This window comes from Chelativorans sp. Marseille-P2723, from assembly GCF_902809845.1.
Taxonomy (GTDB): Bacteria; Pseudomonadota; Alphaproteobacteria; order Rhizobiales; family Rhizobiaceae; genus Chelativorans.
Window position 1 is genome coordinate 172,037 of the sequence record NZ_CADDWI010000007.1, and the last position, 56,865, is coordinate 228,901.

52 protein-coding genes and 1 tRNA gene (2 of these 53 only partly in view) are annotated in these 56,865 nt (G+C 59.8%); 33 read left to right on the plus strand and 20 right to left on the minus strand.

Annotation, left to right across the window (positions count from 1 at the left end; genetic code table 11):
- Nucleotides 1–964 carry the 3' portion of a chorismate synthase gene (aroC, locus tag HUS57_RS00860; RefSeq protein WP_173931043.1) on the plus strand. The gene continues 137 nt to the left of window position 1, outside the view, so the window shows 964 of its 1,101 coding nt (coding positions 138–1,101); its start codon lies beyond the left edge, outside the window; it ends in the stop codon at nt 962–964.
- A gap of 104 nt (nt 965–1,068) precedes the next feature.
- A complete protein-coding gene (gene ribB / locus HUS57_RS00865) occupies nt 1,069–2,178 on the plus strand; it encodes a 3,4-dihydroxy-2-butanone-4-phosphate synthase (protein WP_173931044.1) in 1,110 nt (369 codons plus the stop codon).
- 53 nt (nt 2,179–2,231) lie between these two features.
- Here the strand turns inward: ribB and HUS57_RS00870 are convergent, their stop codons facing one another.
- Nucleotides 2,232–3,005, minus strand: a complete 774-nt coding sequence (locus HUS57_RS00870) for an MBL fold metallo-hydrolase (RefSeq protein ID WP_173931045.1) — start codon at nt 3,003–3,005, stop codon at nt 2,232–2,234.
- Between the two features lie 179 nt (nt 3,006–3,184).
- Here HUS57_RS00870 and HUS57_RS00875 point away from each other — a divergent pair, with 179 nt between their 5' ends.
- Genes HUS57_RS00875 through HUS57_RS00900 form a run of 6 tightly spaced genes read left to right on the plus strand, consistent with a single transcriptional unit; the run spans nt 3,185 to nt 9,380 of the window.
- Nucleotides 3,185–4,156, plus strand: a complete 972-nt coding sequence (locus HUS57_RS00875) for a hypothetical protein (protein WP_173931046.1) — start codon at nt 3,185–3,187, stop codon at nt 4,154–4,156.
- A 59-nt stretch (nt 4,157–4,215) separates the two neighbouring features.
- Nucleotides 4,216–5,142 carry a histone deacetylase family protein gene (locus HUS57_RS00880; RefSeq protein WP_173931047.1) on the plus strand — a complete coding sequence of 309 codons (927 nt, stop codon included), beginning with the start codon at nt 4,216–4,218 and terminating at the stop codon, nt 5,140–5,142.
- Between the two features lie 3 nt (nt 5,143–5,145).
- Complete coding sequence (locus tag HUS57_RS00885; RefSeq protein ID WP_173931048.1) at nt 5,146–5,412, plus strand: exodeoxyribonuclease VII small subunit; 267 nt, start codon at nt 5,146–5,148, stop codon at nt 5,410–5,412.
- 22 nt (nt 5,413–5,434) lie between these two features.
- Entirely contained in the window at nt 5,435–7,348 is a 1,914-nt protein-coding gene (dxs, locus tag HUS57_RS00890) for a 1-deoxy-D-xylulose-5-phosphate synthase (RefSeq protein ID WP_173931049.1), read from the plus strand.
- Nucleotides 7,349–7,407: 59 nt separating this feature from the next.
- Nucleotides 7,408–8,157, plus strand: coding sequence for a TlyA family RNA methyltransferase (locus HUS57_RS00895; RefSeq protein WP_173931209.1), 750 nt, complete (start codon nt 7,408–7,410; stop codon nt 8,155–8,157).
- Nucleotides 8,154–9,380, plus strand: coding sequence for a class I SAM-dependent RNA methyltransferase (locus tag HUS57_RS00900; protein WP_173931050.1), 1,227 nt, complete (start codon nt 8,154–8,156; stop codon nt 9,378–9,380). Before HUS57_RS00895 ends, HUS57_RS00900 begins: the two co-directional genes overlap by 4 nt.
- 11 nt (nt 9,381–9,391) lie before the next feature.
- On the opposite strand, the gene HUS57_RS00905 is transcribed toward HUS57_RS00900, so the two are convergent.
- From HUS57_RS00905 to HUS57_RS00915, 3 genes are all read right to left on the minus strand, one after another.
- Nucleotides 9,392–10,096 (minus strand): NAD-dependent deacylase, encoded by a 705-nt coding sequence (locus HUS57_RS00905; RefSeq protein ID WP_173931051.1) that lies wholly within the window; start codon nt 10,094–10,096, stop codon nt 9,392–9,394.
- Complete coding sequence (gene tldD / locus HUS57_RS00910; protein WP_173931052.1) at nt 10,096–11,511, minus strand: metalloprotease TldD; 1,416 nt, start codon at nt 11,509–11,511, stop codon at nt 10,096–10,098. The genes HUS57_RS00905 and tldD overlap by 1 nt, the downstream gene beginning before the upstream one ends.
- Before the next feature lie 141 nt (nt 11,512–11,652).
- Entirely contained in the window at nt 11,653–12,159 is a 507-nt protein-coding gene (locus tag HUS57_RS00915) for an invasion associated locus B family protein (RefSeq protein WP_173931053.1), read from the minus strand.
- A 359-nt stretch (nt 12,160–12,518) separates the two neighbouring features.
- Here HUS57_RS00915 and coxB point away from each other — a divergent pair, with 359 nt between their 5' ends.
- The 11 genes from coxB (at nt 12,519) to rnhA (ending at nt 21,506) form a co-directional block, all read left to right on the plus strand.
- Nucleotides 12,519–13,394, plus strand: coding sequence for a cytochrome c oxidase subunit II (gene coxB, locus HUS57_RS00920; RefSeq protein ID WP_173931054.1), 876 nt, complete (start codon nt 12,519–12,521; stop codon nt 13,392–13,394).
- Between the two features lie 40 nt (nt 13,395–13,434).
- Nucleotides 13,435–15,087 carry a cytochrome c oxidase subunit I gene (gene ctaD, locus HUS57_RS00925; RefSeq protein ID WP_173931055.1) on the plus strand — a complete coding sequence of 551 codons (1,653 nt, stop codon included), beginning with the start codon at nt 13,435–13,437 and terminating at the stop codon, nt 15,085–15,087.
- A 65-nt stretch (nt 15,088–15,152) separates the two neighbouring features.
- Complete coding sequence (locus tag HUS57_RS00930; RefSeq protein WP_173931056.1) at nt 15,153–16,088, plus strand: heme o synthase; 936 nt, start codon at nt 15,153–15,155, stop codon at nt 16,086–16,088.
- On the plus strand, nt 16,088–16,246 hold the full coding sequence (locus HUS57_RS00935; RefSeq protein WP_173931057.1) for a hypothetical protein: 159 nt from the start codon (nt 16,088–16,090) through the stop codon (nt 16,244–16,246). Before HUS57_RS00930 ends, HUS57_RS00935 begins: the two co-directional genes overlap by 1 nt.
- Before the next feature lie 16 nt (nt 16,247–16,262).
- Complete coding sequence (locus HUS57_RS00940) at nt 16,263–16,847, plus strand: cytochrome c oxidase assembly protein (RefSeq protein ID WP_246727678.1); 585 nt, start codon at nt 16,263–16,265, stop codon at nt 16,845–16,847.
- A 2-nt stretch (nt 16,848–16,849) separates the two neighbouring features.
- Complete coding sequence (locus tag HUS57_RS00945) at nt 16,850–17,734, plus strand: cytochrome c oxidase subunit 3 (protein ID WP_173931059.1); 885 nt, start codon at nt 16,850–16,852, stop codon at nt 17,732–17,734.
- Between the two features lie 110 nt (nt 17,735–17,844).
- Entirely contained in the window at nt 17,845–18,237 is a 393-nt protein-coding gene (locus HUS57_RS00950; RefSeq protein ID WP_246727679.1) for a DUF983 domain-containing protein, read from the plus strand.
- Nucleotides 18,234–18,986 carry an SURF1 family protein gene (locus tag HUS57_RS00955; protein WP_173931060.1) on the plus strand — a complete coding sequence of 251 codons (753 nt, stop codon included), beginning with the start codon at nt 18,234–18,236 and terminating at the stop codon, nt 18,984–18,986. The genes HUS57_RS00950 and HUS57_RS00955 overlap by 4 nt, the downstream gene beginning before the upstream one ends.
- A 52-nt stretch (nt 18,987–19,038) precedes the next feature.
- Nucleotides 19,039–20,049: a 4-hydroxy-3-methylbut-2-enyl diphosphate reductase gene (ispH, locus tag HUS57_RS00960; RefSeq protein WP_173931061.1), complete on the plus strand. Its 1,011-nt coding sequence runs from the start codon at nt 19,039–19,041 to the stop codon at nt 20,047–20,049.
- Nucleotides 20,050–20,103: 54 nt separating this feature from the next.
- Complete coding sequence (locus tag HUS57_RS00965; RefSeq protein ID WP_173931062.1) at nt 20,104–21,072, plus strand: homoserine kinase; 969 nt, start codon at nt 20,104–20,106, stop codon at nt 21,070–21,072.
- On the plus strand, nt 21,069–21,506 hold the full coding sequence (gene rnhA / locus HUS57_RS00970) for a ribonuclease HI (RefSeq protein ID WP_173931063.1): 438 nt from the start codon (nt 21,069–21,071) through the stop codon (nt 21,504–21,506). Before HUS57_RS00965 ends, rnhA begins: the two co-directional genes overlap by 4 nt.
- Before the next feature lies 1 nt (nt 21,507).
- Here rnhA and HUS57_RS00975 read toward each other — a convergent pair whose 3' ends face one another.
- Nucleotides 21,508–21,993 carry a peroxiredoxin gene (locus HUS57_RS00975; RefSeq protein WP_173931064.1) on the minus strand — a complete coding sequence of 162 codons (486 nt, stop codon included), beginning with the start codon at nt 21,991–21,993 and terminating at the stop codon, nt 21,508–21,510.
- 114 nt (nt 21,994–22,107) lie between these two features.
- Nucleotides 22,108–22,911, minus strand: coding sequence for a protein-disulfide reductase DsbD domain-containing protein (locus tag HUS57_RS00980; RefSeq protein WP_173931065.1), 804 nt, complete (start codon nt 22,909–22,911; stop codon nt 22,108–22,110).
- Nucleotides 22,912–23,053: 142 nt separating this feature from the next.
- On the opposite strand from HUS57_RS00980, the gene HUS57_RS00985 reads away from it, so the two are divergent.
- Entirely contained in the window at nt 23,054–23,662 is a 609-nt protein-coding gene (locus HUS57_RS00985; protein ID WP_246727680.1) for a YqgE/AlgH family protein, read from the plus strand.
- A gap of 35 nt (nt 23,663–23,697) precedes the next feature.
- Here the strand turns inward: HUS57_RS00985 and HUS57_RS00990 are convergent, their stop codons facing one another.
- From HUS57_RS00990 to thrC, 4 genes are read right to left on the minus strand one after another with little or no spacing between them, the layout of a single operon-like run.
- Complete coding sequence (locus tag HUS57_RS00990) at nt 23,698–26,547, minus strand: EAL domain-containing protein (RefSeq protein ID WP_173931212.1); 2,850 nt, start codon at nt 26,545–26,547, stop codon at nt 23,698–23,700.
- A gap of 40 nt (nt 26,548–26,587) precedes the next feature.
- Entirely contained in the window at nt 26,588–27,184 is a 597-nt protein-coding gene (locus HUS57_RS00995; RefSeq protein ID WP_173931066.1) for a GNAT family protein, read from the minus strand.
- An 11-nt stretch (nt 27,185–27,195) separates the two neighbouring features.
- Nucleotides 27,196–28,488, minus strand: coding sequence for a pitrilysin family protein (locus HUS57_RS01000; protein WP_173931067.1), 1,293 nt, complete (start codon nt 28,486–28,488; stop codon nt 27,196–27,198).
- Between the two features lie 14 nt (nt 28,489–28,502).
- On the minus strand, nt 28,503–29,900 hold the full coding sequence (gene thrC, locus HUS57_RS01005; RefSeq protein WP_173931213.1) for a threonine synthase: 1,398 nt from the start codon (nt 29,898–29,900) through the stop codon (nt 28,503–28,505).
- 130 nt (nt 29,901–30,030) lie between these two features.
- On the opposite strand from thrC, the gene HUS57_RS01010 reads away from it, so the two are divergent.
- Nucleotides 30,031–30,564 carry a hypothetical protein gene (locus HUS57_RS01010; RefSeq protein WP_173931068.1) on the plus strand — a complete coding sequence of 178 codons (534 nt, stop codon included), beginning with the start codon at nt 30,031–30,033 and terminating at the stop codon, nt 30,562–30,564.
- Between the two features lie 154 nt (nt 30,565–30,718).
- On the opposite strand, the gene HUS57_RS01015 is transcribed toward HUS57_RS01010, so the two are convergent.
- Entirely contained in the window at nt 30,719–31,408 is a 690-nt protein-coding gene (locus HUS57_RS01015; RefSeq protein ID WP_173931069.1) for an HAD family hydrolase, read from the minus strand.
- A 195-nt stretch (nt 31,409–31,603) separates the two neighbouring features.
- On the opposite strand from HUS57_RS01015, the gene HUS57_RS01020 reads away from it, so the two are divergent.
- The gene (locus HUS57_RS01020) at nt 31,604–32,728 is read left to right on the plus strand and encodes a site-specific DNA-methyltransferase (RefSeq protein ID WP_173931070.1); all 1,125 of its coding nucleotides are present in this window, start codon (nt 31,604–31,606) and stop codon (nt 32,726–32,728) included.
- Nucleotides 32,729–32,811: 83 nt separating this feature from the next.
- Here the strand turns inward: HUS57_RS01020 and HUS57_RS01025 are convergent, their stop codons facing one another.
- The 3 genes from HUS57_RS01025 to mutY all read right to left on the minus strand — a co-directional run bounded on the left by HUS57_RS01025 (nt 32,812) and on the right by mutY (nt 36,611).
- Nucleotides 32,812–34,518 (minus strand): hypothetical protein, encoded by a 1,707-nt coding sequence (locus HUS57_RS01025; protein WP_173931071.1) that lies wholly within the window; start codon nt 34,516–34,518, stop codon nt 32,812–32,814.
- A 357-nt stretch (nt 34,519–34,875) separates the two neighbouring features.
- Complete coding sequence (locus HUS57_RS01030; RefSeq protein ID WP_173931072.1) at nt 34,876–35,493, minus strand: HAD family phosphatase; 618 nt, start codon at nt 35,491–35,493, stop codon at nt 34,876–34,878.
- Nucleotides 35,490–36,611: an A/G-specific adenine glycosylase gene (gene mutY, locus HUS57_RS01035; RefSeq protein WP_173931073.1), complete on the minus strand. Its 1,122-nt coding sequence runs from the start codon at nt 36,609–36,611 to the stop codon at nt 35,490–35,492. The genes HUS57_RS01030 and mutY overlap by 4 nt, the downstream gene beginning before the upstream one ends.
- A gap of 45 nt (nt 36,612–36,656) precedes the next feature.
- Between mutY and HUS57_RS01040 the strand changes: the two genes are divergently transcribed.
- The 4 genes from HUS57_RS01040 (at nt 36,657) to HUS57_RS01055 (ending at nt 41,183) form a co-directional block, all read left to right on the plus strand.
- Complete coding sequence (locus HUS57_RS01040; protein ID WP_173931074.1) at nt 36,657–37,175, plus strand: DciA family protein; 519 nt, start codon at nt 36,657–36,659, stop codon at nt 37,173–37,175.
- Between the two features lie 102 nt (nt 37,176–37,277).
- Nucleotides 37,278–37,970: a DsbA family protein gene (locus tag HUS57_RS01045; RefSeq protein ID WP_173931214.1), complete on the plus strand. Its 693-nt coding sequence runs from the start codon at nt 37,278–37,280 to the stop codon at nt 37,968–37,970.
- 51 nt (nt 37,971–38,021) lie between these two features.
- Nucleotides 38,022–40,658: an AAA family ATPase gene (locus HUS57_RS01050; RefSeq protein WP_173931075.1), complete on the plus strand. Its 2,637-nt coding sequence runs from the start codon at nt 38,022–38,024 to the stop codon at nt 40,656–40,658.
- Nucleotides 40,659–40,760: 102 nt separating this feature from the next.
- The gene (locus tag HUS57_RS01055; protein WP_173931076.1) at nt 40,761–41,183 is read left to right on the plus strand and encodes a hypothetical protein; all 423 of its coding nucleotides are present in this window, start codon (nt 40,761–40,763) and stop codon (nt 41,181–41,183) included.
- Nucleotides 41,184–42,051: 868 nt separating this feature from the next.
- Here the strand turns inward: HUS57_RS01055 and HUS57_RS01060 are convergent.
- Nucleotides 42,052–42,399, minus strand: coding sequence for a VOC family protein (locus HUS57_RS01060; protein ID WP_173931077.1), 348 nt, complete (start codon nt 42,397–42,399; stop codon nt 42,052–42,054).
- A gap of 191 nt (nt 42,400–42,590) precedes the next feature.
- On the opposite strand from HUS57_RS01060, the gene ppdK reads away from it, so the two are divergent.
- On the plus strand, nt 42,591–45,251 hold the full coding sequence (gene ppdK / locus HUS57_RS01065; RefSeq protein ID WP_173931078.1) for a pyruvate, phosphate dikinase: 2,661 nt from the start codon (nt 42,591–42,593) through the stop codon (nt 45,249–45,251).
- Between the two features lie 135 nt (nt 45,252–45,386).
- On the opposite strand, the gene HUS57_RS01070 is transcribed toward ppdK, so the two are convergent.
- A complete protein-coding gene (locus HUS57_RS01070; protein ID WP_173931079.1) occupies nt 45,387–45,743 on the minus strand; it encodes a hypothetical protein in 357 nt (118 codons plus the stop codon).
- A 252-nt stretch (nt 45,744–45,995) separates the two neighbouring features.
- On the opposite strand from HUS57_RS01070, the gene HUS57_RS01075 reads away from it, so the two are divergent.
- Nucleotides 45,996–46,814, plus strand: coding sequence for a DUF1499 domain-containing protein (locus HUS57_RS01075; protein WP_173931080.1), 819 nt, complete (start codon nt 45,996–45,998; stop codon nt 46,812–46,814).
- A gap of 26 nt (nt 46,815–46,840) precedes the next feature.
- Here HUS57_RS01075 and HUS57_RS01080 read toward each other — a convergent pair whose 3' ends face one another.
- Nucleotides 46,841–47,749, minus strand: a complete 909-nt coding sequence (locus tag HUS57_RS01080) for an MBL fold metallo-hydrolase (RefSeq protein ID WP_173931081.1) — start codon at nt 47,747–47,749, stop codon at nt 46,841–46,843.
- 274 nt (nt 47,750–48,023) lie between these two features.
- Between HUS57_RS01080 and galE the strand changes: the two genes are divergently transcribed.
- Complete coding sequence (galE, locus tag HUS57_RS01085; protein ID WP_173931082.1) at nt 48,024–49,013, plus strand: UDP-glucose 4-epimerase GalE; 990 nt, start codon at nt 48,024–48,026, stop codon at nt 49,011–49,013.
- 51 nt (nt 49,014–49,064) lie between these two features.
- Here galE and HUS57_RS01090 read toward each other — a convergent pair whose 3' ends face one another.
- Nucleotides 49,065–49,658, minus strand: coding sequence for a sugar transferase (locus HUS57_RS01090; RefSeq protein ID WP_281409275.1), 594 nt, complete (start codon nt 49,656–49,658; stop codon nt 49,065–49,067).
- A 15-nt stretch (nt 49,659–49,673) separates the two neighbouring features.
- Complete coding sequence (locus tag HUS57_RS01095) at nt 49,674–51,554, minus strand: nucleoside-diphosphate sugar epimerase/dehydratase (protein WP_246727681.1); 1,881 nt, start codon at nt 51,552–51,554, stop codon at nt 49,674–49,676.
- A gap of 325 nt (nt 51,555–51,879) precedes the next feature.
- Here HUS57_RS01095 and HUS57_RS01100 point away from each other — a divergent pair.
- Nucleotides 51,880–51,954 (plus strand) — tRNA-Gln (locus tag HUS57_RS01100).
- Nucleotides 51,955–52,021: 67 nt separating this feature from the next.
- Nucleotides 52,022–53,101: a DUF2793 domain-containing protein gene (locus tag HUS57_RS01105; RefSeq protein ID WP_173931084.1), complete on the plus strand. Its 1,080-nt coding sequence runs from the start codon at nt 52,022–52,024 to the stop codon at nt 53,099–53,101.
- A gap of 165 nt (nt 53,102–53,266) precedes the next feature.
- Here the strand turns inward: HUS57_RS01105 and HUS57_RS01110 are convergent, their stop codons facing one another.
- Nucleotides 53,267–54,622, minus strand: a complete 1,356-nt coding sequence (locus tag HUS57_RS01110) for a phosphomannomutase (protein ID WP_173931085.1) — start codon at nt 54,620–54,622, stop codon at nt 53,267–53,269.
- A gap of 198 nt (nt 54,623–54,820) precedes the next feature.
- Between HUS57_RS01110 and HUS57_RS01115 the strand changes: the two genes are divergently transcribed.
- Nucleotides 54,821–55,942 carry a DegT/DnrJ/EryC1/StrS aminotransferase family protein gene (locus tag HUS57_RS01115; RefSeq protein ID WP_173931086.1) on the plus strand — a complete coding sequence of 374 codons (1,122 nt, stop codon included), beginning with the start codon at nt 54,821–54,823 and terminating at the stop codon, nt 55,940–55,942.
- A 190-nt stretch (nt 55,943–56,132) separates the two neighbouring features.
- Nucleotides 56,133–56,865, plus strand: partial view of a sulfate adenylyltransferase subunit CysD gene (gene cysD, locus HUS57_RS01120; RefSeq protein WP_173931087.1) — the 5' portion only. 173 nt of this gene lie beyond the right edge of the window; the window shows 733 of its 906 coding nt (coding positions 1–733); it begins with the start codon at nt 56,133–56,135; its stop codon lies off the right edge, out of view.

Sequence of the window (56,865 nt, forward strand, 5' to 3'; positions counted from 1 at the left end):
CCGCCGCAGGCCCGGGCAGTCACGCTTCGTTACACAACGCCGCGAGCCTGATCAGGTAAGGATTTTGTCCGGTGTATTGCCGGAGGATGATGGTGAGACCGTGGTGTCGACGGGTACGCCCATCTCCGTGATGATCGAGAATGTCGATCAGCGCTCGAAGGATTATAGTGAGATCGCGGAGCGGTACCGTCCAGGTCACGCAGATTACAGCTATGAAATGAAATACGGGTTGCGGGACTATCGCGGCGGCGGGCGATCGTCTGCCCGGGAGACAGCCACGCGCGTTGCTGCAGGCGCCATCGCCAGAAGGATCGTGCCAGGCATGGTGGTACGCGGTGCTCTGGTTGCTATTGGCGAGAAAGAGATCGACCGCGGAAATTGGGACTGGGATTTCATCGACCATCCGGAGAATCCGTTCTTCACGCCCGATCCAAAATCTATATCGGTCTTCACGGAATATCTGGACGAGATCCGTAAGTCAGGCTCCTCGGTCGGTGCCGTTATCGAGGTGGTGGCAGAGGGGGTTCCGCCGGGCCTCGGAGCCCCCCTTTACAGCAAACTCGATCAGGATATCTGCGCGAACCTTATGTCCATCAATGCCGTAAAGGGAGTGGAGATCGGGAACGGCTTTGCAGCCGCGCGCATACGCGGCGAAGAAAATGCGGATGAAATGCGCACCGGTGTGGACGGGCAGCCGGTATTTCTATCGAACAATGCCGGCGGCATCCTGGGCGGCATCTCTACCGGGCAACCGATCGTGGCGCGTTTTGCAGTCAAGCCGACCTCTTCCATCCTGACACCGCGAAAATCGGTAGATCGGAGCGGCGCTGAGGTAGAGGTGGTAACGAAGGGAAGACACGATCCATGCGTAGGAATCAGGGCTGTCCCGATCGGTGAAGCCATGCTTGCCTGTGCCATTGCCGACCATTATTTGCGCCATCGAGGACAGACGGGAAAGGGATAGCGTGGCAAAAGGCATCCGTTGAAAGCCGCTTTTTTGGGGGCGATCAACGGCTGGCCGACAATCACTCCGCCTCTTCCCCCCAACCGGGAGTTCACCGAAATATCATGTCATACGACCAGAAGCGAGTTGTGGAGGCCGTGCGGGCCTTTGAACGCGGCGAGATTGTCGTCGTCACGGACGACGATGGCCGCGAGAATGAGGGCGACCTGATTGTCGCTGCTATCCATTGCACGCCGGAAAAGATGGCCTTCATTGTGCGCCATACGTCCGGCATCGTCTGCACCCCGATGCTTCGCGAGGATGCTCGCCGGCTCAATCTCACGCCAATGGTGGCCGAGAACGACGCGCCTCATCAGACTGCATTCACCGTAAGCATCGATTTCCGGCACGGAACGACCACGGGCATCTCTGCCGAAGACAGGACGCTGACGGTTCGGAATCTGGCGAACCCGAATGTGGGCCCTGCGGATTTTGTCCGGCCCGGCCACATCTTCCCGCTTGTTGCGCGCGAAGGCGGCGTTCTCATGCGCTCCGGTCACACTGAGGCTGCCGTCGATCTATGCCGTCTTGCGGGTCTTCCGACCGTTGGCGTCATCTGTGAGTTGGTGAATGATGACGGCACCGTTATGCGCGGGCCGCAGGTGGCTGCCTTCGCCGAGAAACATGCTCTGAAGCAAGTCTCCGTGGCCGATCTCATAGCCTACCGGCAGCGGCAGGAAACGCTTGTCGAAAGAGTTGCTGCCTTTCCTATCCAGACTTTTTCGGGAAGCGCGACAGCCTACACCTATACGCTTCCGTGGGAGGCAATGCAGCACCTAGCCATTGTCTTCGGCGATATCCGCGATGGTGTAGAGATTCCCGTGCGACTCCATACGGAAGATGTCGTTACCGATGTTTTCGGCACGGAGCAGAGGTTGCGCGACGTCATGAATTCGATGGCCGAGATGGGGCGGGGCGTGCTTGTCTATCTGCGCGAGGGCTCCGTTGGCGTCGCGCATCATCCACGCCGGCGCCGCAGTAGCGAGGAAGCCGAGAGCCATACGGAGGCTTTGACGCGGGAAACCGAGTGGCGCGAGGTGGGGCTGGGAGCGCAGATCCTGAAGGATCTGGGCATCACTTCCATCCGACTCCTGGCCTCCCGCGAGCGCCACTACATCGGCCTGAAAGGCTTTGGTATCGAGATCGCTGATACCATTATCATCGATCGCGATTAGTTCGTGATTGCAGGCGCGCGGGAATCCGCGCGCCAATCGCCTGCGCGCTCTTGTCAAGCGTACCAGGCTCCCATCACAACTTCCGTCTCGCTACCGGACTCGGCGACCTGTTGAGCGAATGCCTCAACGTCGCTGTCATTGTAGTGATAGGGATAGACGTAGACCGGCGCGAATTCGGCGACGGCGGAACTCGCCTGGTTCACATCCATCGTGTAGGGCAGGTTCATCGGCACGAAAGCGATGTAGATATCGGTGAGCGCGCGCATCTCGGGAATGTCTTCCGTATCCCCAGCGATATAGATACGCCGTCCATCTATTGTCAGCACATAGCCGTTGTCACGGCCCTGGGGATGATATTGCAGCCGCTCTTCGGTGGTGTTGTAGGCGGGAATGGCCTCGATCTCGATATCGCCCACCGAAGTCGTCTCGCCATTGCCGATGGCCGTCGCTTTTTCCTTTAGATCCTGAGGAAGCATTTCGTATACGGCCGGGTTCGTGATCAGTTGCGTCGACTCGCCCGTGATGGCCGACAGTGTCTCCGGATCGTAATGGTCCCCATGTTCGTGGGTGATCAAGATCACGTCCGGAGCAGGGTGTGCCTCATAGGCTGCCGCCCCGCCCACGGGGTCGTTGTAGATCACCATGCCCGGCACCATCATCACGAATGATGCGTGCGAGACGGGGAAAATGGAGATCTGTCCGCTCTCGGTGTCGTAGGTGTCGCCGCCTTCCTGCGCGCACGCGGCGAAGGGGACGATGGTTGGAACGCCGAGGGCAGCCAGCCCGGCGGCCGTCATCTTCAATGTGCTGCGTCGTGTAACGTGCATTCTATCCTCCCGGTATTATGGTGCAGAAATGTGATCCTTCCTGCAAAAGTGGCAGGCTTCAAGCCGCTCTCAATGACATTTTTGCGAGCAACGGTCAGGGATTGCGTCTGCGCGCCGCTCGTCTTCCTGCATGAACTGGAGTATCGTCCGAGAAGGGGAAGCAAAGGGGGATAGATTCGATGTGGGATTTCGAGATTGGACGGACACTTGCCATCATGGCGCGGACATGGCCGTTTATCGTCACGCGGATGGTGGTCTATTTCGGGATAACACTCGCTTACATTCTGGCGACCGGTGTAGGCGCGGGGATCGGCTTCGGCGTCGGCCACATAACCGATGATGCGACCGGATTTGCCTTCTGGGGCGGCGCTGTCGGTTTCGGCATCGTCTCGGCGGCAGTCTACTGGCTGCGGGAATACATTCTCTACATCGTCAAGGCAGGGCATATTGCCGTCATGGTGCGCCTGATTGATGGCCAAGACGTGCCGGAAGGGCAGGGTCAAGTCGCCTATGCAAGAGAGATCGTGACATCCCGCTTTGCGGAGGCGAGTGTCCTGTTCGTAGTCGATCAGCTTATCAAGGGCGTTATTCGCGTCCTGACGGGCCTTGTCGGCGGTACGGCGGCGCTGCTGCCCGTCCCGGCGCTTCAAACGCTGGCCCGCTTTGTCAATACGGTGATCCGGATCTCGCTCACCTATGTTGACGAGATCATCCTTGGCTACAACATCCGTACACAGAGCGCGACGCCTTTCGACAGCGCGCGGCAGGGGCTGGTGCTTTATGCCCAAAACGGAGGACAGATGGTGAAGAACGCCATCTGGCTTGCCATTTTCATGTGGGGGCTCGCCTTCCTCATCTTCCTCATCATGCTGGCTCCGGCAGCGGCCATCCTTTACCTCATGCCCGGCCAGCTTGCAGGCTGGAGCTTCGTGCTTGCCATCGTCTTCGCCTGGGCCGTGAAGGCTGCGCTGCTTGAGCCCTTCGCCATAGCGGCGCTGATGACGGTCTATTTCCGCACGATCGAAGGACAGACGCCAAATCCCGAGTGGGATGCACGGCTGGCGAATGCCTCCAAACATTTCCGGGAGCTGAAGGACCGGGCGGTCAGCACATTCGGCGGGGAGACAACGGCGGCCCCGCAGCCAAGCTAGCGCTGTAGAACGCGATTTCGCGGGTGGTAAAGAGCGGCATCAAGGCATATACGAGGCGCATGACCACGCGCCTTTATGCACATTCCGCCTGCTTGGAGCACCTGACGCCGCCCGGCCACCCGGAGCGACCCGACCGGCTAAGGGCGATAGAGAAGGTGCTCGCGCATGACGCCTTTGCGGAGCTGGAACGCGTAGAGGCACCACTAGCGGACGAAAGCGCCATTCTGCTTGCCCACACCGAACGCCACCTCCTCCGCGTGAAGGCAGCAATTCCAACCGACGGGCTGGCGCGTCTCGATGCCGATACCACCGTAAGCCCCGGTAGCTGGGAAGCCGCGTTGCGGGCTGTTGGCGCAGCGCTGGCGGCCGTGGACGATGTTTTTACCGGCCGCGCCAGGAATGCCTTCGTCGCCACGCGCCCTCCCGGCCATCACGCGGAGAAGGAGCGGGCGATGGGCTTTTGCCTCTTCAACAATGCTGCCATTGCCGCGCGCCACGCGCAGCGTACGCACGGCGCCGAGCGCGTTGCAATCATCGACTGGGATGTGCATCACGGGAACGGAACGCAGGATATTTTCTGGGACGATCCCGACGTGCTTTATTGCTCTACTCACCAAATGCCGCTTTATCCCGGCTCCGGAGCGGCAAACGAAACCGGGGCTGGTAATATCGTCAATGTGCCGCTTCCGCCCGGTGCGAACGGAGACGATTTCCGGGAGGCGCTGGAAGAGAGTGTCCTACCGCGCGTAGAAGCTTTCGGGCCCGATTTCATCATCATTTCGGCTGGTTTTGACGCGCATCATCGGGACCCGCTGGCCGAACTCTCCTTTTCAGAACAGGATTTTGCCTGGGCGACGGACAAGCTTAGGGAATGCGCCGGATCGCGGGCGGAGAATCGTCTTGTCAGCCTTCTTGAAGGCGGTTACGACCTCGAAGGACTGGCGCTTTCCGTGGCTGCCCATGTCGGTCGCTTGATGAAGGGGTAACGCATGAATTCCGACAGCCAGACGGCTGAAACCAACGGTGACATCAAGTCCATGACTTTCGAGCAGGCGCTTGAGGCGCTCGAGGCGATCGTCAACGATCTGGAACGGGGCGATGTGCCGCTGGAAGAATCGATCCGCATCTATGAGCGGGGAGAGGCGCTGAAGGATCATTGCGATCAGCTTCTGAAGGCGGCGGAGGATAAGGTAGAGAAGATTCGCCTTTCACGCGAGGGCCGCCCAACCGGCACTGAACCGCTCGACCCCGAATAGTTCCTACAAAGCAGGCTTACGCGTGAAATCGCCTCCTGAAACGCCGCTTCTCGACCGCGTTCGCGTCCCCTCAGACCTGAAACAGATACCCGAGGAGGACTTGCCTCGTCTCGCGGCGGAGCTGCGCGCCGAGCTTATCGATGTCGTGTCGCAGACCGGTGGGCATCTGGGCGCCGGTCTCGGCGTCGTGGAACTGACGGTCGCGCTCCATCATGTCTTTGACACGCCACATGACCGCCTGATCTGGGACGTCGGTCATCAGACCTACCCGCACAAGATCCTGACCGGGCGGCGCGATCGCATCCGCACACTGCGCCAGGAAGGCGGTCTGTCAGGCTTCACCAAGCGAGCCGAAAGTGAATATGATCCTTTCGGTGCCGGCCATTCCTCCACCTCTGTTTCGGCAGGGCTCGGTATGGCCGTGGCGCGGGACCTTTCCGGACAGCAGCGGCACGTTATCGCCGTTATCGGAGACGGCGCTATGTCGGCAGGTATGGTCTACGAAGCCATGAACAATGCCGGCGCGCTCAACGCAAGGCTGATTGTCATCCTGAATGACAATGACATGTCCATCGCTCCGCCAACGGGAGCAATGAGCGCTTATCTGGCGCGCCTCGCTTCGGGTCCGGCCTATCAGAATATTCGTGATGCCGGCAAGAAACTAACAGCGCAACTGGGCGGGAAGCTCGACCGAGCCATCACACGCGCCGTGGAACACGCGCGAGGCTATGTTACGGGCGGTACCCTGTTCGAGGAACTGGGCTTCTTCCATATCGGACCCATTGACGGGCACAATCTGGAACATCTCGTTCCTGTCCTGAAGAATGTGCGCGACCATGGCGAGGGGCCGGTTCTCATCCATGTCGTCACGAAGAAGGGCAAGGGCTATGCCCCGGCGGAGGCTGCCGAGGATAAATATCACGGTGTGGCGAAGTTCGACGTTATCACCGGGGCGCAGACCAAGGCGCCGACCGGCCCACCAAGCTATACGAAGGTCTTTGCGCAGGCGCTGGTGGAGGAGGCGCGCCGGGATGACAGGATCGTCGCCGTCACAGCCGCGATGCCATCAGGAACGGGCCTCGACATCTTCGGCAAGGAGTTTCCGGAGCGCACTTTCGATGTCGGCATTGCCGAGCAGCATGCCGCGACATTCGCCGCCGGGATGGCTGCCGAAGGCTATCGGCCCTTCGTGGCCATCTATTCGACCTTTCTGCAGCGTGCATACGACCAGGTAGTGCACGACATAGCCATCCAGAATTTGCCTGTCCGCTTCGCGGTCGACCGCGCAGGTTTTGTCGGCGCGGATGGTGCCACCCATTGCGGGGCCTTCGACGTCGCTTATCTCGCAATGCTTCCCAACATGGTGGTGATGGCGCCTGCCGATGAGGCGGAGCTGAAGCACATGGTGCGCACGGCAGCAGCCTATGATGATGGTCCCGTCGCCTTCCGCTATCCGCGAGGGGAGGGGGTGGGCACTGCCATGGCGGACCGAGGCGAAGTGCTTGAGATCGGCAATGGGCGCGTGCTGCGCGAGGGCAGCAGGATTGCACTGCTTTCCCTCGGAACGCGTCTTCAAGAGTGCCTGCGGGCCGCCGATGAGCTGGAGGCCGCTGGACTATCCACTACCGTCGCCGATGCTCGCTTTGCCAAACCGCTAGACGCCGATCTCCTTCGGCGCCTTGCCAATGAGCATGAAGTGGTGATCACAGTTGAGGAAGGCTCGATCGGCGGCTTCGGCGCCCATGTACTGCATTTTCTCGCGCATGAAGGATTGCTTGAAAAAGGACTAAAGGTGCGCCCGCTGGTAATGCCGGACTTCTTCATGGATCAGGCCGGGCCAGACCGCATGTATGCCGAGGCTGGCCTGGATGCGGCGGCAATCGTCCGTGCCGTCTTCGCGGCACTCGGAATGCAGGTGCAGGCAGCCCGTGCATGAAGAAGCAAGGTGGCGACGCTGCCCTTGCCATTCTCACTGCCATGGTTCACTTCATTCCCATGAACGTACCGCCACGCCTTCGGCTCGATCAGCTTCTGGTTGAGCGCGGCTACTTCGGCAGTCGCGCCCGCGCCCGTGACGCCGTGTTGCGCGGCACCGTGCGGATAGCCGGCGCGGTGATGGAAAAGCCCGGCCAGCCGGTTACGGCCGACGCAGATATCACGGTCGACGATCCGGCGCGTGGCTACGTCTCCCGCGCTGCCTTGAAGCTTGTTCATGGCCTCGATCATTTCGGCATGCTGGTCGAAGGCGCTTATGCGCTTGACATTGGCGCTTCCACGGGCGGCTTCACGCAGGTCTTGCTGGAGCGGGGGGCGGCGCATGTCGTCGCTGTCGATGTGGGCTCCGGACAAATGGACCCGCGCCTTAAGGAGGATCCGCGCGTAACCTGTCTGGAGGGCCTGAATGCGCGCCATATCACCATTGAAGCCATAGGCGCGCGCGCGCCTGATCTTCTTGTTTCGGATGTGAGTTTCATCTCCCTGAGGCTCGCCCTTCCGCCGGCACTGGAAGTAGCGCAAAGCGGCGCGCACGGTCTTTTCCTCGTGAAGCCGCAATTCGAGGCAGGCCGGGAGGCGGTTGGCAAGGGCGGTTTGCTGCGTGATCCTGAAATGGGAGAGGAAATCGCACATGAGGTCGCCAGTTGGCTGGAGACGAACCAGGGCTGGCGGACGATCGGCCTGACGGCTTCTCCCATAGAAGGCGGCGACGGGAACCGCGAATTCCTGCTGGCAGGGTGCAAGGCGTGAGCAAGCTTCTGTCCATCGCGGAACTGGGTGCGCAAGGCGACGGGATCGCCCGCACGCCGGCCGGCCCGATTTATGTTCCCTTTGCTCTGCCGGGAGATGTGGTGACTGCCCGGGTGGAGAAGGGTAGGGGCAGCCTTCTGACGGTCGAGAAGCCTTCACCCCTTCGGGTGGAACCGGTGAGCCCGCATTTCGGGGTATGCGGAGGATGTGCGGTTCAGCATCTCGCACTGCCTGCCTATCATGAATGGAAGCGGGAGAAGGTGGTGCGCGCTCTTTTAAGCCATGGGATCGAGGCGGAGGTGGAACCCCTCATACCTTGTCCGCCCGCCTCTCGCCGGCGCGTCACCTTTACGGCGAGGGCGGAACGCGGAAGCCTTCTCTTCGGGTTCAATGCCGCACGGTCGCACCGGATTGTCCAGATCGAGCAATGCCCTGTCGCGCGGCCGGAGATCGTTGCCGCACTTCCCGCTCTGCGGTCGCTTGCCGCTGCGCTTGCAAGTGGCCGCGGAGCGATCCGGCTGACTGTCACCATCACGCGAACAGGACTGGACATCTCCGCCGAGGCAGTAGGTGAACTTACGGAGAGGAGGCGCAGCCGCGCCGTCGAGATTTGCCTTGCAGAGGGCTTTGCGCGGCTTTCCGCAGATGGCGAGTTGGTGATCGAGCGGGAGAAGCCAGCGGTCCTGTTCGGGGACGTGGCTGTGGCGATTCCTCCCGGAGGCTTTCTTCAAGCGACGGAGGAAGCTGAAACAGCAATGGCAGAGCATGTCCTCAGCCATCTTCAAGGCTCAAGGCACGTTGCTGACCTTTTCGCCGGGAGCGGCACTTTTGCGCTGCGGCTTGCACGAACTGCGCGGGTACACGCGGTGGAAGGCGATGCGGCGTCTCTGGACGCGCTCGATTCTGCGGCGAAGCGGTCAGAACGACTGAAGCCGGTGAGCGTCGAAAGGCGCGATCTTTTCCGGCGGCCTCTTATACCGAAGGAACTGGAGCGTTTCGACGGCCTTGTCTTCGATCCTCCGCGGGCGGGTGCCGAGGCGCAAAGCCGGCAGATTGCCCGCTCAAGGATCCGGCGCCTTGCCGCGGTTTCCTGCAACCCGGGCACGCTGGCCCGTGATCTTGCCATGCTCGTCGCCGGTGGTTACCGGCTCGTTCGGGTGGTCCCCATTGACCAGTTCCTCTGGTCGCCGCATGTGGAGGTTGTGGCGTTATTGGAGCGGTAGGATAGGGGCTGCTAAAGTTTCCCTGCCAGGAGGCGCTGCACATAGTCCGGCACGATACGGGTGGCCGGACCGTGGAAAGCCTCATCGAAATTGTAGACGTTGTCCGATGGCTCCAGATTGAGTTCCACCGTCCGTCCGCCCGCACGGCCTGCCTCGTCCACGAATTGCGCTGCCGGATAGACGCTGCCGCTCGTGCCAATGGAAAGGAAGAGGTCGCAGGAAGATAGCGCCTCGTAAATACGTTCCATGTGGTAGGGCATCTCGCCGAACCAGACCACGTCCGGACGTAGACCGCCAGCCTGCCCACACGAGGGGCAGGCGATCTGCGTCGAAAGTTCCGTCCGCCATTCATGCCTGGCGCCGCATTGGGCGCACAGGGCCTTGGCAAGCTCCCCATGCATGTGGATCAGGTTATGCGAGCCGGCCTGCTCGTGCAGGTCATCAATATTCTGAGTGACCAGAAGCACGCTTCCAGGGTGTTCCCGTTCGAGCCGGGCCAGCGCGAAATGTGCCGCGTTTGGCGCCACGTTCCGCATCTGGCTGCGCCGGTCATTGTAGAATGCGTGAACCAGCTCCGGATTGGCAGCAAAACCCTCCGGCGTGGCGACCTGCCGATAGTCGTAGCGAGACCAGATGCCTTCCTTGTCGCGAAAAGTAGCGACGCCCGATTCGGCGGAAATGCCGGCACCGGTAAGAATGACAATGGAAGCGGGCATTACGTCTGCGTTCCACCCACTGTCATCTGGTCCATCCTGAGGTGAGGCTGGCCGACACCTACTGGGACCCATTGGCCCGCCTTGCCGCAATTACCAATACCGGTGTCGAGCTTCATGTCATTGCCGATCATTGTGACCCGATGCATGGCGTCCGGGCCGTTGCCGATCAGCATCGCGCCCTTGATCGGGCGGGTCACCTTGCCATCCTCGATCATGTAGGCTTCGGTGCAGCCGAAGACGAACTTGCCGCTGGTGATATCCACCTGCCCGCCGCCGAAGGAAACCGCATAAACGCCTTTCTTCACCGAAGCGATGATCTCCTCCGGCGTCTTGTCGCCCGCTGTCATGTAGGTGTTGGTCATGCGCGGCATGGGCTGATGTGCGTAGGATTCGCGCCGCCCGTTGCCCGTCGGGCTCATGCCCATCAGTCGCGCATTCTGCCGGTCCTGCATGTAGCTCACCAGCTTGCCGTCTTCGATAAGAACGGTGCGGTTCGATGGAGTGCCTTCATCGTCTATGGTGAGTGATCCGCGGCGCTCCTTGATGGTGCCGTCATCGACAACCGTCACGCCCTTAGCGGCAACCTGCTGCCCGAGGAGACCGGCAAAAGCCGAAGTCTTCTTGCGGTTGAAGTCGCCTTCGAGCCCGTGGCCAACGGCCTCGTGCAGCATGACGCCGGGCCAACCGCTGGCCAGTACGACATCGAACGTGCCAGCCGGGGCGGGCGCGGCCTCCAGATTGACAAGCGCCTGTCGCAGCGCCTCGCCTGCGGCAAAGCGCCAGGAATCCTCGGCCAGGAACTCACCGAAGCTCTTGCGTCCGCCCATGCCGTAAGAGCCGGTCTCCTGCCGGTCACCGTCGCCTACCACGACAGAAATGTTCATGCGCACCAAAGGACGGATATCACGAGCCAACTGCCCATCCGCACGCAGGATTTCCACATGCTGCCAGGAGGCAGCCAACGATGCGGTCACCTGCCTTACGCGCGGATCCTGAACTCTGATCCAGCCGTCGATCTCCTGCAGCAGCTTTGCCTTCTCTTCAAACCCCGGGGCGGCGATAGGATTTCCCTCGCCGTAGAGCCGCTGATTCGTGCCCATGGGCGGGGCGTCGAGGCGGCCGGAATAGCCGTGCTTGACAGCCCCCACGGCATCGGCTGCTCGCAGCAGGGCAGCATGCGAAAGCTCGCTGGAATGAGCGTAGCCTGTAGCTTCTCCCGCTACGGCGCGCAGGCCAAATCCCTGGTCAGTATTGAAGCTTGCCGTTTTCAGGCGGCCATTATCGAAGACGAGCGCCTCTCCCTCGCGGTACTCAAGATAAAGTTCACCGTCATCCGTGCCGGAAATGGTGTCGGAGACCAGAGATTTGAGTTTATCCGGAGAGCAGTCGAAGGCGTCGATGAGCGATCTCTGCATGGGCAGTCACCTTTCTGTTTCTCCTCATGTAGAGATACGAGCGAGAATGATCCAGTGTGCGGTGCAGGTTTGGCACCGCACAACACGGCTTATGCACTGCAGCGGCAAATTGCGGCAAAGGGGGAGGAACGGGACGCCCGCTCAGGGAAGCGCGTCGAATCCCTCGCCGAACCCGCTGAGGTCGACCGGGATTCCGATTCCCTCTTCCGGGGTCTGGAAGACGATGAACGTCGCCGATTCACCGTTCCTCAGCGTTGCCAGAAGCTCGTCATTGATGATGACTTCAGCGTAGCATCCATCCTGGAAACAGCGGACGAAATAGGCGCGTCCAATGTCTTTCCCGTCCACATTGAGGCCAAGCCCGTTGGGCAGCAGGACCCCGAGCGGAGCAAGTACGCGCAGGATTTCGGCTTGATCATCCGCCGTACGGAGCACGACGACGGACAGCCCGACTTCGGGCCTGTCCTCTGCAAGAACGTTCTGCATCATCGCGCATTGCTCGCTGGAAGCGCCTGCAGGCGTATCGCAGACAATGGACCACGCGCCGTGGGTGGCGCGTACATTTCCATTGCCTGGCTGTTGCGAAGCAGCGGGCAGGATAGCGGCAAGGAACAGGACTAGTGCGGCCGCGAGTGTATTTATGGGCATGGATGTTTCTCCCAGCGATTCGCGGCAATTGTACCCGATGCCACTGAAGTCAGAAGGGGCAAGTGCCCGCAACGCCATGACGATGCCCGGCGACGCGACGGAAGCCCAGCCACCTTTCGGGCAACTTCTGCATAAATCCGCCAGAACTATGACGTAGGCTTGGCTTGTGGGAGCGCAATTATGCTGGCGCCAGCGCAAAAATGCCGCATCTGCTCATCCAGCCCTTCCTTGCGGTTCTCATGAGAGTATGATTTGAACGCGCCCGTATGGACCGGGAATCTCGGCAGAAGCTTTTCCGCCGCACAAGATTTTGCGATACGGGCGGCGGTAAGGCGCACGATTGGGAGATGACGAGGGTGATGAAGAGATTTGTTGCGAGCCTGGGGCTCTTCTCCGCAATGGCTGGGGCTACCGGCGCATATGCTGCACAGCCCGAACCTTGGCAAATACGATTCCAGCCCGCGGCCACCGGCATCATGGAAGAGGTCGCCTGGTTTGAGGAATATACGCTCTGGTTCCTCGGCGCGATCACGATTCTGGTGATGGTGCTGATCGCGTGGTGTATTATCCGTTACAGGGCCAGCGCCAATCCTGTTCCGTCGCGGACCAGCCATAACACCTTGATTGAGGTGATCTGGACCGTGGGGCCGGTGATCGTGCTTCTGTTTCTTGCCGTTCCTTCCTTCCAGCTTCTGACGTCACAGTTTACGCCTCCGGAAGAGCCGGCGATGACCATCAAGGCGACTGGCGTCCAGTGGTACTGGGACTATGAATATCAGGACGAGGAGAATCCGCTGACCTTTACCTCGCTCATGCTGCAGGAAGATGAGCGAGCGGCATCTGGCAAGGAGGACGTGGCGCAATATCCGCGGCTTCTGGCGGTCGATAACGAGGTCGTCGTGCCCGTTGCCACGACCGTGCGTGTTCTTGTGACCGCGAGCGATGTCATTCACGCCTTCGCTGTGCCCGCCTTCGGCATCAAGATCGACGCTGTGCCTGGCCGCCTCAACGAAACCTGGTTCAAGGCTGAGCGCGAAGGTCTCTATTACGGGCAGTGCTCCGAGCTTTGCGGTAAGGATCATGCCTTCATGCCGATTGCCATTCGCGTCGTCTCACAGGAGCAATTCCAGGAATGGTACGCTGCCGCGCAAGACGATCTGGGGGCGGCCAACAGCGCGCTGATGGCTGCTATCGAGAACAGTAATAATGGTAAGAAAGTTGCCTCCGCTAACTAAGCGGTCGGGCGGGGAAAATTAATTGGAGCGGTGAGACGAGATGGCAAGCGCTGCGGCACATAGCGATCATCATGAGCATAAGCCGAAAGGCTGGGTTCGTTGGGTCTACTCCACGAACCATAAGGATATCGGCACGCTCTATCTGATCTTTTCGATCATAGCGGGCATTATCGGGGGCTTCATGTCCGTGATGATGCGCTGGGAGCTTGCCGAGCCGGGCATCCAGATATTCCATGGGCTGGCTTCCATGGTCTATGGAGCAGAGGGTATTGCGGCCGTCGATGCGGGCAAGGAGCTCTATAACGTCTTCACCACTGCGCATGGCCTGATCATGATCTTCTTCATGGTCATGCCCGGACTCATTGGCGGCTTTGCCAACTGGATGCTGCCGATCATGATCGGTGCGCCGGACATGGCGTTCCCGCGCATGAACAACATCTCTTTCTGGCTCCTGCCGCCGGCTTTCCTATTGCTCCTGTTGTCGTTCTTCGTTCCCGGCGCGGCCGGCAGCTATGGCGGTGGCACGGGCTGGACGCTCTATCCGCCGCTTTCCACCACCGGGCAGCCGGGGCCTGCGGTCGACATGATGATCCTGTCGCTGCATATTGCGGGGGCCTCGTCCATCCTTGGCGCGATCAACTTCATTACCACCGTCTTCAACATGCGCGCGCCAGGAATGACCATGCACAAGATGCCATTGTTTGCATGGTCGATCCTGATCACTGCCTTCCTGCTGCTGATCTCGCTGCCGGTGCTGGCAGGCGGCATAACGATGCTGCTGACCGATCGCAACTTCGGCACGGCATTCTTCGCGCCAGATGGCGGTGGCGATCCGATCCTCTACCAGCACCTTTTCTGGTTCTTCGGGCACCCTGAAGTTTACATCATGATTCTGCCGGGCTTCGGGATCGTCAGCCACATCGTGTCCACCTTCTCGCGCAAGCCCATCTTCGGCTATCTCGGCATGGCCTATGCCATGGTCGCGATTGGCGTGATCGGCTTCATCGTGTGGGCTCACCACATGTACACGGTGGGGCTGTCGCTCGACACGCAGCGCTATTTCGTCTTCGCGACTCTCGTGATCGCAGTGCCAACGGGCATCAAGGTCTTCTCCTGGATCGCGACCATGTGGGGCGGGTCCATTTCGTTCCGCGTGCCGATGCTGTGGGCAATTGCCTTCATCTTCCTGTTCACAATCGGCGGCGTCACGGGCGTTCAGCTCGCTAATGCGGGCCTCGACCGCGCCATGCACGATACCTATTACGTCGTGGCCCATTTCCACTATGTTCTGTCGATGGGTGCCGTGTTCGCCATCTTCGCGGCCTGGTACTACTGGTTCCCGAAGATGACCGGGTACATGTACAATTCCTTCGTCGCCAAGCTGCATTTCTGGATCACCTTCATTGGCGTGAACCTTATTTTCTTCCCGCAGCACTTCCTGGGTCTTGCCGGAATGCCCCGCCGCTACATCGACTATCCGGATGCGTATGCAGGATGGAACCTGGTGTCGTCCTACGGCTCTTATCTTGCGGCCATCGGTGTGCTCGTCTTCCTGTATGGCGTGATCGAGGCCTATGCGAAGAAGCGGGTGGCGGGTGCGAATCCGTGGGGCGAGGGCGCAACGACGCTGGAGTGGCAGCTTCCGTCGCCGCCGCCCTTCCACCAGTGGGAAGAACTGCCGAGGATCAGGTAACTTGACCAAGCTTGCGGCCTGGAATGTTGCCGGGCCGCCGCTACCTTAGGAAGAAGCGACAAGACATGACACTGATTGAGCGTACAGATGTAAACGGCGATACCGGCCGCCTCTCCGAGGCTACCGCTGCCGACTATGTCGCGCTTCTGAAGCCGCGTGTCATGTCGCTTGTCATTTTTACTGCCTTTGTCGGCATCGTACTGGCGCCGGCGAACGCCAATCCCATGCTTGCTTTCATTTCCCTGCTGGCAATTGCCGTGGGGGCTGGAGCGTCCGGGTCGCTCAACATGTGGTACGACGCCGACATCGATATAAAGATGTCGCGCACGGCGGGGCGGCCTGTACCGGCCGGCCGCATCACGCCTGGCGAGGCGTTGGGCTTCGGCCTCGTTCTTGCCGGCTTTTCCGTTGCTACGCTGGGCCTGATGGCCAACTGGGTGGCTGCCTCGCTGCTCGCCTTCACCATTTTCTTCTACGCCGTCATCTATACGATGTGGCTGAAACGGCTGACGCCGCAGAACATCGTCATCGGCGGGGCGGCCGGCTCCCTTCCGCCGGTTGTCGGCTGGGCAGCCGTGACCGGTTCGGTGAGCCTGGAAAGCCTTGTGCTTTTCCTCATCATCTTCCTGTGGACGCCGCCGCATTTCTGGGCACTCGCGCTGTTCAAGACGAATGACTATGCCCAGGCCGGGGTGCCCATGATGCCGAATGTTCGCGGAGAGGCGCATACCCGCAAGCAGATCTTCGCCTACTCCGTTCTGCTGGCGGCCAGCGGCATACTGCCCACAGTGCTCGGTTTTGCGGGCCTTGCCTATGGTGTGGTGGCGGCTGGCCTTGGAGTGGGGTTTGTCTGGTACGCCTGGCGTGTTCTGACCATGCGCGATGACGACCGCGCAAAGGCGCCGGCGAAAGCATTGTTCGGCTACTCTCTTGTCTATCTGTTCGCCATTTTCGCCGCGCTTCTCGTGGAGGAAATGCTAGCCCGCTTCGGAGCCTGGTAATGCCGGAGCAAGAGCGGATCAAACCAACGGAGAAACAGCTCAAGGCGCGGCGCAACCGCTCCATCGCCATCGCGCTTGCACTGGCTGCCTTCGTCATCATCGTCTATCTAGGCAGCCTGATGAAGCTCGGGCCTGCCGTGTTCGATAGGGCAATGTGAGGCAATGAGGACGACCATGGAAAACAGCAATCGCCGCAATCTTGGCGTAGCCGTCATTTGTGCCGGCGTGTTCGCGGGCATGGTGGGCCTCTCCTTCGCCGCAGTGCCGCTTTACAGGCTTTTCTGCCAAGTTACAGGCTTCGGGGGCACGACCCAGCGCGTTACGCAGTATTCAGACACGATTCTCGATCAGACGATTACCGTCCGCTTCGATGCCAATACTAACGGCCTTCCGTGGAATTTCCGTCCCAAGCAGAGGGAAGTGACAATCAGAATTGGCGAGACTACGGAGGTCGCCTATCTAGCCGAGAACATCGGCCCAACGGCAACCTCCGGGACGGCAACGTTCAACGTCACCCCGCCCTTGGCAGGTGGATATTTCAATAAGGTCGAATGCTTCTGCTTTACTGAGCAGGAGCTTCAACCGGGCCAGACTTACGAGATGCCGGTGCAGTTCTTCATCGACCCTGAGATCGTCAATGTACGGGAACTCAGCAAGAGCAACACCATAACCCTTTCCTACACCTTCTATCCGCTGCAGCAGGAGACGGCAGAGACGCCGGCCGCCGGTGCAGCCAAGAGACCAGAGCTCGGGGGATAATCATGGCAGAAGCCCACGCGAAGAATCACGACTACCACATCATCGATCCAAGCCCGTGGCCCTTCATCGGCTCTATAGGTGCGCTGGTGATGGCCCTTGGCGGTATCGCCTGGATGCGGTCGTCCATGGGCGCCACCTTCCCGCTACTCGGCGTGGATCTGGCAAAGGCCAATTACTGGCTGTTCTTCATTGGTGTGCTTATCGTTCTTTATACGATGTTCTCCTGGTGGAGCGACACGGTAAAGGAGGCGCATGAAGGGCATCATACCCGCGTGGTATCGCTGCATCTGCGCTACGGCATGATCATGTTCATCGCCTCGGAGCTGATGTTCTTCGTAGCATGGTTCTGGGCTTTCTTCGATGCGAGCCTTTTCCCCGGCGACGCAGCGCAGGTCAGCAGATCCGAATTCACGGGCGGGGAGTGGCCGCCGCAGGGCATCGAGGTGCTCGATCCCTTCCACCTGCCGCTGTACAACACCATTATCCTGCTGCTTTCGGGCACAACAGTCACATGGGCGCACCATGCGGTGCTTGAGAACGACCGCAGGGGACTTGTGTGGGGACTTGCGCTGACCGTAGCGCTCGGCATTCTGTTCAGCTTCGTGCAGATCTATGAATACATGCACGCGCCTTTCTCCTTCAGCAATTCGATCTACGGCGCGACCTTCTACATGACGACTGGCTTCCACGGGTTCCACGTCTTTATCGGTACGGTCTTCCTCGCGGTGTGCCTATTCAGGGCGATTGCAGGACATTTCACGCCCCAGCAGCATTTCGGCCTGGAAGCTGCAGCCTGGTACTGGCACTTTGTGGACGTTGTCTGGCTGTTCCTTTTCGCCTTCATGTACGTCTGGGCTTCGGTGGGCGCGGACATCGCTCCCCACTAAGCGGTAAGGCGACGTCACAGCAATAGTCCCGTATATGGCCGCCACCGGACAAGTTGGCGGCCATATCGCGAATGGAGCTTGCTCAGTACGACGCCAGTTTGCGGTGATGAATGACTGAAGACAGTTCTGCAGGAATGGATGACGCCGGGATAGTGCGGGCTGGCCTGTTGGGGCGCTGCCCACATTGCGGCGCTGGAAAGCTGTTTTGCGGCTTCCTTTCCCTTGCCGAGCGCTGTGAAGAATGCCGGCTCGACTTCAGTTTTGCCGATGCGGGAGACGGCCCCGCCGTTTTTGTCATTCTGCTCATCGGCTTCGTGATCGTCGGACTGGCGCTCTGGCTCGAAGTATCCACCGGCGCCCCTTTGTGGCTCCACCTGGTCCTTTGGATTCCGCTCGCGCTGATCCTTTGCCTGACTGCTCTTAGGACGCTGAAGGGTCTTCTGATTGCGCTGCAGTTCCGAAATAATGCGGCGGAGGGGCGGCTCGGCGAGAAGGGACGATGACAGTCAGCCGATCAAATGGCGGTCGACGAACGTGGCTGCTTCTGGCGTTCAGCATTCCGGCGCTCGCACTGCTCCTGGCGCTGGGTACGTGGCAGGTGCAGCGCCTGCACTGGAAAGAGGCGTTGCTGGCGCGGATGGATGAACGGATTGCGAGCGAGCCGGTATCTCTTGAGGAGATCGCAGCTCTTGCCGCGCAAGGACAGGATGTCGATTACCGGCCGACCAAGCTGGAAGGCACGTTTCTGCATAACTCTGAGCGCCATTATTTCGCCACCTGGCAGGGTCAATCCGGCTTTTTCGTCCATACTCCGCTCAGGCTTCCTGACGACCACGTTATTTTCGTGAACCGGGGCTTCGTTCCCTATGATCGCAAGGACCCGGCGACGCGGGCGGAAGGGCAGGTTGCTGGCGTTGTCCAGATTTCGGGACTTGCACGCGTCGCACCGGAGGAAAAGCCCTCCTTTATCGTGCCGGACAACGATCCGTCGAAGAACATCTTTTACTGGAAGGACCTTCCGGCCATGGCTCGTTCTGCCGGGCTTGCCGGGGCGGACGTTCTTCCCTTTTATGTGGATGCGGATGATGCTGAGAACCCCGGCGGTTTGCCAGTGGGCGGCGTCACGCTCTTAAACCTGCCCAACAATCACCTGCAATATGCGATCACATGGTACGGGCTGGCATTTGCGCTTGTCTGTGTGCTAGCGGTCTGGTTCTGGCGCGGCGGGACGGACCGGGACAGACAGGCTTGACAGCAGCGGCAAACCTGACCCACCTACCGGCGGTATTGGAGCTTAGCGGACGATGTCGGAAATTCAGAAAAAGCAGAAGCTGACGGTGCGGCTTTGCGGCCCACGCGGCTTTTGCGCCGGTGTCGACCGGGCGATCCAGATTGTCGTGCTCGCGCTCAAGAAATATGGTGCGCCGGTTTATGTGCGCCATGAAATCGTCCACAACCGTTACGTTGTGGAAGGACTGCAGGAGCGCGGCGCGGTCTTTGTGGAAGAACTGGACGAGATTCCGGCAGAGCACGCTGACCGCCCCGTCGTCTTTTCTGCGCACGGGGTTCCAAAGGCCGTGCCGGCGGACGCCAAAGCGCGCAATCTGTTCTATCTGGATGCGACCTGCCCGCTGGTTTCCAAGGTGCACAAGCAGGCCATGCGCCACCAACGCCTGGGGCGTCATGTACTGCTCATCGGCCATGCCGGGCATCCGGAGGTGATTGGCACTATGGGGCAGTTGCCGGAAGGCGCGGTTACGCTCATAGAGACGGTGGGGGATGCAACCCGCTTTACGCCTCCGGTAGGGCAGGAGTTGGGTTTCGTCACGCAGACGACACTTTCCGTCGAGGACACGGCGCAGATCATCGAGGCACTTCAAAAGCGTTTCCCCGAGCTTCAGGCACCGTCGGCCGAATCGATCTGCTACGCAACGACCAACCGGCAGGATGCGGTCAAGAAGGCTGCTCCCGGTGCAGACCTTTTTCTGGTCGTGGGTGCTCCCAATTCGTCCAACTCCCGTCGCCTCGTCGAGGTGGCAGAAAGGGCCGGAGCGGCACGCGCGCTGCTTGTACAAAGGGCGTCGGAAATCCCGTGGGAAGAACTCGGTGCGATCTCGGTGCTGGGTCTTTCGGCAGGCGCTTCTGCACCCGAGATCATCGTCGAGGAGATTATCGACGCTTTCGCGGAACGCTATGATGTAACGGTAGATTTGGCCGTGACTGCGGTGGAAAGGGAGACCTTTCCGGTCATGCGGGAGCTTCGCGACGTGGAACTTACCAAGACGGACATGGCCTTCGTGAATGGCTTGGGCTGAGGCCGTGCCCGTCATGATCATCCGACGGAAATTTCCTCGATTCCGGATCTAATTGTGGCCGTTTATACCGACATCTGCGAAGAAGATCTGGGCGTTTTTCTCGCCTCCTATTCCCTTGGTGAGCTGTTGTCCTTCAAGGGCATTGCGGAGGGAACGGAGAACTCGAATTTTCTGCTTCACACCAGCACCGGCGCATACATCCTCACCCTTTACGAACGCAGGGTGGATAAAGCCGATCTGCCTTTCTTTCTTGGCCTTATGGAGCATCTTGCGCGTAAGGGGATCAATTGTCCGCTGCCGGTTCACCGCCGGGATGGTGACGTGATCGGCGTTCTTGCGGGACGGCCCGCGGCGATCATCACTTTTCTTGAAGGCGTGTGGGTGCGCCGTTCGACTCCGGAGCACTGCCGGGCCGTTGGTAGGGCGCTTGCAGAGATGCATGAAGCGGCCGCGGACTTTCCGATGCGGCGCGAGAACTCACTCTCGCCCTCCGCTTGGGGGCGGCTGTGGGAAGAAGCAAAGCCCGGCGCCGACGAGGTGGAGCCTGGTCTTGTTGGTGAGGTCGAGGCCAATCTTGAGGAGATTTTACGACGATGGCCCAGCGGCCTGCTTGCAGGCGTCATCCATGCTGATCTTTTCCCGGACAATGTTTTCTTCCTGGGGAAGGAGCTCTCCGGTCTCATCGACTTCTATTTCGCCTGCAATGATCTTTTGGCTTATGATCTGGCTATCTGCCTCAATGCATGGTGCTTCGAAAAGGACATCTCGTTCAATCTGACGAAGGGCGCGGCACTTCTTGGCGGTTACCAGAGCGTACGACCGCTCACGCCAGAGGAAATTGAAGCGCTGCCGCTTCTCGCTCGCGGGGCGGCGCTGCGCTTCATGCTGACGCGGCTGTATGACTGGCTGACCATTCCCGATGGCCCGATGGTGCAGAAGCGCGACCCGATGGAGTATGTGCGTCGCATGCGCTTTCACCGTCAGATCGCATCTGCCTCCGAGTATGGAATCGGAATTTCATGAAGCGGGTCGACATCTTTACCGATGGCGCCTGCTCCGGCAATCCCGGCCCCGGCGGCTGGGGCGCGATTCTGCGCTACAACGGTGTGGAAAAGGAGCTTTCAGGTGGAGAACTCCTGACCACCAACAACCGCATGGAACTGACCGCAGCCCTACAAGCGCTGACTGCGCTGAAGGAGCCGTGCGAAGTACATCTGCACACCGATAGCAGTTACCTGCGTGACGGCATTTCAAGCTGGATCGAGAAATGGAAGCGCAACGGCTGGCGGACGGCGGACGGAAAACCTGTGAGAAATGCTGAGCTTTGGCAGGCGCTCGACGAAGCGCGCCGTCGGCATCAGGTGCACTGGCACTGGGTGCGCGGCCATGCGGGCCACGTGGAGAACGAACGTGCCGACGCGCTGGCGCGCGCCGGCATGGCGCCATTCAAGAAATAGGTCAGAGCTGCTCCAGGATCCGCGCTGCCCCGCTGCTAACCACCTTGCCGGGCGCCTCCTCGACGTTCAGTTCCTTCACGATGCCGTCCTCTACGATCATCGAGAAGCGCTTGCATCGTGTGCCGAGGCCGCCGGCGGTGAGATCAAGGTTCAATCCCAACGCGCGGGTAAAGGTGCCGTTGCCATCCGCAAGAAATACCAGCTTGTCCTCCGCCCCGGTAAAGCGTGCCCAAGCGCCCATGACGTGCTGATCGTTGACCGCAAGGACGGCGATGGCATCCACGCCGCGCGCGCGGATCGCATCATGGTTCTCAACAAAGCCTGGCACGTGACTGTTGCTGCATGTGGGCGTGAAAGCTCCCGGAACGCCGAACAGGACGATCTTGCGCCCGCTGAAGAAGTCGGCCGTGCTGAGTTCTTCAGCTCCGTCAGGCGTTGCCTTCCTGATCGTCTCGTCAGGCACCTTTTGGCCAACGGAAATGGTCATGCAGCAGTCTCCTCAAGTGGGTTGGATAAAATTGCACGAGCGCAGCCTAATAGGCGCATGCAGGTGCTAGGGTCGCCGCTCCTGGGATGATCGTCAAGTGCGTTCGATTGTCTATCAGGGGGAGAGGTGAATTCTACCCGCCACCGCTTCGTCTCCCGCCACGAGCGTGTAATCCAATTTAGTTGTAATCTCGGCGGCTTCCCTGGCGTGAAGAATATCTGCCGAGAAAGTCGCACGATCTCCCCGGCGGCCCTGAAGCTTGGTGAAGGAAAGCTGCAAAGCGTCCGGCGGAGCGACGAAGAGAACCGGTTCTGCCGAACCCTCGGGGAGTTCCACCTCGAACAGGACCTGCACGCCCTGCCTTCGGGCTGAAAGGAGCTGAAAACCTCTGCGAGCATCCGCCGGAAGGCCGGCAAAGGCTGCATTCACGATAGCGGCATGCTCCGGCTCAAAGGTGTAGGCGCCTGCATCGAAAGAGAAGGGCATTTCCACCGGTATGCAGATCATTTCGCAGATGCCCAGAAAAATGCTCCCTTCCAGCACGCCTGCAGCTTCAGGCTCAGATAGGGTGAAGATAACGGGCAGGGTGACCGGATGCGGATAGCCAGCCCATTCTGCATAGGGATCGCTGATGCGTTGCGGGGCGGGAAAAAAGATCTCCGCATCAACAGCGAGTTGGGAGGGCTTTAGTTCGATCTGCGGCGGAATCCCAGCCTCGCCGGGGTTGCGCCAGTAGGTTTTCCATCCCGGATTCAGCTTGATTTCGACGGCACCGCGAAGCCTGCCCGCTTCATCGGAAAGGCCGGAGGTGACAAGCCGCAACGATCCGCCTTCAACTTCCATCCAGTTGGTTGAGGCAGACATGGCGGGCAGCGGTGCAAAGGCGATTGCAAGGAAAAGACAGATGGGACGAAGCATGGGTGCAAAATATGAGCCGCTTTCGGTAGCGCAAGCGCTAATGTACGATGTTGCTTCATTTTCACGTGAGCAGACGGCTTCAAAATGGCCTGTCGTTGCGTTCCGTCTTTCAAGCGAATCCTAAACGCGATAAGTTTCTCCCATGGAACGGAAATCCGCAGTGATCGAGCCTCAGGAAGGGATGACCCTCAAGGACCACTTTCTGATCGCCATGCCTGGCATGCGCGATGAACGCTTCGCGCGCTCCGTCATCTATCTTTGCGCCCACAATTCCGAAGGCGCTATGGGTCTCATCATCAACCAGACGCAGCAGCTGGACTTTGTCGATATTCTTGTAGAACTTGGCATTCTGGAGCGAAGTCAGTCGATCCGGCTTCCCGCCCGTGCACGGAATATGGCCGTTCGCAATGGCGGTCCAGTTGACCGCAGCCGCGGTTTCGTCCTGCACAGCGGCGATTATATGGTCGACTCTTCCCTGCCTGTTTCAGAACAGGTCTGCCTGACAGCCACCATGGATATTCTGCGGGCGATCTCCACGGGCGACGGACCGCGGCAAGCGCTGATGGCGCTGGGCTATTCTGGCTGGGGCGCAGGTCAGCTCGAAGCGGAGATCGTGGAGAATGGCTGGCTCGCCTGCCAGGCCAATCCGGACCTGCTTTTCGATGGAGAGATCGACACGATCTATGATCGTATACTGGCCTCCATCGGTGTCGATCTGGCGCATCTGAGCAGCTTCACCGGCCGCGCCTGACCGTTGAAAACCGACTTTCCGGCAGGCTGTCGAGTTCAGATTGCTGCCGCCGTGCTTTGTTCCAGAAGCAGTCTAAGGCTTGTTTCCGCATCCGTCGGTTCGCCGAAATAGAAGCTCTGGGCATATTCGCAGCCGATGGCACGTAGATGCTCGACGTCCTGCTGATCGGCAACGCCTTCCGCAACAACCGATAGACCAAGATCGTGCGCCATTGCCACGAGGGATTTCAGAAGAATGGTCCCCTTGGATGACGGAGCGTTGAGGAAGCTCTTGTCGATCTTGATGTTGTCGAAAGGAAAGCGCGTCAGGTAGGAAAGCGATGAATAGCCGGTACCGAAATCATCGAGCGAGAGACCGATTCCAAGCTGCTTCAGCTTGTCGAGCACGTGAGCAGATTGTTCCGGATTATCCATAACGATGGATTCAGTCAGTTCAAGGCGGAAGCAGCGCGGTTTGATGTTTGACCGTGCGATGATCGAGCGGACATCGCCTACCAGATCGCGGCGGATAAACTGCCGGCTGGAAAGGTTCACCGAAACAAAGAGTGGCAGTTCGCCAAGCTGCTTCTGCCAGCTATAAAGGTCTTCGGCGGCCTTCTGCATCGCGAACAGCCCAAGCTGGACAATCAGACCGGAGCTTTCCGCTATAGGGATGAAATCGGCAGGCGGTATGAGGCCGCGGCGCGGATGCTCCCACCGCAACAGGGCCTCGAAACCCGCAGTGGTGCCATCTTCTAGCCGCACGATCGGCTGGTAGGCGAGGGAGAGTTCCTTACGCTCGATGGCGCGCCGCAAATCCGATTCCATCTGCAACCGGTCGGACCCTATGGAGCGGAAAGAGGGCCTGAAGGGCTCGATCCTGTCACCGCCGAAGCGTTTTGCCTGGTACATGGCGAGTTCGGCGTCCTTGAGCATTTCCTCGGCGGAGGTCTGCGCCGTCGTCCATGAGACAAGCCCGATGGATGCCGTGAGGACGATTTCCTTACGGGCGAAGGTGATTGGCGTGTGGATCGCCTGTCGCACCGCATCGGCGACCGAAGCGATGTGGACGGGGTCCTGTTCAGAGATCAGCATCATGGCGAACTGGTCACCAGAGACGCGGGAAAGGGAATCGCCCGGCTTCAGGAGGCGGTGCAGCCGCCGAGCAATGGTAAGAAGGATCGTGTCTCCTGCGGAAATGCCAAGCTCGTCGTTCACATATTTGAAGCGGTCAATGTCGATGACGAGTACTGTCGGACGGATCTTGCGCTCCGTGCCGGCCATCGCGATGGTCGCGTCCAGCCGGTTGATGAAGAGCTCCCGGTTTGGGAGCCCGGTGAGATTATCGTGGACTGCATCGTGCAGCAGGCGCTCTTCAGCCTTCTTCTGTTCTGTCACGTCCACCATTGTGCCGACGCAGCGGATTACCTCACCGTCCGAGCCGACGACTGGGCGTGCGCGCAAGGAGAACCAATGATAGTGCCCGTCAGCCCCCCGCAGCCGGAAGCACTGGGCGATGCGCCCGCGCCGTTGCTCCAGCACCATATCGAGCGTGGTGCGGAAGGTGTCGCGGTCCTCCGCATGAAGGAAAGGTAGCCAGCTTCTTGCCGGCCCATGCAGGGCATTGGCCGGCAAGCCGAGCTGGCGGCTGACGTCTGGCCGCGTGATTACACGGTCGCGCATTACGTCCCAGTCCCAGACGAAATCGCCCGAACCGCTGATGGCGAGCGCCTGTCGCTCCATATCGCTGAACAGGCCCTGGAGGAGAGGCCCACCTGAGAGCGCGTGTTGCATTACGGTAAAGCCGATGAGCAGCACGATCAGGATCAGCCCGCCGCCGATTGCCGGCTGCAGAACGTCATTTTCAAGCGTGCCGGTCACCGCGATCCAGGCGCCGACAAGCCATACCATCACCATAAGCCAGCTTGGCACCAGCATAATGGCGCGGTCATAACCCTGGATTCCAAGATAAATGATGAGGCCGAGGCCGACAATGGCGGTCGCTGCGAAGGAGAGGCGGGCGATACCTGCGGCAATGGCGGGATCAATGAGGGCCAGGCCCGCAATGCCCAAGAGCACCAGAACCCAGGCTAGCATTCCATAGCTGAAGTGATTGTGCCAGCGCGCAAGGTTGAGATACGCGAAGAGAAACACGACCAGCGTTGCAGCCAGGGCGACTTCCGTCCCTGCGCGCCAGAGTTGCTCGCTGCCCGGAGATATTTCCACAATGCGGTTCAGGAATCCGAAATCGATGGAGATATAGGCGAGCGTGGCCCAGGCGAGGGCGGCCGTAGCGGGGAACATGGATGTGCCCTTGACCACGAAGAGGACGGTAAGAAAGAGCGCCAGAAGCCCTGCTATGCCGATCACAATACCGCGGAACAGCGTGTACGAGTTCACGGTATCCTTATAGGCGGCAGGATCCCACAGATAGATTTGCGGCAGGTTGGGGGAGGCTAACTCAGCGACAAAGGTGACAATTGTGCCGGGATTGAGGGTGACGAGAAACTCGTCCGCATCGCTGCTTTCCTGCCGGTCGAGGGCAAAGCCCTCACTAGGAGTGATGGCGGTAATCCGCCGCGAGCCAAGATCCGGCCAGATGATGCCGGAGCCGACAAGGCGGAAGTGCGGCGCAACGATGAGCCGGTCGAGCTGTTCATCAGTGGTATTGGCAAGGGCAAAGACCGCCCAATCGCCAGCGGAGCGGCTATCCTGCGCCTCGACCTCGATTCGCCGCACGATTCCATCAGCGCCGGGTGCCGTCGAAACCTGGAAATTTTCGCCCTGACCGCGATAGATTTCCACCGCCTTGGAAAGGTCGAGCGCAACATCGTCCCGTGAAATCTTGATTGGCTCGATTGCCATCGCGGCCGTCATGCCGACCGCAAGGAAGAGCGCGGCAAGCATGCTCAGCAGACAAATGAATGCCGGGGACGACCTCAACTTTTCAGCCTCGCCTCGCTCGCGCCCGATGCTCGTCCGCAATCAACGCGTATAGAAGATGGTCCTGCCATGTGCCGTTGATACGCAAATAGGATCTGAGAAGTCCTTCCCGCTGAAATCCGGCTTTTTCAAGCAGCCTTATCGATCGGTTATTGGTGGGAATACAGGCCGCCTCCAGACGGTGCAACCTCAGGCTATCAAAGGCGAAAGGTATAACGAGGCGAAGCGCATCGTGCATCAGTCCCCGGCCGGCATAACGTTCGCCCATCCAGTATCCGATATGCGCAGACTGGGCCACGCCCATGCGGATATTACCGATGGTGATGCCCCCGACGAGCCGTTCAGTTTGCTGGTGAAACAGGAAAAAGCTCACGGCTGTGCCCCGGTCAAGTTCTTCGCGGGCCTTTCTTACGCGAAGGCGGAAGGAGTGTCGGGAAAGTTCGTCAACGGCCCATTTGGGCTCCCATGGCTCCAGGAAGGCGCGACTTTCTCCTCGCAATGCCGCCCATTCGGCATAGTCGCCAAGCTGCGGCATCCGCAGCCTTACTCTCGGTCCCTCGAGCGCCGGAGCTTCGCGGTGGAAAAAGGGCGCCCGCAACATGGTTCCGCAGCTCAAACAGCGAGTTTGCGTGGCAGCGGGCGGCTCGCTGTCAATGTATCCCGGATGGTCTCGAAGGGCGCAAGGGAACCGACAGGGCCGATGGCCGCGACCGTCGGCTTGGTGGAGAAAAGGCGAGAGGAAAGGTCGCTGAGCCGTTCTGTGGTAAGTCCGGCAAGGCGATCCATCAATTCCTCCATTCCGATGGGCCGTCCGTAGAGCAGAAGCTGCCTGGCAATCTGCGAGGCGCGGCTGGCGGGACTTTCGCGCGACATCATAAGGCCGGCGCGGTACTGCGCGCGTGCCCGGTCAAGCTCGGCCTGCTCGATCTTTTCGCCCGCCTTCTGCAATTCGCCCATTATGACAGGCACCAGTTCGGCAAGGTCGCTCTGGCCCGTGGCGGCGTGCACGCCGAAGATGCCCGTATCGGAAAATCCCCAATGGAAAGCGTAGACGGAATAGCAGAGCCCGCGCTTTTCCCGCACTTCCTGGAACAAGCGCGAAGACATCCCGCCGCCAAGAATCATGGAGAGCACCTGAGATGCGTAAAAGTCGCGCACATGATAGGCGCGACCTTCGAAGCCGAGAACGATCTGAGCGTCCATCAGCTCGCGATGCTCCCGATAATCGCCGCCCACATAATGGGAATATTGCAGGGGCGTCACCTCCGCCTTGTCACGGAAGCTGCCGAGCCGCGTTTCTACTTCGCGCACAAACTGGTCGTGCTTGAGGCCTCCCGCTCCGACGACGACCATGCGGTCTGCGCCATACTGGCGATGCAAGAAGCGGTGCAACTGCTCCGACGTGAAGGATTGCACGGTCTCGGGGGTACCCAGAATGGAGCGGCCAATGGTCTGATGTCGGAACGCGGTCTCGGTGAAGCGGTCGAAAACGGAATCGTCAGGCGTGTCATGCGCGGCGCCGATCTCCTGAAGGATGACGTTCTGCTCGCGCTCCAGCTCCAGCGGGTCGAATTTTGAATCCGTCAGAATGTCGGCCAATATGTCGATCGCCAGCGGCAGATCGTCCCGCATGATGCGGGCGTAGAAGGCTGTTGTCTCCACGCTGGTGGCGGCATTTATCTCACCGCCGACATCCTCGATATCCGTCGCGATCTGGAGTGCAGTCCGCTTTCCGGTACCCTTGAAGGCCATGTGCTCAAGCAGGTGAGCCATGCCGTGCTCATGCTCCAGCTCATCGCGCGAACCGGATTTCACCCAGACCCCCATTGCAACGGACTCCAGGTGGGGCAGTGTCTCGGTGGCAACCGTCAAGCCGTTCGAAAGACGGCTTACTTCTACACCCATTGGCAAGTCACCTTCTATTTTCGCGCCCTTGTAAGGCGGCTGACGTAATTTTCCACCATTTTCAGGTCCGATGAAAGGACCGTGTACTCTTCTTTTTTTTCCATAAGGCCGTCCAGCCAATGGGGCAGCGAAGGCAGGATGCCGGAAGCGTCTTCCACGGCCTTCGGGAACTTAGAGGGATGCGCTGTCGAAAGCACGACCATCGCCTCTCCCTTCCGGGATTCTTCTCGCGCCACTTTCAGCGCCGTCGCCGTATGGGGATCGGCAAGGTAGCCGCTGCCTGCCAGCGTGTCGCGGATGCAGGCCGCCGTCTCCTCTGTGCTGGCGCGTCCGGCGGCAAAGCCCGATCGAATGCAGGTCAAAGTGTTTTCGGCTACCGTAAAGCTGCCTGATTGCCGCAGACTTTCCATCGCCGCGCGGACCTCTTCAGTGCGCCGGTCCGATGCCTCGAACAGGAGCCGTTCGAAATTCGAAGATACCTGAATATCCATAGATGGCGAAGTTGTGGCTACTACCGGGCGCGTGGCGTACTCGCCGGTGGCAAGGGTGCGCGCGAGAATGTCATTCTCGTTCGTTGCAATGATGAGCCGACCAACCGGCAATCCCATGCGCTTTGCCGCGTAGCCTGCGAAGATGTCGCCGAAATTGCCCGTAGGGACCGTGAAGGACACCGGCCGATCGGGCGCGCCCAGCGATATGGCCGAGGTGAAGTAGTAGACGATCTGGGCCATTATGCGCGCCCAGTTGATCGAATTGACCCCGGCCAGCGACACTCCGTCGCGGAAAGAGTGGTCGTTGAACATGCTTTTGACCAGAGCCTGGCAGTCGTCAAAGGTGCCCTCGACGGCGATTGCGTGCACGTTCTTCGCGCCCGATGTCGTCATCTGCCGCTGCTGGACGGGAGAAACGCGCCCATGGGGGAACAGGATGAAGACGTCGGCACGTTCCATTCCGGCAAAGGCATGTATGGCCGCCCCGCCCGTATCGCCGGAGGTTGCGCCGACGATGGTGACGCGCTCGCCGCGCTCCGCAAGCACATAATCCATCAGACGCGACAGAAGCTGCATGGCCACGTCCTTGAAGGCCAGGGTAGGGCCATGGAAAAGTTCAAGCACATAGCTGTCGTTGCCAGTTTGCACGAGCGGACAGACCGCCTCGTGGCGGAAGGTGGCGTACGCCTCCCCGATGATGCGCTTGAGCGCCGGGTCGGCAATTTCCCCGCCCGTGAAGGGCTTGATCAGCGCAAAAGCGGCTTCGGCGTAGGTCGCCCCGCGCAGGGCACGGATATCGGCTGTGGAAAACTGCGGCCACTTGCGCGGAACATAGAGCCCGCCATCGCGGGCAAGCCCGGTAAGCAAGGTGTTGGAAAAGCCCAGTTCAGGCGCCTCGCCGCGCGTGCTCAAATATGTCATCGTCATGAAGTCGCTCCACAGGGCCCTGATGCATACCGTAAAAAGCTCCGGTAGCCAGTCGAAATTTTCGAACGGCGTTGATATAGAACATCGATCTCATTTTGGGAAAGCGCAGTTCAGGGGGCGTTTGTTGTCGATCAGGATCATTGGCGCCGGGCTCGTTCTTGCCGGTTCTGCTTTTCTCGCAGGCTGTCAGTCCGGCAGCCAGGCGCAGCCCGGCCAGGTAGCCGACACTCAAGCTGGAGCTATCCGAGAAAGTGAACTGAGGGCTCATTGCCCGCCTGTCACGCTGCAGGATGGCACAGCTTCATTCGCGATTTATGAGCGTGGCGGGGAGGGCGATCCCAACCGCCTCGTCTACCAAGCTTCAATCAGCGAGACCACGCGCACCTGTCAATATGCCGAGGACAGGATGACGGTGGCGGTGGCGGGGAGGGTGGTGCCCGGTCCGCGTGGCCAGCCCGGCACCATCTCCATGCCGATCCGGATCGTCGCGGTGCGCGGCAATGATGTGGTCTATTCGGAACTCTTCCGCCAGTCGGTGACGATTACCGATACTTCCGGCGCAACTCAGTTCATCTTCAGCGATCCCAATGTTTCCGTACCGGGCGGGATCACCCGAGGAGTGCGGATTTTGGCAGGCTTCGATGAAGGGCCCCTCTGATGGCATGGCAGCCCGCTCGGCTACCTGCGCCGGAACGCGATCTTCAGGCTCGGCAGTACGCGTAATAAAGGCATCTCTGGTACAAAAGCGGACGCAGTAGTTCCCTCGAACCGGCACGCAGTTCGGGGAAAGGCGCGGGCAGTTCCCCTGGCCCTTAGCCGTCGTCGGACCATTCGGAAAGGGCTGAGATCACCGCATTAAGGTCAGCCATGCGGTGAATGGTCGTTTCCGCGCCCGCTTCCATCAGCATGGATGCGTGGCCGGGGTGAGTGTGCGATGCACCGGTGAAGCCAATGACGCGCATACCTGCTGCCCGGGCGCCGGCAATGCCGTGGACCGAATCCTCGATGACGATCGTCCGTTTGGGCTCAGCACCCATGGTTTTGGACGCATGAAGAAATACATCCGGCGCAGGCTTGGGGCGTTTGCTGGGTGTGTCCCGTGAGGAGAAAATGCGGCCTTCGAAGAATTGCGCCAGCCCGGTCTTGGCCAGCATTGCCGCAATGCGTTCGCTGCCTGAATTGGAGCAGACGCATTTTTCCATGTCAATCGAGGCAACTGCCCGCGCTGCCCCCTCGATGGGTTTGACCTCCGCTTTAAGCCGCGCATCCACCCTTGCCTCGGCCTGGTCGATCAGAGATGCCTGGAAGAGCATCTGCGCTTCAGTCTCGATCCTCATCAGGATGTCGCGAAAAGTCAGGCCGGCATAGCGCTCTGCAAGTTCCTCCGGTGTTATCTCATAGCCCGCCTTGCGCAGCATCTCGGCTTCGACTCGGGCGGCAACGATCTCCGAATCTACCAGGACACCATCGCAATCGAAGATAATCAGATCGGGTTGGGACATTAAGATTAACCTTTGGAAATAGCCATTGTTGGGGCAATAGCCGCCACGCCCGCATTGTTGCAACCGGGCGCCATGCCTCACCCTTGATATATGGGCGGCACCGTCATTCTTGCCCCTTTATGTAGGTCTTACGGAAATCTTTACCATTTTCGATAACCATAACAGCAGGTTAATGGTGGGTGTTAGGAGTTCCGCATGTCAGCGTTGCGTCGTATGGAGGATGAGGGTGCTGCAGCCGGATGGCTCGATTCGATCCTGAAAGGCGACTGCATCGCGGCGATGGAGGGATTACCCGAAAAGTCGGTTGATCTCATCTTTGCCGATCCGCCTTACAACCTCCAGCTTGAGGGAGCACTGCACCGGCCCGACCAGTCGCTGGTTGATGCGGTCGATGACGAATGGGATCGCTTCGAAAGCTTTGCCGCTTATGACGCCTTCACCCGAGCCTGGCTTCTAGCTGCGCGCCGCGTATTGAAACCCAATGGCACCATCTGGGTCATCGGCTCCTACCACAACATCTTTCGCGTCGGCGCGATCATGCAGGATCTGGGCTTCTGGTTCCTGAACGACATCATCTGGCGCAAGACGAACCCGATGCCCAATTTCCGCGGCCGGCGCTTCCAGAATGCCCATGAGACCCTGATCTGGGCCTCGCGGGACCGGGAGGCGAAAGGGTACACCTTCAATTACGAAGCCATGAAGGCAGCCAATGACGATCTACAGATGCGTTCCGACTGGCTGTTTCCGATTTGCACTGGAAAGGAACGCCTGAGAAACGCAGATGGCGGCAAAGTGCATCCGACACAGAAGCCGGAGGCGTTGCTTGCGCGCGTGCTCCTTTCTTCCTCACAGCCGGGGGACGTGGTGCTTGACCCATTCTTTGGCTCGGGGACAACCGGCGCAGTGGCCAAACGCCTCGGACGTCATTTCGTCGGGATCGAGCGGGATGCGAGCTACATAGCGGCGGCCGAGGCGAGAATCGCCGCGGTTGAGCCTCTGGACGAGGCAAGTCTGACGCCGATGGCGGCCAAGCGCAGCGAGCCGCGCGTGGCCTTTGTCAGCCTCGTCGATTCAGGGATCGTGAAGCCCGGCACAAGGCTGTTCGACAGGGCGCGGCGCTGGACGGCGGACGTGAAGGCCGATGGCACAATCGCCATCGGCCAGGAGACGGGTTCGATCCACCGTCTGGGCGCGCGCGTTCAGGGGCTCGACGCCTGCAACGGCTGGACCTTCTGGCATTTCGAGGAAGACGGTGCTCTGAAGCCGATCGACGAGTTGCGCCGTATAGCGCGTCGGAGTCTGGAGAGCGTGGGGGCATAGGTCTGCGGCGCTCGCTCTTCTATGTACCCGCCGTCAACCGCTTATTGCTTCGCCAGTGGCCTCAAATACGGAACTCCCCGCGCCTATTGTTCGATGCTATATGCGGCCAAGGCCGATGACTTTGCCCGCTCGGCATATTGTTCGACCCCGCGGTCGCGTGCTTGGTAAAGATCTTCCGTGGATATGGCCTGTGGGTCGGGATTCCAGTTATCAGTCCACTCTTTCACTCTTTTACAATCGTCCAAAATTGCCAGCGCCCGTTTAAACGCCTCCTCCTGCTCTGGCTGAAGGTCATTTTGCGACAGTTTCAGTTGCAGCGCTCCAATCAGACCATCGACCGCCTCGGCCGTCTTGGCAACTTGTGATGAAAAGCGATAATCCCCAGAGTTTGTCTTGCTGTAATCATACCAGCGATCAAGCCCCTCCTGTCCAATTGCCTTGAGGACAGTCGGCACTGCTGTTGAACCGGCATTTCGTACCACAGCTGCCCATCCTCCGCCCAGCGAGTCGACGCTTGCACCATTCCAGTGGAGTGCCACCGTCATTTTTACACATTTCAGCAACCACCTCAGGCTGGCCAGAATCAATACTCTGGAGATTTTTTCCGCGGTTTCATGGTTTTTGCAGCATCTGCGAAGTCCCTCCTGAATAAAGGGTTCGCCGATCGAGTTGATCAGCGAAAAAGTGGAATTAAGGACAAACTCCCGGCCGAATGCCTCACCCTTGCCGTGCGCCAGCCTTGTTAGTAGATGGGCTAAACTACCTGCGATCAGGGTCACCGCCCATGTCGCAGCCCCCTTTGCTACCAATCCCGCAGCCCCTTTAAGCTGTGAGATATTCCTGGTGAAGTAGGTTCCGGCAGGCTGGCCTACTGCCGCAACGGTTCCCTGTACGCCGTAAGATTCCGCGGGAGTGGCATTAACCTCGTTGAGAAAGGTGCTCGACGGATGAGAAATGCTGTCTATTGCTGCGATAACTCTCTCGATGCATTTCCGTCCTTCGGCGCTCAGGCCGCTTAATGAAAGCACTTCCTCCGCAAGCTTCTTGTCAATGCTGCCGTCCAAACCGTCAATGAAGCGCTCCGGCACCTCTCCGATCGCTTTGGACAGTGCATGCTCGTCACCAATGGCATCCTTGCCTAGAACCTCTTCTATGATGGCATCCTTCATGCCTTGCGGCAACGTGTCGAATGCGGACGCCATGAGCTGCGACCAGAGGTACTGTGAAGCGCCCGTCGCGATCACCGAAAGCAGTGTCGGGTACACGTACTGCTTAATAATCTCGGATTGATATGTATCGCGGCTAGGCGAAACAAGAAGAGCGAGAAGGGCTTTGCCGGGATCGTCCTTCTCCTTCTTCCGCAATTGAACGAAATCGTGGAATGTGTCTTTGACGGCCGGCAAGCTGCTGTTCAGACCCTCAAGTTCGGCGTGTGGGACATTGGTCTGATCGCCGCTGTTGACCAAGATGGGGTCGAGGTCTTTTAGACTGTCAAAGGCTATATTGTAGAGAATCCGTTTCTCATCTGCGATCGCGTATGGGCGCTTATTGGCATCAGTGTACTGGTAGTACTTGTTCCCCAGAAACTCCTTGGTACTGGTGAACGTCTGCGGGATCGAAACCTGCCATTGGGAGCCAACATGGCGTGCAGTATCTACAAACGATTCGCAGATCATGCCGGCCAGCCGCAATTTCTCACGGACGGCGCCGGTCGCACGCTCGCCCCACGTCGGATCGCAGGATTCAACGGTATCCTGGTAGACAGGCCGAAAATCGAGGTCAGCCGGCATCACCGGGCCGCGTTCTGCCGTGGGTGGGGAAGTGCGGGTGCGAGCGCTTGGCCGGTAAGAAACGTGCTCCTGCAGGAGCGGTGCGGACGACGTAGGTGAGTGTTGAGAAAGGGATGTTGATGGTTTCATCGATTTTACTCAAAATTTTTACAATATCTGCCTACGGAAGAGTACACGCTTAGAAGAAATCAAGGCATTCAAATTTCATATTTTGTCATTGTTAAGTAAAATGACAGAAATACATAAATAAATGCCGGAGAGCGCTGCGCCAGGTTTTGGGCTAGTAGCTATAGATGAAATTGTTGATAAGCCGGCCGTTAGTTGTGCTGCTATTACGGTATGTTGCCGCACCGCGACTTATCGCCAAGGTGCCAATCCGAGCCGCTCCAGATCCGACCGTAGCGTCTCCGCATCAACGAACTGAAGGGCCTGCCAGCCCGCCGCCCGCGCTCCGGCGACATTCAACAAAGCATCGTCAATAAACAGTGTTGCGGCAGGCTCCAATCCGAACGTGGCGCTGTGATGCTCGTAGATTGCGCGGTCCGGCTTGATGAGGCGCACTTCGCCGGACACCGTCACGCCCCGGGCGCGGTTGAGGAAGGGAAAACGCTTGCGGGCGGCCAAGAACGTATCAGCAGCGAAATTGGTGAGCATTGTCACGTCATGGCCGGCATCGATCAACGCTTCCATTATCGCCACCGTATCTTCGTAGGCGTGGGAAACCATTTCGTGCCAATACTGCCTGAAGGCACGGATATTCACCTCGTGGGAGGGATAGCGGGCAACCAGTTCCGCTTCCGCGTCAGCCCAGGCTCTTCCGCGGTCCTGTTCCAGATTCCATTCGTGAGTGCAGACATGGGTGAGAAACCAGCGCCGCTCCTCCTCGTCGGGAATAAGCCGCGCAAAAGGGATCTCAGGATCGTAGTGAATCAGCACCTTGCCGATGTCAAAGACGATGTGTTTCACCGTGCTCATGTTTCTGCCGCTCCCTGCGGTTCCTTCAGCGCGCCTTCTACAGCCGCCTCGATGACCTTCTTCATCACCGTGGGCAGGGCTTCCCTTCGCAGTTGCGCGGGTGTGGACCACCACCAGCCCTCAGGCGCACGCATAGCGCTCACCGTTGCACGGTAGACTGCAAGGCGAAGCGAAAAATGGGTGAAGACATGGGTGATTGTGCCGCAGCGTTTCCACTCTGCGGGAAAGGGAGCGGCCGTAACATCGCTGCCCCCGTCCTTGCGTGCCGTCCACGCGCTCGTCGGCACCTCGCTCATCCCGCCGAGGAGGCCCTTCTCGGGCCGGCGACGCAGCAGGATCGCGCCGTCCGCCCGCAGGACAACGAATGCGGCTCCGAGGCGGGACGGCCTTTTGGGTTTCGGTGCCTTGAGGGGAATGGTTTCCTGCATGCCCAGTGCGCGGGCGGCGCAGCCATCAGCGATGGGACACAGAGCGCAGGATGGCTGGCGCGGCGTACAGATAGTGGCACCAAGATCCATCATCGCCTGTGCGAAGTCGCCGGGGCGCTCGTCCGGCACCAGGGTGCGGACACTTCGCCTGATCTCGGGTTTTGCAGCCGGGAGGGGCGTTCGGATGGCGCGCAGGCGCGTTACAACGCGTTCCACATTGCCATCGACAACAGCGGCCGGACGTCCGTAGGCGATGGCGGCGATCGCGGCTGCGGTATAGTCGCCGATGCCTGGCAGCGTCTTCAATTCCGCTTCAGTAGCCGGGAAGGACCCGCCGTGCCGGCTGAGCACTTCCTCGGCGCATTTCTTCAGGTTGCGGGCACGGGAATAGTAGCCAAGGCCGGCCCAGGCCTGCATGATGTCTTCGTTTGACGCCACGGCAAGCGCTTCGATCGTCGGCCAACGCTCGATGAAGCGGGTGAAGTAGGGGCCGACTGCGGCCACGGTCGTCTGCTGCAACATGACCTCCGACAGCCAGACGCGGTAGGGGTCGGGCCGAAGACCCCGGCGCTGTTCGGCCGGTGCCACACGCCAGGGTAGGCGTCGATGGTGGCGGTCGTACCAGGCCAGAAGCGCCGCTGTGAGCGTCCCTTTCCCCTCAGCGCCATCTACTTGCATTATCTGTGTCATCGAGCGCCGATTTCCGCTAGCTTAGCCACGAACGTGGAGACCCACATGACAGGGAACGCTCGCTGGCACAATCCCATTCCGGTCAGCGATCTAGCTATGGAACTGCTTGATCCTGTGCTGCGCCGGCGCGGCGGGCTGTCGATGGACCTCGTCCAATCCTGGGCTGAGGTGGTGGGAGAACGCCTGGCGGGCAGCACGCGCCCGCAGAAGATTGCATGGCCACGCAGACGCCACGAGGATGATCCGTTTGAACCGGCGACGCTGATCATCGCATGCGAGGGAGCGGCGGCCCTTCACGTTCAGCACGAGACGTCGGAGATCATTGCGCGGGTCAATGCCTTCATGGGCTTTACCGCGATCGGTCGGGTGAAGATCGTCCAGAAGCCCGTTGGCACTGGCAATCCTGTGCGGCGTGCTCCTCTGCCTCCCGTCTCGGAGGCAGAGCAGGGACGGCTGCAACGGCTGACAGAAGGTATTGAAGATGAAGGATTGCGGGCAAGCCTGGAGCGGCTCGGAGCCACCGTCCTTGCCAAGCGCAAGCAGCGCCCGCTCGCGGATTCGTGAGTGGTCTGCGGCATTTGGCGTTTGGCCAGGATCGCCCTATGCCTTAATTGACAGGATATCTTTGGCGAAGATGTAGAATTGGCAGGAGCTTCGATGATTCGCATGACTGGTTCAACCTCGCGCAGGCGCTTTCTAACCACGATGGCCGCTATACCGGCCTTGTCTCTGCTGGCGGCATGTGACAATGGCCCGAGCGCGGCCAACGCCCAGGGCAGCACGGCTAGCGGCTCCGCGAATGCGCCGCAGTCTTCCGGTTCCGTCAACATGGAGCGGTTGCTCGAAGCCGGACCGCTGCCGGAAATGGCGATGGGCGACGAAGATGCGCCGGTGACTATTGTCGAATATGCCTCGATGACCTGCAGCCATTGCGCCAACTTTCACACCGGGACCTTCCCGGCGCTGAAAGAGCAGTATATCGACACGGGCAAGGTACAATACATCCTGCGCGAGTTTCCCTTCGATCCCCGAGCCGAAGCGGGATTCATGCTCGCCCGCTGTGCGGAGGGCAAATATTTCCCGATGGTCGACGTGCTGTTTCAGCAGCAAAGCAATTGGGCAACTGCCCAGGATGCTCGCACCGCACTGTTTAATATTTCGAAACTGGCAGGTTTTTCACAGGAGTCCTTTGAGGCTTGCTTGACTAACCAGGAACTTCTCGATGATGTGAGGGCCGTGCGTGCCAGGGGTGCGGAGTTTGGCGTGGATTCGACGCCCACCTTCTTCATCAACGGGCGGAAATATGCGGGAGCGATGTCGATTGAGGAGATGTCGGCGATTATCGATCCCCTCCTTTAAGGGACCCACCGGGGCAAGTGCCTGTCCATGTGTGCGCCGAAAGGCGCGCACATGAAGTTCACCAAGCTTCGCATTGTCGGCTTCAAGTCCTTCGTCGACGCGGGCGAGTTCGTCATCGAGCCCGGGCTTACGGGGGTGGTCGGGCCGAATGGCTGCGGCAAGTCCAATCTTGTCGAAGCCTTGCGCTGGGTCATGGGCGAAAGCTCGTACAAGAACATGCGCGCGTCGGGGATGGATGACGTCATCTTCTCCGGCTCTGCCACGCGGCCCGCTCGCAACACCGCTGAGGTAACGCTTTTCCTCGACAATTCTGGTCGCACTGCGCCTCCTGCGTTCAATGATGCGGATGAGTTGCAGGTCTCGCGCCGGATCGAGCGGGAGGCTGGTTCCGTCTACCGTATCAACGGCAAGGAGGCCCGTGCGCGCGATGTGCAGCTTCTTTTCGCCGATCAATCAACGGGCGCACGCTCGCCGTCTATGGTGGGGCAGGGGCGCATCGGAGAGCTTATCCAGGCCAAGCCGCAGGCGCGCCGGGCTTTGCTGGAAGAGGCGGCCGGCATTTCCGGTCTGCATTCACGCCGCCACGAGGCGGAGCTACGGCTTCGCGCGGCAGAGCAGAATCTGGAGCGGCTTGACGACGTCGTGCGTGAGCTCGAGACGCAGATAGAAAACCTGAGACGGCAGGCCCGGCAGGCGACCCGCTTCAAGAATCTTTCTGCCGAGATCCGCAAGGCGGAGGCAATATTACTGCATCTGCGCTGGAGCCACGCGAAGGAGCAGGAGGCGGAGGCTGCCTCTGCGCTATCACAGGCAATGTCGCTCGTCGCAGGGCGTGCCAACGCCCAGATGGAGGCCGCCAAGGAACAGGCTATTGCTGTGCGGCGTCTGCCGGAGTTGCGGGAGGCGGAAGCTTCTGCCGCCGGCACCCTGCAGCGGCTCAACATTGCCCGCGGTCAGGTCGAAGAGGATGCGCGCCGCGTGCGCGAGCGTCTCGTCGAGTTGCACAAAAGGGTTGAACAGTTCGACAACGACATCGCCCGCGAGGAGAAACTGGTTGGCGACAATGCCGAGGTGCTGGCAAGGCTCGAGGCGGAGGAGGCCGCCCTTCATGAAGCCGAGGCCGGCAGTGACAGCCGCGATACCGAGCTTGGCGCCATGGTGGAGAAAGTTGACGCGGAGCTTGTGAAAAAGGAAGCTGCACTGGCGGCGCTGACGGCGCGCAAGGCCGAGGCCGCGGCATTGCGGGGACAGGCGCAGCGTGCGGTGCGCGAGGGCGTGGAGCGACGCGACCGCCTGGCGCGGCAGCTTGAGGCGGCGGAAAAGGCCGGCGGCGAGCTTGCGAGCCGGCGAGCGGCGCTTGAAGAATCTCGCAGGCGTCTTGCCGAAGAGCACAATGATGCCGTCAACGCGGTAGGTGAAGCGGAGGCGGCCCTCGTTGCCGCACCGGAGATTGCCGCACTGGAAGGGCAGCTAAGCGCCCTTAGCGCTGAAGTGGCGGCAGCGCGAGCAAGGGCGGCAGAGGTGCGAGCTGCTCATGAGGGGCTTAAGCGCGAGGCGCTGGTGCGCCGGCAGCGTCTTACGGCGATTTCGGAGGAACGCAAGAGCTGGAAGCTGCGCGCCGAGAATGCTGACCGCCACATTGCGTCTCTTGCCGAGCGCCGCGCGGAAGCTGCTGCGGAGCTTGAGAAACTTAATGACGCGCCAGAGCAGATAGAAGCACAGGTTCGTGCCCTCCTCGGACAGATCGCGCAGGCTGAGACCCTGCGTAAGGAGGCATCCGAACGGCTCCAGGAAGCGGAGAACAAGCAAAGAGAGCTGGACAAGCGCGCCACAGATGCCGTGCAGGAACTTGCGACCGCTCGCGAGAGCCGTGTTCGCGCTGAGGAGCGGCAGGTGGCCGCCGAAGAGCGCCGCAAGGAGGTGGAGGCCCGCATTCAGGAGGCGCTCAACATCCCTCCTCATCTCGTCATTAGGCATACGGGCCTTGCCCCGGACGACCCCCTGCCAGACATGGGGGAGGTGGAGCGACGCCTGGAACGGCTGAAGATCGAACGCGAGAGGCTGGGTGCGGTCAACCTGCGCGCGGAAGAGGAGCAGAACGAGCTCGCCGGAAGGTTGGATACGATAATTTCGGAACGCGAGGACATCATCGAGGCAATCCGTAAGCTGCGCCAGGCGATCCAGAACTTGAACCGTGAAGGCCGTGAGCGGCTGCTTTCCGCTTTCGAGGTCGTGAACGGGCATTTCAAGCGGCTTTTCACCCATCTTTTCGGAGGCGGCGCGGCGGACTTGCAACTCATCGAATCGGAGGACCCGCTTGAGGCCGGACTGGAAATTGTTGCCCGTCCACCGGGGAAGCGGCCACAGACGATGACGCTGCTTTCGGGCGGAGAGCAAGCATTGACCGCCACCGCCCTGATCTTCGCCGTGTTCCTGACCAACCCAGCCCCGATCTGTGTTCTGGACGAGGTGGACGCACCGCTTGACGACCACAATGTGGAGCGATTCTGCAATCTTATGGAGGAAATGGCGAACTCGACGGAGACGCGCTTCATCATCATCACGCACAATCCTATCACCATGGCGCGCATGAATCGGCTGTTCGGCGTTACGATGGCGGAGCAGGGCGTGAGCCAGCTCGTCTCGGTAGACCTCGAAACGGCGGAGCGCATACGCGAGGCAAGCTGACTAGGCGTTGGAGCCAAAGGCCCGCCAAAACGTTAGCATACCGCTCTTCTTGACTCACGGGAGTGTGAGCCGGCCGCCGCCAAAACGTCACGGAGCGTCGAAATGGCCTATCATCCCACCGATTCAGTTCAGGACCTGGCCCGCGATCTGTCGGGAGCGCTGAAGGCATTTCACCGGGCGCTTATCGAGGCGGAGGCAGGTGGCGATCCGTCGCTCGAAAATCCCTACTCAAGGCTGTTTGCGGTTATTGGCGACCCGCGTTTCGCTTGGACCAATCCGCTAGCTCAGCTCATTCTGCAATTGGACGAGAGGATGGCGCAGGGGGATATTTCGACTACTGAAGATCTTCTTCCCTTCCGCGAAAAAGTCTCACGCATTCTGGGAGAGGACAGGACGGGCGGCGGGGAGGATGCTTCTTTCCGCCTGCGCTACCTGATCGCCCTTCAGAACTCGCCTGACGTCGCTCTGGCCACGGGTGGTCTGCGGCGCATGCTGGCAAGGCTTCCGAAGCTGGCGGACGACTAGAGGAACTCCAGTAAAAGTGGATGCCGGCTTCGTACGGAATTCAAGAACGAGAATTTAGATCATTCATGCGCTTCCATGAAAAGATCTTGAGCAACGCCCATTTAACGGGACGCGTAGCCAGCTTTCTTGAGATAATTCCAGCATCCGGTTTTCTTGAAGAGGGTGCAGATGTTTCCGTGGCTCTCCAGAGGCCATTGAAAGTTCTGGCTGCAGCGGCGCGGGTGTGCCTTGAGCTTGGCAAGGCTGTTCCGATGGGGTTGAGGTCGGGGGTTTAGGGGCGGCAGGAACAGGGAAGGTCTGCGTTTTCCAATGAGCGAAGGGGCGCTGGCCAGGAGCCTTGCACGCCCCGCTCGCGTTGACCGATGTCTCGTCCACAAAGATCGACGATGGGGTGGTTCGACCCGCATCCTCGGCTGGCGCAGCGTGATCCACAGGCGCCAAAGTGCGCACCGCCGCGCACGCGTGTTCCGGCGCCATCAGGGCTCTTTTATGGGTGTAGCCGCGGCAGCAGCGGGACCGGGACAACCCGGCCGGATCGGCCCGCATCATGCGTCGCTGCCTGCCAGTCCGCCAGTTGCGGCATCATCGCGACGATCCGCGAACAGCTCTTGCCCATGATCCACCTTCAATCAGGTGAACCCAAACCAGACCCAAAGTGACCCCTTGATTCAGGATTTTCAAGCCGATGATCTAGCGAAGGCGAGGTCAAGATACAGGACCGCGCCGCTGGCGCCCGCCTTCATTCAGCTACGAAATGTGCTGAGATATAGGAGTGAGGTGGCGTGGCATATCGGCTGGCACATTGCCGCCTGCTGCAGCAGCAGTCTCATATTTTCGGTCAGCATGAGGCGGCGCTATTTGCATTCTTCTATCTGTCGCTCCAGACCGCCAGCTCGTTCCCCGCTGGGTCCGTGAAATGGAAGCGTCTCCCTCCGGGGAAGGAGAAGATTGGCCTCACGATCAGCCCGCCCGCATCCGTCACACGTTGCATGGTCTCTTCCAGCTCGCTGGAGTAGAGAACGAGCAATGGCTTCTGCACCCCTCCGCTAGGCGAGCCGTCAAAGCCGCCGTCCACTCCTTCGCTAAAGGCAGAATAGCTTGGCCCATAATCGGTGAAGGTCCATGAAAAGGCGTTTGCATAAAAAGCCTTGACGCTGTCCAGCGAGCTATTGGGTGCCGGCATTTCGATATAGTCGAGTTTTCCGGTCTCCCGCATTCGACTCTCTCCGTGTTCCTGATATGTTCTTATACTGCCGCCTGCGCCTTGTAACGTCAAGCGAGATCGGCCTATCCAAATCGATTGAGTTGGTACTGCAGCTATGGCCAGTCTTGCCATCCGCTAATGCGCCCCTTATCGCTCGATGAGAGGGAGCCTGAGCGGCTTCGTGGTAATCCTATGGGGATAGCATGGCCAAGTGGGTCTACAGTTTTGGAGATGGTCGCGCCGAAGGCAGCGCGTCAGACAAGAATTTGCTCGGAGGTAAGGGAGCCAATCTCGCGGAGATGTGCAATCTTGGCTTGCCTGTGCCGCCGGGCTTTACCATCACCACCGACGTTTGCACCCACTATTACGCCAACGGCCGCAGCTATCCGCTGGAACTGGAAGAGCAGGTGAATGCGGCGCTTGACGAAGTAGGCCGCAAGGTTGGCCGGCGTTTTGGAGATCCCGAACGCCTGCTGCTTGTCTCCGTACGCTCCGGTGCCCGGGCTTCCATGCCCGGGATGATGGACACGGTTCTCAATCTTGGCCTTAATGACGAGACAGTGGAGGCGCTCGCTGCCGAAGCGAAAGACGCGCGCTTTGCCCAGGACAGCTATCGGCGCTTTATCCAGATGTACAGCAATGTGGTGCTGGGCCTCGATCATGAAATGTTTGAAGAGATTCTTTCGGACGAGAAGGCCAGTCGGGGCTACGATTACGACACGGAGTTCACGGCGGAGGACTGGCAGGAGGTTGTTGCACTCTATAAGCAACGCGTGGACTGCGAGCTGGGGGAGCCTTTCCCGCAGGACCCGCAGGCGCAGCTTTGGGGCGCTATAGGAGCCGTCTTTTCGAGCTGGATGAATCCGCGGGCCATCACCTACCGCCGCCTTCACGACATTCCCGAAAGCTGGGGGACGGCGGTGAATGTTCAGGCGATGGTGTTTGGCAATATGGGCGAGACCTCTGCCACCGGTGTCGCCTTCACGCGTAATCCCGCTACCGGGGAGAAGGAGCTTTTCGGCGAGTTCCTCGTCAACGCTCAGGGAGAGGACGTGGTGGCGGGCATCCGCACGCCGCAGAACCTCACGGAGACGGCTCGGCGACAGGCAGGCTCCGACAAGCCGTCGCTTGAAAAGCTGATGCCGGAGGCTTTCGCCGCCTTTGCTCAGATCGCTGAGAAACTCGAGAGCCACTATCGCGATATGCAGGATCTTGAGTTCACCATCGAGCGAGGAAAGCTCTGGATGCTGCAAACGCGATCGGGCAAGCGCACCACGAAGGCCGCGCTCAAGATCGCGGTCGAGATGGCAAATGAGGGGCTTATCTCCCGGGAGGAAGCGCTTTGCCGCATCGACCCGGCAGCGCTTGACCAGCTTCTTCATCCAACGATCGATCCGAACGCCGAGCGCGACCTGGTCGCCACTGGTCTGCCTGCTTCACCAGGCGCCGCGACTGGCGAGATTGTCTTTACGTCCGAGGAGGCGGAAGAGGCAGCCGCGCGCGGTACCAAGGTCATCCTTGTGCGGGTGGAGACGAGCCCGGAAGATATTCACGGCATGCACGCCGCGGAAGGCATCCTCACGACGCGGGGGGGCATGACGAGCCATGCGGCCGTCGTCGCCCGTGGCATGGGCAAGCCCTGCGTATCCGGCGCGGGAACGTTGCGTGTCGACTACCGCGCCGGAACCATGACCGCCCTTGGGCGAACATTCAGCCGCGGCGAAGTGATCACAATCGACGGCTCCACCGGCCAGGTATTGGCGGGCACGGTACCGATGCTTCAACCTGCCCTTTCAGGCGATTTCTCCACCATCATGGAATGGGCGGACAATACACGGCGCATGAAGGTGCGTGCGAATGCTGAGACTCCGGCGGATGCGCGCACCGCGCGATCCTTCGGCGCGGAGGGTATCGGCCTGTGCCGCACGGAGCACATGTTCTTTGATGACGAGCGCATCCTTGCCATGCGAGAGATGATTCTGGCAGACACCCAGGAGCAGCGGCGGATGGCCCTCTCCAAGCTCCTGCCGATGCAAAGGACGGATTTTCGCGAGCTGTTCGAGATCATGGCAGGCCTGCCTGTGACGATCCGCCTCCTCGACCCGCCGCTGCACGAGTTTCTGCCAAGGACGGAGCAGGAGGTTGCCGAGGTTGCGGCTTCCATGGGAGTTGAGCCAGAGCGCCTGCGGCAGCGCACCGAAAGCTTGCATGAATTTAATCCCATGCTGGGTCACCGTGGCTGTCGACTTGCCGTTTCCTATCCGGAAATTGCCGAGATGCAGGCCCGCGCCATCTTTGAAGCGGCGCTTGAGGCTGCGAAGAAGACCGGCGCTCCCGTCGTCCCGGAAATCATGGTGCCGCTTGTCGGCATGGCTGCGGAGCTGAATTTCGTGAAAGGGATCATCGATGGAGTAGCCAAGGAGGTGCTCGCTGAAAGCAATGCCAGCATCGACTATCTCGTGGGCACAATGATCGAGCTTCCGCGTGCCGCGCTCAATGCGGGGGCAATCGCGGAAGGGGCAGAGTTCTTTTCCTTCGGCACCAACGACCTGACGCAGACGACCTTCGGCATTTCGCGCGATGATGCCGCCAGTTTTCTGGATGAATACCGCCGCAAGGGAATAGTCGATCAGGACCCCTTCGTCTCTATCGACGTCGACGGTGTGGGCGCCCTTGTGCGGATTGCAGCAGAGAAGGGAAGGGCTGCGCGCGAAGGTCTCAAGCTGGGCATTTGCGGCGAGCACGGCGGAGACCCGTCATCCATCAGCTTCTGCGAGGAGGTGGGGCTGGACTATGTCTCCTGCTCGCCATTCCGTGTTCCCATAGCCCGGCTGGCAGCCGCACAGGCCGCCTGCCGAAAATGAAGCTGAGCGCACAGAAACGCCCTTAGATGCCAAGCACTGCCCGACCCGAAAACCAAAACAGTTCTCGGGTCGGGATCTATTTGGTTGCGGACGATTTCGCTATTGGCAAGAACTGCCGAGGTGCGAAGCAGCCGCTTACTGTAGCGTTTTGAGCTGCCCGATAAGGTTGGCGTACGCAGTAGCGAGTCGGGCGACTGGCAGATCGCTCGTCTCGGCATCTTCAACTCTCAGCGACCCGCCATCAATTGGCTGGGCCACGATTGCCAGTTTCGGGGCGCCACCCCGTTCCAAAGCGACGGCTGCTATCCAGTCGCATCCCGATGCGCCGTCCATGCGCATGCGGAAAAGGATACTGCCGCCAAGACGTTCCAATGCCCGTCGAACAGCACCTTCAAAACCTGTTATTAGAAGGTCCTGGTGTTGCAGAGCAAGCTCAAGTTCCACAACTTCCAGGGATGGAGTGCCGGGATTCTTTGCGATCGAGGTCGTCATTCCTATCCATCATTCACCCCGCCAAGCCACAAGAAACACGCGATTGTGACAAAAGTTCCATTACAACGCCGCACGTCGACGCGGACGCAGGAAAAGGTTGATGTAACTGATTGAACCTATACATCGTACATCCCGGAAACGGGTTCCGGCTCCGGGTCGATGCTGTAGATCCCATTATTGATGATTCGACCGTGTTTGGGCTACCCCAATCTGGCTGCTCTCAACATTTGCAGCTGGTCACGCTTTGACCGCATGCGGTCGAATCGTTACAACAACAGCTTCATTGGGCGTGTCATGTTCGCAGGTTCGATACGCAGGTTTTCCGCCACCGCGCAAGGGTCCCACAGGCTCGGTGCCTTCACGCTGGTGCTTTTTCTTACCAGCGCACTGTCCCATCGCTTCGGCCTGATCGACACCTTGCCCTTTCTCGTGTTGCTGGGGCTTTGCCTTTCCCTTGCGCTTTGCAGTCTCTGCATGGCGGTTAGCGGCGCCGTCGAAATCTGGAGGCGCGATTTATCGGGAGCAGGAAGCGTGGCGATGGGGCTTGTGTTTTCCCTGCTGGCGCTGACGCCTTACGCGGCGGCAGGATACAGATACGTCGTCTATCCACAATTGAACGACATCTCCACCGATCTCAACCGTCCGCCTCAGCTGTTGCGTGCCGCAACCTTCCGGCGGCTTCCAATGGCCCCGCTTCACGCGTTCAACAGGGAGGCGGCCACGATTCAGGCGAAAGCTTACCCGCTGCTGACCGGCCGGCGTTATGACCACACGCGGGAGGCGGTGGTGGAAGCAGCTACAGAACTCGCCGAAAGCCGGGGGTGGACAGCCTTGGCTCCCATGCCTTCGGCAGGGATTTCGGGGAGCGTTACGCTGGAGGCGGTCGCCGGATCCTATCTGCTCGGCCTGCCGTCGGACATCGCCATCCGGATTGAGGAGCATGAGGACGCGGTTCACGTGGAGATGCGCTCTGTCTCCCGATACGGCCGACATGACCTTGGCGACAACTTCCTGCGCGTCCAGCGCTTCCTGGATGATCTCGACCGGCGACTGGAAAGCTTGGTGCCGTAATGATCATTGGCGGCGCGGGCCGCCAGTCAGCCAAGATGATAAGAGGCCTTGAGGGTTGCGGTGCCATCAACACGAACCAAGCCGCGCTCGACCAGATCCATCAGATGAGCGAGAACCGACAGGGCCGCTGCACGATGCAGACGGGGGTCAGTATTGCGATAGATGACGCGGACGATATCGGAAATCGTCCGGTCTCCCGCCGAAAGACGGTCGAGGATTGCGCGCTCACGCATCTTGCGGTGCGCTTTTAGCCCACGCAGGAATTGCTTCGGATTGAACACAGGTCCGCCGTGTCCGGGAAGGAGAATGCCGTCCTCGCGCTCGATAAATCGGTCAAGGGAAGCGATATAGTCGGCCATAGCGCCGTCTGGCGGAGCTACGACAGTGGTCGACCAGGCCATTACATGATCGCCGGAAAAGGTGAGCGCGGTGCCTTCCAGCCCGAAAGCCAGATGATTTGCGGCGTGACCAGGCGTATGGAGCGCCCGTAGCGCCCATCCGTCGCCTTCGACAAGCGCACCGTCAGCCAGGAGGATATCCGGGCGAAAATCCCGGTCGCCGCCGGCATCAAGATGATTCGTCTCGCCATTCCACAAAGGCCGCGCCGGCCTGTGCGGCCCCTCTGCGGCGGTGGGAGCGCCTACAAGCTGTGAAAGCTTCCGTGCGAGGGAAGAATGGTCGCGATGGGTATGAGTGACGAAAATGTGGCTCACCGGCTGCTTTCCGATTGCCCGAAGCAGTGCCTGAAGATGCGTATCGTCTTCCGGCCCTGGATCAATGATTGCGAGCGCACCCTTTCCACCTACGATATAGGTGTTCGTGCCATGGAACGTGAAGGGACTGGGGTTCGGAGCAGTAAGCCGCCACACGCCAGGCGCAACTGGAACAAGTTCGCCATGCCGCGGCTCAAACTTCTTGTTCAACTTCAATTCCATTTCCGCCCTGCCTTTTCCGCAGCCAGCCGCACAGGCATTGCCGCATAGCATGTAGTGACGGTGGGCGATATGTGGGAAAACTTTCCACATGTTGCTTTTGGTGCCTTTTGCGGCAACAGCAGCGCCCATTCCTTCGGCTCTCAAGGAGAGAGCAATATCCTGAACATGCTACCTTGCTTCTCAAAAGCAATTCCGGTTTTCCTGCTGATGCTGTAAGTATGCTGAAGGCGGCTCAGGGGCGCATCCCGCTCTTACCGGGAGTGAGGTAGTTGCTTTGACAATCTTGGTAACCGGGGGTGCCGGCTATATCGGCAGCCATATGGTGTGGGAGTTGCTCGATCGGGGGGAAGAGGTGGTCGTGCTCGACCGCCTTTCCACGGGCTTTGATTGGGCGGTTCCGGAAGCGGCGAAGTTGGTCGTAGGCGATATCGCCGATCAGACGCTGGTGGAAGAGCTCATGGAAAGCCGTTCGGTCGAGGCGGTAATCCATTTCGCCGGTTCCATCGTCGTGCCGGAGTCGGTGGCCGATCCGCTTGGCTACTACCTCAACAACACAGTGAAATCCCGAGCATTGATCGAAAGCGCCGTCCGGTGCGGGGTGAAGCATTTCATCTTTTCTTCAACGGCCGCGGTCTACGGAACGCCGGGCAATGAAGCGGTTTCCGAGGACGCGCCTTTGCGGCCCGAATCGCCCTATGGCCATTCCAAGCTGATGACGGAGGTCATGCTGCGGGACGCGGCTGCAGCGCATGGTTTCACCTATACAGCACTGCGCTACTTCAATGTTTCGGGTGCCGATCCGAAGATGCGCACCGGGCAATCGACGCAAGGAGCGACCCATCTGATCAAGGTTGCCTGTGAGGCTGCTACTGGCAAGCGTGCCCGGATGGAAATTTACGGCACGGACTATCCAACACGGGACGGAAGCTGCATCCGCGACTTCATCCATGTGGCAGATCTTGTGCATGCCCACTACCTGGCGCTTCAGCGGCTTCGGCACGGTGGTGACAGTCTCGTTGCCAATTGCGGCTATGGCCGTGGCCATTCGGTGCTGGAGGTGATCGAGGCGGTCAAGCAGGTCTCGGGGAAGGACTTCCCGGTAATCCGAACCGGACGGCGGGCGGGCGATGCAATCGCAGTTGTCTCCAATCCTCAACGCTGCATGGCGGAACTGGGCTGGCGTCCCCAGCACGACAGTTTGAACGAGATTGTCGGACACGCGCTGCAATGGGAGGAACTGTTGAGGCAGCGCAACCGGCTCTAGATCTGAACCCAAGCTCCTGTTTTCGCAACCACACCACTTTGCTCGATGGCATTAGGGAAGCCGGCGCCGCAGAAGCGTGCACGCGAGCAGCCACAGGTCGAGCCTGACAGACCCGCGCGTCAGATATTCAGCATCGGTCTTGGCGCAGAGTTCCGGCTGTGACATGTCGATGCCGCGAAGCTGTGCGAGGCCTGTTATCCCGGGGAGTGACGAAAACACTCCAAGCCGCCGCCGGTGGGAAATGAGTTCGCGCTGATCCGGCAAGCACGGTCGCGGCCCGACCAGCGCCATGTCACCTCTGATCACATTCCACAACTGCGGCAGTTCATCGAGCTTGGTCATCCGCAAAAAACGGCCCACAGGGGTGATGGCCCCGGCGTGCGCTTCGTGCGTGGGCACGGATGGCGTATGCTGATACATGGTGCGCAGCTTGTAGCAGCGGAATGGCACGCAATCGCGTCCAAGGCGCTCTTGTACAAAGAGGGCGGGCCCCTTGGAGGTCGCGCGAATGAGGGCTGCTGCAACGAGCATTACCGGAAGCGCTGGGAGGAGAATGATGATCGCAATGGCAACATCCAGTCCACGCCTTGCTCCCGTGGCAATACGACTTTGCCGCGCGGCGGTTCCGATGACCGGCTCAGCCAAGCTACATACCTCCGTCTAGGCGATTCGGCGAAGAGTGGTGGCCGAGACAGGAACCTTTGGCAGCGGTGAAACCTTGCCCTTGCTGTCAAGGAGGGTGAAGAGAACCTGGCGCAACAGCGCCTCTTCACCCTGCTCAAGTGCCGCTTTCAGTTGCGAAAGCATGGCTGGAACCTGCTCTGCATCAATCGAATGCCCGCTGGCACGCAGAATCTTGGGGTGGCGCGTGGCAACAACACCGGAGGGGTCATAAAAGAGCTCTTCGGAAAGCTTTTCACCTTCGCGCATCCCAATGGTGACGATTTCAATGTCGCCGTCGGGGTTCTCGGGGGATCGCACCTCAAGTCCGGCGAGCATGATCATGTCCTCGGCAAGCTGGCGAATCCGGATCGGCTCGCCCATGTCAAGGGTCAGTATGTCGCCGCCATAGGACAGGGCGCCCGCCTGGATGATGAGTTCGGCGGCCTCTCGCACCGACATGAAGTAACGGGTCATCTGGTCATGCGTCAGGGTCACAGGGCCGCCAGCAGCGATCTGCTCCTTGAAGAGAGGGACGACCGAGCCGCTGGAGCCGATGACGTTGCCGAAGCGCACGCATGAAAAAATCCGGTGCTTGCCCGCTTCCTTCGCCTTCTCGCCATAGTAGCGCACGATCAATTCCGCCCAGCGCTTCGTGGCGCCCATGACGCTGGTGGGCCTGACGGCCTTGTCGGACGAGATCAAAATGAAATTTTCTACATCACCCGCGCAGGCTTCTGCCGCCAGGATAGCCGTTCCAAGCACGTTATTGCGCACGCCTTCGCGCTGGTTCTGCTCGACCAGCGAGACGTGTTTATAGGCAGCACAGTGGTAGACCGTCTGGACGTCGTGTGTGGCCAGCGTCCAGCGTACCAGATCCGTATCGGTGATCGAGCCGAGCACGGGCACGACGGGAAAGCCGCCATACTGGCGCAATTCGCGCTCAAGCTCGTAAAGTCCGAGTTCGTTGATGTCGAGGGCTACAAGTTTGGCAGGATTGGCCCCGGCGATGGTCCGGCAGAGCGCCGAACCGATGGAGCCTGCCGCGCCCGTGACCAGTATGGTTCGGCCTTCGATGGTGGACTGCATCAGCCGCGGATCGGCCGGCACAGGAGACCGGCCAAGAAGGTCATCGATGTCAATATCGCGAATATAGCTGACGAGGTACTTGCCCGCGGCAAGGTCGGCGATCGGTGGGAGGATTCGGATCTTGACGTGATGGCGACCGAGCCGGGCCACAAGTTCCCGCCGCTTTCGTGTGCCTGCGGTGGCGGAAGCTATGATGACTTCCTCGATATCCAACCGGCCCACAAGCTCTTCCAGTCTATCGCCCGGATAGACGCGAATGCCCCAGATATCCATGCCGTGAAGCTGGGAATCCTCGCTGGCGAAGGCCACTACCTGCCGGTCGGCTGCAGTCTTCAATGCTTCGGCGAGCTGCACCGCAGCGTCTCCCGCCCCATAGATGAGGACGCGCTTTTTTATCTTTTCCGCTGTTCGCGGGCCCGCTAGGCCGAGTATCCATTTGACGCCGAAGCGGCTTCCGACCACGCCTACGATGCTGCCCGCCCAGTAAAGCACCGCAATCGTGCGCGGAATACCTTCGGCACCGTAGGAATGGGTAAGAAAGACAAGCGCTACCCACGCAAAGGTGGCGAAGGTGGTGGCTTGCACCATTGTCCATATCGCTCGCTCACGCAGGTACCGGAGCACAGAGCGGTAAAGGCCCATATAGGCGAAGATCGGGATAGCGATGGCCGGCCCGGCGAGAATCAGCAGTGTCTGCTCAAAATTCGGTACGAAAAGCCGGTCGAATCGGTAGCAGAATGCGAGCCATATGACGCACATCAGCCCCACAGCATCCGCTAGCAGGAGCAGCATCCTCTTTTCCCGCCGCGATCGCATGTGAAGCCAGGAAAGAATTCGTGGAAATGATGATGCCAACATTCCCATAAATCGGGGATTCCATCGGGTTGTGAGGACTGCCCAAAAAATTGGGAACCGCCTGCGTGAAAGTTGCCCCCCAAGCCACCCCATTTGTTATTGTTACATCGTTATCCGGGAGTATCCAGTAACATTTTCGCTGCAGACTCAACATTATGCAAAGATCGGTTGCGTTGCGTGAGAACCCCGCTTTGGCCGTTGCGCGAACGGTTCACAATCTTTATATGGGGCATCTGCTTCAGGCGCCGCAGCGGCGCGGGATTGGGGCGTAGCCAAGCGGTAAGGCAGCGGTTTTTGGTACCGCCATTCCCAGGTTCGAATCCTGGCGCCCCAGCCACCAGCTTCTATCCCCGCTTCTTCACACGGCCATATCCTTCCTCACGCGATGAGCAGAGGAACAGGCCATGGAAGAATCCGCAATCTTGAAACTCCCGTTTATAATGCCTTCCCAGGCCCAAAAGCATGTGACCCACAACGAGGCACTGCTGCTTCTGGACAACATTGTGCAGCTTGCCGTTCTCGACCGGGATCTGGCTGAACCGCCGGCCACGGTCGCGGAAGGTGACCGCTACATCGTCGCCGCCGGCGCCCGGAACGAATGGAGCGGAAGGGAAGGGCAGGTAGCAGCGTTTCAGGACGCAGCCTGGACCTTTCTTGCGCCCCGGCAGGGTTGGCGCGCTTGGGTCGCGGATGAGGAAACGATGATGGTGTGGGACGGTTCACGCTGGATTGTACCGGAGCCGCAAATCGCGGAACTGCAGAATTTGACGCTGTTGGGCATTGGCACGGAAGCCGACAGCCAGAATGTCTTTGCTGCCAAGCTGAACAGGGCGCTGTGGACCGCACGGGCATCGGGCGAGGGTGGCGATGGCAACTTGCGCTATACGCTTAACAAGGAAGGTGAAGCGGACGTCTTGTCGCTTCTTATGCAGTCAGGATGGTCGGGTCGCGCTGAGCTAGGGCTCATCGGCTCGGACGACTTTTCGCTGAAAGTGAGCGGCGATGGGGGCAACTGGAGCCCGTCCATCGAGGTGAACAGGCAAAGCGGCATTGTTTCGCTGCCAGCCCTGCCGCGGTTCAAGGCCTACACCGATTTCGACAACTATGTAGGTGTCGGAAACTGGGTGAAAATCGCGATCAACAATGCAGAGTACAACGGCCAAAACGGCTTCAAGGCACAGAACAACCGTTTCGTTGCTCCCGCCGACGGGACCTACCTTTTCGGCGCATCGCTGCATTACAAAGGTGATGCAGGCAGCGCGGCCCGCATGGGCGGGCGGCTTGTCCTGAACGGAACAAATGAAATCCGAGGGTCCTTCGGCGAAATTTCCGGTGCGCACGAATCACAGGCGACCACCCTGTGGCTCTCAACGGTCGCTCCCCTGTCGGCCGGTGATTCGGTTGAGCTGCAGGGGCGCTTCCGCGAAGCCGACGGCTATTTCGCCGCCGACCACACGGCCTTCTGGGGAATGAAGATTGGCTAGATCAGCTCAGGATTTCATAAAACATGAAATGATCTAGGTCATTTCTAGCGCAGTTCCTGACGGAAAACCGGCGTCCGAGTTTTTCCTGGAATTGCGCTAGCTGAGCTTGCTAGCCGCACCGGTCGGGATTTTCTCGCCCCCGGTTGTCCTGAGCGGTGACGCGTGTCACCCTTCTATCAAACCCCGTAACTCCTGCACCTTCTCTTCCAGAAGCTTCCTGTCCCCGCGCGTTTCCACATTAAGCCGCAGGAGCGGCTCGGTGTTGGAGGCGCGCAGATTGAAGCGCCAGTCGTCGAAGACCATGCCAAGCCCGTCGATCGTTTCAAGCTGCGGATCTGCCCGCTCGTAATGGGCGGCTACCTTTTCCTGTACTGCTATTGCGTCGGCGACAGTAAAGTTAATTTCGCCTGAGCAGGGAAACTTAGCAATGCGTTCTTCCAGCACATCGGCCAGCGGCTCGTCGATGACCGTCAATTCCGCCACCACATTCAGCCAAGCGAGCATGCCCGAATCGCAATAGGCGAAATCGCGGAAATAGTGGTGGGCGCTCATCTCCCCGCCGTAAATGGCGTTTTCGTCGCGCATCATCTTCTTGAAGAAGGCATGGCCTGTGCGGCAGGGCTTGGCGATACCACCAGCGCTTTCCACTACATCGATGGTGTTCCAGGTGAGCCGCGGATCATACAGGATCGTGCTGCCGGGAGCCTTCTCCAGCATTCGCCGGGCGATCATGCCAACCAGATAGTAGCCCTCCACGAACCGGCCCTTGTGATCGTAGAGGAAGCATCGGTCAAAGTCTCCATCCCAGGCAATGGCGAGATCGGCCCCGTGCTCAACGACAGCCCGGCTCGCCTTTTCGCGTTTTTCGGGCAGGAGAGGATTGGGAACGCCATTTGGAAGCCTTGCGTCCGGCTCGTGGTCGACCTTGATGAATGTGAAGGGCAGATGCTTCTCCAGACGATCAATGATGGGCCCTGCACAGCCGTTGCCGGCATGTGTGACGATTTTCATTGGCTTAAGGTCAAGCCCGGCCACTTCCTCCAGAAGCCGCTCCACATAGGCATTGCGGTCGCAAACGGGATGCAATTCCCCGCGCGCGCCGTAGCTTGCCACGGAGGTAAGCTTTCGGCTGGAGCGCATGAGTTGTTCGATGGGATTGAAGGCATTGTCTGGCGTGGCCGCAGCCGCCCCTTTCAGCACCATTTTGATGCCGTTGTAATCGGGCGGATTGTGGCTGGCGGTCACCATGAGCCCGGCATCCGCTTGACTGCGGGCGGTGTGGAAGTAGACCTCTTCGGTCCCACATTGCCCCACCGGCAGCACATCGACGCCCATATCGAGGAGCCCCTGTGTGAGCGCGCCCGCAAGGGCCGGGCTGTCGATACGCATATCATGGCCGATGACGACCGCCGCAGGCGACAATACCTCCTTCAGTGCCTGAGCAAAGCGGTAGGCGAAGGGAACATTCACCTCGCTGGGAATCTGCCCGCGAATGTCATACGCCTTGAAGGGAGCGCTCATGCTTCAGGTCCTCTCCTGATATTCGTGATGATGATAACCGTCCCCGTTGCCAATGAAATGGCATTGCGACGCAATTTGGATGTCCAAGGGTCAACTGCGGTAACAAAACAGGTAACAGATTGAACATTCCTTTCTGTTGCGAAACCTTTTGCGCCCGCCTATGGACCACCTGGGTACCTTAGGGCAAGGCAGGAAATCATGCAGTTCATCGATCTCGGCGCACAACGCGAACGCATCAAGGATAGGCTGGAGAAAAGGCTCGGAGAAGTCCTTGCCGAAGGCCGCTACATCCTTGGTCCGGAGGTCACCGAGTTCGAAGAGAAGATTGCAGCCTATATCGGCGTGAAGCACGCGGTCGCTTGCGCCAACGGAACAGATGCGCTGCTGATCCCGCTCATGGCAAGCGGCATCGGGCCAGGGGATGCGGTCTTCGTTCCCAGCTTCACATTCGCCGCCACTGCCGAAGTCGTGGCTCTTGCGGGGGCTTCCCCGGTCTTCGTCGACGTTGACGCCGATACCTACAATATCGACATTCAAAGTCTTGAGGCCGCTATCGCCGCCATCCGGCAGGAGGGGAGGCTGGTTCCCAAGGCCATTATTCCCGTCGATCTTTTCGGTATTGCCGCCGACTATGACGCTCTTGGCAAGATTGCGGCGCGCGAAAGCCTTTTGGTCGTTGAGGATGCCGCGCAGGCGATCGGCGGTTCCGCGAAAGGAACCATGTGCGGTGCTTTCGGGGACGTTGCGGGCACGAGTTTTTATCCGGCAAAGCCGCTCGGCTGTTACGGCGATGGCGGTGCCATCTTCACCAATGATGACAGCCTGATGGAAATTCTGCGTTCCATCGCCTTTCACGGCAAGGGCAAGAGCCAATACGACAATGTGCGCATCGGCCTGAACTCGCGGCTGGATACGATCCAGGCCGCCATTCTGCTAGAAAAGCTGGCCTTATTGCCGGAGGAGATGGAACTGCGTCAGAAGGTGGCCCAGCGCTACAATGAGGCATTGGCCGACGTGGTGAGGGTGCCGCGAGTGCCTGAAGGCTGCCGCTCCGCCTGGGCGCAGTATGCAATCGAAACGCCGGTACGCGATGCGGTCCGTGCGCGCCTGAAGGAGAACGGCATCCCTTCCGTTGTTTATTACGAAAGGCCGCTGCATGTGCAGGCCGCCTATGCTGCATATCCGCGGACGCCGGATGGGCTACCGGTTTCGGAAACTCTGCCCGAGCGCATATTGTGCCTTCCCATGCACCCCTATCTTTCGCCGGCCGATCAGGATCGGATCATCGCCAATATCCGCAGTGCGGTAAAAGAGGCTTGAGCCGGAGCGCCTCTCTTTTTGCCTGGAGCAGAAGGAGACCGGAAAGAAAAATTCCCATTTGCAGCGGTTGGCGCAAAATACGGATTGCAGGCTAAAGACCTTTGGATCATGCCGCCTTGAGAAGGCGAATGAAGCAATGCTATCCGGTTTATATGGCGCCGTTTGTAGCGCGTATTCAGGAATTTGCCCGATGCCGAAAGCCCTTTCGCACCTCAAGCGCCTGGAAGCAGAGTCCATCCACATCATGCGGGAGGTGGCGGCGACCTTCTCCAAGCCGGTGATGCTCTACTCCATCGGCAAGGATTCGTCAGTCCTTCTGCATCTGGCCTTGAAGGCATTCTATCCGGCCAAGCCTCCCTTTCCGTTCCTCCATGTGGATACGACCTGGAAGTTTCGTGAGATGATCGCATTCCGCGACCGGATGGCAGCCGAACTCGGCTTCGATCTTCTGGTGCATGTCAATGAGGAGGGCGTACGCGACGGCATCAATCCGTTCGACCACGGCTCCAACATCCACACTCATGTGATGAAGACCGTGGCGCTTCGCCAGGCTCTTGACAAATATGGCTTTGATGCCGCCTTTGGCGGCGCGCGCCGCGATGAGGAGAAAAGCCGCGCCAAGGAGCGCATTTTCTCATTCCGCAATGCCGGCCATGCATGGGACCCGAAGAACCAGCGCCCGGAGATGTGGAAGATCTACAACACGCGAGTCGCCAAGGACGAGTCCATTCGCGTCTTCCCGCTGTCCAACTGGACCGAACTCGACATCTGGCAATACATTCTGCAGGAGAAAATTCCCATCGTCCCGCTCTATTTCGCGCAGCGGCGGCCGGTGGTGAGCCGCGACGGCATGTTGATTCTCGTCGACGACGAGCGCATGAAGCTTCTTCCGGGGGAGATGGTGGAGGAACGCATGGTGCGTT

Bases quoted from the DNA above. Each gene is read 5' to 3' on its own strand.
- ispH (WP_173931061.1), top strand. From the start codon at position 19,039: ATGTCGGAAATTCAGAAAAAGCAGAAGCTGACGGTGCGGCTTTGCGGC.
- HUS57_RS01045 (WP_173931214.1), top strand. From the start codon at position 37,278: ATGACTGGTTCAACCTCGCGCAGGCGCTTTCTAACCACGATGGCCGCT.
- ppdK (WP_173931078.1), top strand. From the start codon at position 42,591: ATGGCCAAGTGGGTCTACAGTTTTGGAGATGGTCGCGCCGAAGGCAGC.
- HUS57_RS01095 (WP_246727681.1), bottom strand. From the start codon at position 51,554: ATGCTGCTCCTGCTAGCGGATGCTGTGGGGCTGATGTGCGTCATATGG.
- HUS57_RS01080 (WP_173931081.1), bottom strand. From the start codon at position 47,749: ATGGAATTGAAGTTGAACAAGAAGTTTGAGCCGCGGCATGGCGAACTT.
- HUS57_RS01075 (WP_173931080.1), top strand. From the start codon at position 45,996: ATGCGGTCGAATCGTTACAACAACAGCTTCATTGGGCGTGTCATGTTC.
- HUS57_RS01015 (WP_173931069.1), bottom strand. From the start codon at position 31,408: ATGTCCCAACCCGATCTGATTATCTTCGATTGCGATGGTGTCCTGGTA.
- HUS57_RS00875 (WP_173931046.1), top strand. From the start codon at position 3,185: ATGTGGGATTTCGAGATTGGACGGACACTTGCCATCATGGCGCGGACA.
- HUS57_RS00870 (WP_173931045.1), bottom strand. From the start codon at position 3,005: ATGCACGTTACACGACGCAGCACATTGAAGATGACGGCCGCCGGGCTG.
- HUS57_RS00905 (WP_173931051.1), bottom strand. From the start codon at position 10,096: ATGCCCGCTTCCATTGTCATTCTTACCGGTGCCGGCATTTCCGCCGAA.
- HUS57_RS01115 (WP_173931086.1), top strand. From the start codon at position 54,821: ATGCAGTTCATCGATCTCGGCGCACAACGCGAACGCATCAAGGATAGG.
- HUS57_RS00880 (WP_173931047.1), top strand. From the start codon at position 4,216: ATGACCACGCGCCTTTATGCACATTCCGCCTGCTTGGAGCACCTGACG.
- HUS57_RS01020 (WP_173931070.1), top strand. From the start codon at position 31,604: ATGTCAGCGTTGCGTCGTATGGAGGATGAGGGTGCTGCAGCCGGATGG.
- HUS57_RS00940 (WP_246727678.1), top strand. From the start codon at position 16,263: ATGGAAAACAGCAATCGCCGCAATCTTGGCGTAGCCGTCATTTGTGCC.
- HUS57_RS01060 (WP_173931077.1), bottom strand. From the start codon at position 42,399: ATGCGGGAGACCGGAAAACTCGACTATATCGAAATGCCGGCACCCAAT.
- HUS57_RS01000 (WP_173931067.1), bottom strand. From the start codon at position 28,488: ATGGGTGTAGAAGTAAGCCGTCTTTCGAACGGCTTGACGGTTGCCACC.
- mutY (WP_173931073.1), bottom strand. From the start codon at position 36,611: ATGACACAGATAATGCAAGTAGATGGCGCTGAGGGGAAAGGGACGCTC.
- HUS57_RS00995 (WP_173931066.1), bottom strand. From the start codon at position 27,184: ATGTTGCGGGCGCCCTTTTTCCACCGCGAAGCTCCGGCGCTCGAGGGA.
- HUS57_RS00990 (WP_173931212.1), bottom strand. From the start codon at position 26,547: ATGCTTGCCGCGCTCTTCCTTGCGGTCGGCATGACGGCCGCGATGGCA.
- HUS57_RS00975 (WP_173931064.1), bottom strand. From the start codon at position 21,993: ATGACCATTTCCGTTGGCCAAAAGGTGCCTGACGAGACGATCAGGAAG.
- HUS57_RS00985 (WP_246727680.1), top strand. From the start codon at position 23,054: ATGGAACGGAAATCCGCAGTGATCGAGCCTCAGGAAGGGATGACCCTC.
- HUS57_RS01025 (WP_173931071.1), bottom strand. From the start codon at position 34,518: ATGCCGGCTGACCTCGATTTTCGGCCTGTCTACCAGGATACCGTTGAA.
- HUS57_RS00945 (WP_173931059.1), top strand. From the start codon at position 16,850: ATGGCAGAAGCCCACGCGAAGAATCACGACTACCACATCATCGATCCA.
- HUS57_RS01105 (WP_173931084.1), top strand. From the start codon at position 52,022: ATGGAAGAATCCGCAATCTTGAAACTCCCGTTTATAATGCCTTCCCAG.
- HUS57_RS01055 (WP_173931076.1), top strand. From the start codon at position 40,761: ATGGCCTATCATCCCACCGATTCAGTTCAGGACCTGGCCCGCGATCTG.
- coxB (WP_173931054.1), top strand. From the start codon at position 12,519: ATGAAGAGATTTGTTGCGAGCCTGGGGCTCTTCTCCGCAATGGCTGGG.
- HUS57_RS01040 (WP_173931074.1), top strand. From the start codon at position 36,657: ATGACAGGGAACGCTCGCTGGCACAATCCCATTCCGGTCAGCGATCTA.
- HUS57_RS00895 (WP_173931209.1), top strand. From the start codon at position 7,408: ATGAACGTACCGCCACGCCTTCGGCTCGATCAGCTTCTGGTTGAGCGC.
- HUS57_RS01070 (WP_173931079.1), bottom strand. From the start codon at position 45,743: ATGACGACCTCGATCGCAAAGAATCCCGGCACTCCATCCCTGGAAGTT.
- tldD (WP_173931052.1), bottom strand. From the start codon at position 11,511: ATGCAGAGATCGCTCATCGACGCCTTCGACTGCTCTCCGGATAAACTC.
- rnhA (WP_173931063.1), top strand. From the start codon at position 21,069: ATGAAGCGGGTCGACATCTTTACCGATGGCGCCTGCTCCGGCAATCCC.
- HUS57_RS00955 (WP_173931060.1), top strand. From the start codon at position 18,234: ATGACAGTCAGCCGATCAAATGGCGGTCGACGAACGTGGCTGCTTCTG.
- thrC (WP_173931213.1), bottom strand. From the start codon at position 29,900: ATGACATATTTGAGCACGCGCGGCGAGGCGCCTGAACTGGGCTTTTCC.
- ribB (WP_173931044.1), top strand. From the start codon at position 1,069: ATGTCATACGACCAGAAGCGAGTTGTGGAGGCCGTGCGGGCCTTTGAA.
- HUS57_RS01030 (WP_173931072.1), bottom strand. From the start codon at position 35,493: ATGAGCACGGTGAAACACATCGTCTTTGACATCGGCAAGGTGCTGATT.
- HUS57_RS00980 (WP_173931065.1), bottom strand. From the start codon at position 22,911: ATGCTTCGTCCCATCTGTCTTTTCCTTGCAATCGCCTTTGCACCGCTG.
- HUS57_RS01110 (WP_173931085.1), bottom strand. From the start codon at position 54,622: ATGAGCGCTCCCTTCAAGGCGTATGACATTCGCGGGCAGATTCCCAGC.
- HUS57_RS01050 (WP_173931075.1), top strand. From the start codon at position 38,022: ATGAAGTTCACCAAGCTTCGCATTGTCGGCTTCAAGTCCTTCGTCGAC.
- HUS57_RS00915 (WP_173931053.1), bottom strand. From the start codon at position 12,159: ATGCCCATAAATACACTCGCGGCCGCACTAGTCCTGTTCCTTGCCGCT.
- HUS57_RS00885 (WP_173931048.1), top strand. From the start codon at position 5,146: ATGAATTCCGACAGCCAGACGGCTGAAACCAACGGTGACATCAAGTCC.
- HUS57_RS00950 (WP_246727679.1), top strand. From the start codon at position 17,845: ATGACTGAAGACAGTTCTGCAGGAATGGATGACGCCGGGATAGTGCGG.
- ctaD (WP_173931055.1), top strand. From the start codon at position 13,435: ATGGCAAGCGCTGCGGCACATAGCGATCATCATGAGCATAAGCCGAAA.
- HUS57_RS00930 (WP_173931056.1), top strand. From the start codon at position 15,153: ATGACACTGATTGAGCGTACAGATGTAAACGGCGATACCGGCCGCCTC.
- HUS57_RS00935 (WP_173931057.1), top strand. From the start codon at position 16,088: ATGCCGGAGCAAGAGCGGATCAAACCAACGGAGAAACAGCTCAAGGCG.